The 46310-nt window shown below is 56.8% G+C and carries 39 protein-coding genes and 2 tRNA genes; 30 read left to right on the top strand and 11 right to left on the bottom strand.

The features are described 5' to 3' along the window. The first annotated feature begins 175 nt into the window (after positions 1 to 175). A complete protein-coding gene (yjiA, locus tag RX972_RS23375; protein ID WP_316878892.1) occupies positions 176 to 1153 on the top strand; it encodes a GTPase in 978 nt (325 codons plus the stop codon). A gap of 241 nt (positions 1154 to 1394) precedes the next feature. On the opposite strand, the gene glyA is transcribed toward yjiA, so the two are convergent. Then, positions 1395 to 2648 carry a serine hydroxymethyltransferase gene (glyA, locus tag RX972_RS23380; RefSeq protein ID WP_099271024.1) on the bottom strand — a complete coding sequence of 418 codons (1254 nt, stop codon included), beginning with the start codon at positions 2646 to 2648 and terminating at the stop codon, positions 1395 to 1397. A 217-nt stretch (positions 2649 to 2865) separates the two neighbouring features. Then, positions 2866 to 6717 carry an EAL domain-containing protein gene (locus RX972_RS23385; RefSeq protein ID WP_410478255.1) on the bottom strand — a complete coding sequence of 1284 codons (3852 nt, stop codon included), beginning with the start codon at positions 6715 to 6717 and terminating at the stop codon, positions 2866 to 2868. 397 nt (positions 6718 to 7114) lie between these two features. On the opposite strand from RX972_RS23385, the gene ettA reads away from it, so the two are divergent. After that, positions 7115 to 8779 carry an energy-dependent translational throttle protein EttA gene (gene ettA / locus RX972_RS23390; protein ID WP_027901840.1) on the top strand — a complete coding sequence of 555 codons (1665 nt, stop codon included), beginning with the start codon at positions 7115 to 7117 and terminating at the stop codon, positions 8777 to 8779. Positions 8780 to 8953: 174 nt separating this feature from the next. Here the strand turns inward: ettA and RX972_RS23395 are convergent, their stop codons facing one another. From RX972_RS23395 to RX972_RS23405, 3 genes are all read right to left on the bottom strand, one after another. Beyond that, positions 8954 to 9451 (bottom strand): GreA/GreB family elongation factor, encoded by a 498-nt coding sequence (locus RX972_RS23395; RefSeq protein WP_316878896.1) that lies wholly within the window; start codon positions 9449 to 9451, stop codon positions 8954 to 8956. Between the two features lie 474 nt (positions 9452 to 9925). After that, the gene (locus RX972_RS23400; RefSeq protein ID WP_316878898.1) at positions 9926 to 11779 is read right to left on the bottom strand and encodes a DUF4105 domain-containing protein; all 1854 of its coding nucleotides are present in this window, start codon (positions 11777 to 11779) and stop codon (positions 9926 to 9928) included. 107 nt (positions 11780 to 11886) lie between these two features. Further along, the gene (locus RX972_RS23405) at positions 11887 to 12375 is read right to left on the bottom strand and encodes a DUF3015 domain-containing protein (RefSeq protein WP_099271021.1); all 489 of its coding nucleotides are present in this window, start codon (positions 12373 to 12375) and stop codon (positions 11887 to 11889) included. 282 nt (positions 12376 to 12657) lie between these two features. Between RX972_RS23405 and RX972_RS23410 the strand changes: the two genes are divergently transcribed. From RX972_RS23410 to RX972_RS23430, 5 genes are all read left to right on the top strand, one after another. Beyond that, entirely contained in the window at positions 12658 to 15093 is a 2436-nt protein-coding gene (locus RX972_RS23410) for a Lon protease family protein (RefSeq protein ID WP_027901844.1), read from the top strand. Positions 15094 to 15600: 507 nt separating this feature from the next. After that, the gene (locus RX972_RS23415; protein ID WP_027901845.1) at positions 15601 to 15930 is read left to right on the top strand and encodes a hypothetical protein; all 330 of its coding nucleotides are present in this window, start codon (positions 15601 to 15603) and stop codon (positions 15928 to 15930) included. A gap of 176 nt (positions 15931 to 16106) precedes the next feature. Next, on the top strand, positions 16107 to 16595 hold the full coding sequence (locus RX972_RS23420) for a TIGR00645 family protein (protein ID WP_027901846.1): 489 nt from the start codon (positions 16107 to 16109) through the stop codon (positions 16593 to 16595). A 124-nt stretch (positions 16596 to 16719) separates the two neighbouring features. Further along, the gene (locus tag RX972_RS23425) at positions 16720 to 17025 is read left to right on the top strand and encodes a DUF6482 family protein (protein WP_316878903.1); all 306 of its coding nucleotides are present in this window, start codon (positions 16720 to 16722) and stop codon (positions 17023 to 17025) included. 174 nt (positions 17026 to 17199) lie between these two features. Beyond that, the gene (locus RX972_RS23430) at positions 17200 to 17817 is read left to right on the top strand and encodes an FKBP-type peptidyl-prolyl cis-trans isomerase (RefSeq protein ID WP_099271019.1); all 618 of its coding nucleotides are present in this window, start codon (positions 17200 to 17202) and stop codon (positions 17815 to 17817) included. Between the two features lie 80 nt (positions 17818 to 17897). Here RX972_RS23430 and RX972_RS23435 read toward each other — a convergent pair whose 3' ends face one another. Then, on the bottom strand, positions 17898 to 18140 hold the full coding sequence (locus RX972_RS23435; protein ID WP_099271018.1) for a hypothetical protein: 243 nt from the start codon (positions 18138 to 18140) through the stop codon (positions 17898 to 17900). 300 nt (positions 18141 to 18440) lie between these two features. Beyond that, the gene (locus RX972_RS23440; protein WP_027899707.1) at positions 18441 to 19409 is read right to left on the bottom strand and encodes a polyprenyl synthetase family protein; all 969 of its coding nucleotides are present in this window, start codon (positions 19407 to 19409) and stop codon (positions 18441 to 18443) included. Between the two features lie 240 nt (positions 19410 to 19649). On the opposite strand from RX972_RS23440, the gene rplU reads away from it, so the two are divergent. From rplU to RX972_RS23465, 5 genes are all read left to right on the top strand, one after another. After that, the gene (rplU, locus tag RX972_RS23445; RefSeq protein WP_003230856.1) at positions 19650 to 19964 is read left to right on the top strand and encodes a 50S ribosomal protein L21; all 315 of its coding nucleotides are present in this window, start codon (positions 19650 to 19652) and stop codon (positions 19962 to 19964) included. 34 nt (positions 19965 to 19998) lie between these two features. Then, positions 19999 to 20274 (top strand): 50S ribosomal protein L27, encoded by a 276-nt coding sequence (rpmA, locus tag RX972_RS23450; RefSeq protein WP_002551972.1) that lies wholly within the window; start codon positions 19999 to 20001, stop codon positions 20272 to 20274. A gap of 234 nt (positions 20275 to 20508) precedes the next feature. Then, entirely contained in the window at positions 20509 to 21732 is a 1224-nt protein-coding gene (cgtA, locus tag RX972_RS23455; protein WP_099271017.1) for an Obg family GTPase CgtA, read from the top strand. Between the two features lie 103 nt (positions 21733 to 21835). Next, positions 21836 to 22954: a glutamate 5-kinase gene (gene proB, locus RX972_RS23460; RefSeq protein WP_231677354.1), complete on the top strand. Its 1119-nt coding sequence runs from the start codon at positions 21836 to 21838 to the stop codon at positions 22952 to 22954. A gap of 154 nt (positions 22955 to 23108) precedes the next feature. After that, a complete protein-coding gene (locus RX972_RS23465; protein WP_231677342.1) occupies positions 23109 to 23579 on the top strand; it encodes a CreA family protein in 471 nt (156 codons plus the stop codon). 249 nt (positions 23580 to 23828) lie between these two features. On the opposite strand, the gene rpsT is transcribed toward RX972_RS23465, so the two are convergent. Next, the gene (gene rpsT / locus RX972_RS23470; protein WP_027899711.1) at positions 23829 to 24107 is read right to left on the bottom strand and encodes a 30S ribosomal protein S20; all 279 of its coding nucleotides are present in this window, start codon (positions 24105 to 24107) and stop codon (positions 23829 to 23831) included. 252 nt (positions 24108 to 24359) lie between these two features. Between rpsT and murJ the strand changes: the two genes are divergently transcribed. The 6 genes from murJ to ispH all read left to right on the top strand — a co-directional run bounded on the left by murJ (position 24360) and on the right by ispH (position 31764). Next, positions 24360 to 25898 carry a murein biosynthesis integral membrane protein MurJ gene (murJ, locus tag RX972_RS23475; protein WP_027899712.1) on the top strand — a complete coding sequence of 513 codons (1539 nt, stop codon included), beginning with the start codon at positions 24360 to 24362 and terminating at the stop codon, positions 25896 to 25898. Positions 25899 to 26030: 132 nt separating this feature from the next. After that, positions 26031 to 26957 carry a bifunctional riboflavin kinase/FAD synthetase gene (gene ribF, locus RX972_RS23480; RefSeq protein ID WP_027899713.1) on the top strand — a complete coding sequence of 309 codons (927 nt, stop codon included), beginning with the start codon at positions 26031 to 26033 and terminating at the stop codon, positions 26955 to 26957. A 20-nt stretch (positions 26958 to 26977) separates the two neighbouring features. After that, on the top strand, positions 26978 to 29809 hold the full coding sequence (gene ileS, locus RX972_RS23485) for an isoleucine--tRNA ligase (protein ID WP_231677343.1): 2832 nt from the start codon (positions 26978 to 26980) through the stop codon (positions 29807 to 29809). Continuing rightward, positions 29802 to 30305 carry a signal peptidase II gene (gene lspA / locus RX972_RS23490; protein WP_027899715.1) on the top strand — a complete coding sequence of 168 codons (504 nt, stop codon included), beginning with the start codon at positions 29802 to 29804 and terminating at the stop codon, positions 30303 to 30305. Before ileS ends, lspA begins: the two co-directional genes overlap by 8 nt. After that, a complete protein-coding gene (locus RX972_RS23495; RefSeq protein WP_027899716.1) occupies positions 30298 to 30750 on the top strand; it encodes a peptidylprolyl isomerase in 453 nt (150 codons plus the stop codon). The genes lspA and RX972_RS23495 overlap by 8 nt, the downstream gene beginning before the upstream one ends. A gap of 66 nt (positions 30751 to 30816) precedes the next feature. Further along, positions 30817 to 31764, top strand: coding sequence for a 4-hydroxy-3-methylbut-2-enyl diphosphate reductase (ispH, locus tag RX972_RS23500; RefSeq protein WP_027899717.1), 948 nt, complete (start codon positions 30817 to 30819; stop codon positions 31762 to 31764). A gap of 135 nt (positions 31765 to 31899) precedes the next feature. Here the strand turns inward: ispH and RX972_RS23505 are convergent, their stop codons facing one another. Further along, a complete protein-coding gene (locus RX972_RS23505; protein WP_316879069.1) occupies positions 31900 to 32397 on the bottom strand; it encodes a GspH/FimT family protein in 498 nt (165 codons plus the stop codon). Between the two features lie 131 nt (positions 32398 to 32528). On the opposite strand from RX972_RS23505, the gene RX972_RS23510 reads away from it, so the two are divergent. From RX972_RS23510 to thiO, 7 genes are read left to right on the top strand one after another with little or no spacing between them, the layout of a single operon-like run. After that, entirely contained in the window at positions 32529 to 33008 is a 480-nt protein-coding gene (locus RX972_RS23510) for a GspH/FimT family pseudopilin (RefSeq protein WP_027899719.1), read from the top strand. Beyond that, positions 33001 to 33525, top strand: a complete 525-nt coding sequence (gene pilV / locus RX972_RS23515; RefSeq protein WP_316879074.1) for a type IV pilus modification protein PilV — start codon at positions 33001 to 33003, stop codon at positions 33523 to 33525. The genes RX972_RS23510 and pilV overlap by 8 nt, the downstream gene beginning before the upstream one ends. Beyond that, positions 33522 to 34229 (top strand): PilW family protein, encoded by a 708-nt coding sequence (locus RX972_RS23520; protein WP_316879076.1) that lies wholly within the window; start codon positions 33522 to 33524, stop codon positions 34227 to 34229. The genes pilV and RX972_RS23520 overlap by 4 nt, the downstream gene beginning before the upstream one ends. 11 nt (positions 34230 to 34240) lie before the next feature. Next, the gene (locus RX972_RS23525) at positions 34241 to 34744 is read left to right on the top strand and encodes a PilX N-terminal domain-containing pilus assembly protein (protein ID WP_316879078.1); all 504 of its coding nucleotides are present in this window, start codon (positions 34241 to 34243) and stop codon (positions 34742 to 34744) included. After that, the gene (locus RX972_RS23530; protein ID WP_316879080.1) at positions 34731 to 37949 is read left to right on the top strand and encodes a pilus assembly protein; all 3219 of its coding nucleotides are present in this window, start codon (positions 34731 to 34733) and stop codon (positions 37947 to 37949) included. Before RX972_RS23525 ends, RX972_RS23530 begins: the two co-directional genes overlap by 14 nt. A 12-nt stretch (positions 37950 to 37961) precedes the next feature. Then, complete coding sequence (locus RX972_RS23535) at positions 37962 to 38363, top strand: type IV pilin protein (RefSeq protein WP_316879082.1); 402 nt, start codon at positions 37962 to 37964, stop codon at positions 38361 to 38363. 28 nt (positions 38364 to 38391) lie between these two features. Continuing rightward, entirely contained in the window at positions 38392 to 39504 is a 1113-nt protein-coding gene (gene thiO / locus RX972_RS23540; protein ID WP_316879084.1) for a glycine oxidase ThiO, read from the top strand. 71 nt (positions 39505 to 39575) lie between these two features. Here thiO and RX972_RS23545 read toward each other — a convergent pair whose 3' ends face one another. Together RX972_RS23545 and RX972_RS23550 are read right to left on the bottom strand one after the other, a co-directional pair. Then, on the bottom strand, positions 39576 to 39815 hold the full coding sequence (locus RX972_RS23545; protein ID WP_316879086.1) for a PP0621 family protein: 240 nt from the start codon (positions 39813 to 39815) through the stop codon (positions 39576 to 39578). Positions 39816 to 40165: 350 nt separating this feature from the next. Further along, positions 40166 to 41179 carry an outer membrane protein assembly factor BamD gene (locus RX972_RS23550; RefSeq protein WP_316879088.1) on the bottom strand — a complete coding sequence of 338 codons (1014 nt, stop codon included), beginning with the start codon at positions 41177 to 41179 and terminating at the stop codon, positions 40166 to 40168. 148 nt (positions 41180 to 41327) lie between these two features. Here RX972_RS23550 and rluD point away from each other — a divergent pair, with 148 nt between their 5' ends. The 5 genes from rluD to RX972_RS23575 all read left to right on the top strand — a co-directional run bounded on the left by rluD (position 41328) and on the right by RX972_RS23575 (position 46310). Continuing rightward, the gene (gene rluD, locus RX972_RS23555) at positions 41328 to 42290 is read left to right on the top strand and encodes a 23S rRNA pseudouridine(1911/1915/1917) synthase RluD (RefSeq protein ID WP_087272735.1); all 963 of its coding nucleotides are present in this window, start codon (positions 41328 to 41330) and stop codon (positions 42288 to 42290) included. Next, on the top strand, positions 42287 to 43018 hold the full coding sequence (pgeF, locus tag RX972_RS23560) for a peptidoglycan editing factor PgeF (protein ID WP_316879093.1): 732 nt from the start codon (positions 42287 to 42289) through the stop codon (positions 43016 to 43018). The genes rluD and pgeF overlap by 4 nt, the downstream gene beginning before the upstream one ends. A 269-nt stretch (positions 43019 to 43287) precedes the next feature. After that, on the top strand, positions 43288 to 45852 hold the full coding sequence (gene clpB, locus RX972_RS23565; protein ID WP_099271005.1) for an ATP-dependent chaperone ClpB: 2565 nt from the start codon (positions 43288 to 43290) through the stop codon (positions 45850 to 45852). Positions 45853 to 46136: 284 nt separating this feature from the next. Then, positions 46137 to 46212, top strand: a tRNA-Asn gene (locus tag RX972_RS23570). A gap of 21 nt (positions 46213 to 46233) precedes the next feature. Beyond that, positions 46234 to 46310 (top strand) — tRNA-Pro (locus tag RX972_RS23575).

Below are 46310 nucleotides of genomic sequence, written 5' to 3' on the forward strand. Positions count from 1 at the left end.
GTTAGCTCCTACAAGGTCCGCGTTTCAAATCCATTATTGGAGTGATGTTTGATAGGAGCGAGGCTTGCCCGCGATAAGGTTGAACGCGATCTAAAGTGAATCGCATCCAGCCTTATCGCGGGCAAGCACCGCTCCCACAGTTGTTTTGTGTTGTTTGGTAAATACAGGAGCACCCATGACCACCCTGCAACCTATTCCCGTCACTGTCCTCAGCGGCTTTCTCGGCGCGGGCAAGACGACGTTGCTGCGTCATTTGCTCAAGACCGAGCACGGCCTGAAGATCGCTGTGATCGAAAACGAATTCAGTGATGCCGGGATCGACACTCAGTTGCTGGGCGCCGAGCCCGTGCAAGTCATGACCCTGTCCAACGGCTGCGTCTGCTGCACCATCCACACCGACCTGACCAAGGCCTTGTTCTTGCTGCTGGAGCGTCTGGACAGCGGCGAAATCGCCTTCGACCGTCTGGTGATCGAATGCACCGGCCTGGCTGATCCTGCGCCTGTCGCACAGACCTTCTTCATCGACGAAGAGCTGCGCGAGCGCTACATCCTCGATGGCATTATCACGCTGGTGGACGCGGCCAACGCCGACACGCATCTGGCGCAGACCATCGCTCAGGCACAGATTGGTTTCGCCGACCGTCTGCTGGTGAGCAAACGTGATCTGGTCGACGACGCTGCTTTCGACGCCCTCAGCGATCGTTTAACCCGCATTAACCGCCGCGCACCGATCCGTGTCGTGGAGCACGGCCAGATTGATCTGGCAGAGTTGCTGGATGTCCGGGGGTTCAACCTCAATGCCGACCTGGGCGGTGGCATGAGCTTGCGGCCCGTTGCGCCTGCTGGCCATTCACTGGACCGGATCAGCAGCCTGGTGCTGCGCAGTGACGCGCCACTGGATATCGACAGGCTCAGCGAGTTCATGAACGAACTGCTCGAAGAGCACGGCTCGCAGTTGTTGCGCTACAAAGGCGTGCTGAACATCGCGGGCGAGCCCAGGCGTATGGTGTTTCAGGGCGTACTGAAGCTCTATGGCTTCGACTGGGATACCGAATGGGCAGAAGGCGAGAAGCGCGAAAGCGTGATTGTTTTTATTGCCGATGAACTGCCGGAAGAGAAGATCCGGGCGGGCTTTGCCAAGGTTTCCGAGTAGATATTTGTAGGAGATCGCCGTTTGTCCCTGACACCATGCTGTCGCCAGGCAAACTGTGACCTGTAGGAGCGCGCTTGCCCGCGATCGCGTCAGCACAGGCGATATATTCATCGAGTGACAGATCGAATCGCGGGCAAGCGCGCTCCTACAGGTTCTGCGTTTCAGATCATATACGGCGTCCACGAAAAAGCCCCGGCTCTCGCGAACCGGGGCTTTTTGTGACTGCTGCAAACGGGGCTGATTAAGCGCCGTATACCGGCAGTCGGGCGCAGATGGCTTTTACTTTTTCACGTACTGCGTCGATCACGGCTTCGTTGTTCAGGTCAGCCAGGATGTCGCAGATCCAGGTTGCCAGCTCTTTGCACTCTGCTTCCTTGAAGCCGCGAGTGGTGACTGCCGGTGTGCCGAAGCGCAGGCCGGAAGTGACGAACGGGGAACGTGGGTCGTTAGGTACGGAGTTTTTGTTGACGGTGATGAACGCGCGGCCCAGAGCGGCGTCGGCGTCTTTACCGGAGATGTCCTGCTTGATCAGCGAGAGCAGGAACAGGTGGTTTTCAGTACCGCCGGAAACCACGTCGAAACCGCGCTCGATGAATACACCGGCCATGGCCTTGGCGTTTTTCACGACTTGTTGCTGATAAGCCTTGAACTCAGGCTGCAGCGCTTCCTTGAAGCATACGGCCTTGGCGGCAATCACGTGCTCCAGTGGGCCGCCTTGGGCACCTGGGAAAACTGCAGAGTTCAGCTTCTTCTCGATGTCGGCGTTGGCGCGAGCCAGGATCAGGCCGCCACGTGGACCGCGCAGGGTCTTGTGCGTGGTGGTGGTCACGACGTCAGCAAAAGGTACAGGGTTAGGGTACACACCGGCAGCAACCAGACCGGCTACGTGAGCCATGTCGACGAACAGGTAAGCGCCAACCTTGTCAGCTATCGCGCGGAAGCGCGGGAAGTCGAGAATTTGCGAGTAGGCAGAGAAACCGGCCACGATCATTTTTGGCTTGTGCTCAACAGCCAGGCGCTCGACTTCGTCGTAGTCGATCATGCCATTGGCGTCGATGCCGTACTGAACGGCGTTGTACAGCTTGCCCGACGAGCTGACGCTGGCGCCGTGGGTCAGGTGACCGCCGTGGGCCAGGCTCATGCCCAGAATGGTGTCGCCGCCTTGCAGCAGAGCCAGATAAACGGCGCTGTTGGCTTGCGAACCAGCGTGTGGCTGAACGTTGGCGTAATCTGCGCCGAACAGTTCTTTGGCGCGGTCGATGGCCAGTTGCTCAACCACGTCGACGTATTCGCAGCCGCCGTAGTAACGCTTGCCCGGGTAGCCTTCAGCGTATTTGTTGGTCAGGACCGAACCCTGAGCTTCCATCACCGCTGGGCTGGTGTAGTTTTCCGAAGCGATCAGCTCGATGTGCTCTTCCTGGCGCAGGGCTTCTTGCTCCATCGCGGCGAAGAGATCGGAGTCGTACTTGGCGAGAGTCAAATCACGGCTGAACATGGCGGTCCTCAGGGATCGGGGGCAGAAAAGGGGGGCATTCTAACCCATTGGCTTTTATCTGGCATATGAAAGGCAGTCATGTTGTCTAGAAGCAGCTTCAAGTTACAAGTTGCAAGCTTCAAGCAAAAGCCGTTCTGCTTTTGCCCTTGCCCTTGCCCTTGCCCTTGCCCTTGCTTGTAGCTTGTAGCTTGTAGCTTGTAGCTTGTAGCTGTCCCTCTCAATCAAACATGAACAGCGCATCATTGCTGTACTGCGCCTCGAACATGCTGGCTGGCATCGGGCGGCCGAAGAGGTAGCCTTGCACTTCATCACAACCGTGCTCGCGCAGAAACTCGAGCTGCTCGTGGGTTTCGACGCCCTCGGCGATGACCGCCAGATTCAGGCTGTGGGCCATGGCGATGATGGCGCGGGCGATCTGTGCGTCCTGCTCGCCCGAAGGCAGACCGTCGACGAAGGTCCGGTCGATCTTGAGGATGTCGATGGGGAACTGTTTCAGGTAGTTCAGCGACGAATAGCCGGTGCCGAAGTCATCTACCGCAATGCTCAGGCCCAGGCGCTTGAGGCCGTCGAGAATCTGCATCGCCACGCCGACTTCGCGCATCAGAATACTTTCGGTCAACTCCAGTTCAAGGCAGGCAGGGGACAGCCCGGTTTCCTGGAGAATATTGGCGATCCGGTTACCCAACTGGCCATCAGCGAATTGCCGGGCGGAAATGTTGACCGAAACCTTGGGCACGCGCACCTTGGCCCGGTGCCAGGCTTTGAGCTGTTTGCAGGCCTCGGTGAGTACCCAGTCGCCCACTTCCACCACCAGCCCGAGCTCCTCCAGTACGGGAATGAACTCGTTTGGCGAGACCAGTCCGCGACGTGGATGACGCCAGCGCAACAAGGCTTCGGCACCCGTGAGGCGTTTGCCGTCGCCGCTGAACTGTGGCTGGTAGAACAGGGTGAATTCCTGCTGCTCCAGTGCATGGCGCAAGTCGCTTTCCAGCTCCAGGCGTTCCAGCGCCGAAGCGTTCATGTCGGTCTGATAGAACTGGAAGTTGTTTTTGCCGTTTTCCTTCGCGTGATACATCGCGGTGTCGGCGTTCTTCATCAACTGGCTCAGTTCGTTACCGTCCTGAGGGCTGAGGGCGATGCCGATACTGGCGGTCACGAAGAACTCCCGCCCTTCAAGGACGAACGGTGTGACCAGGCTGGTCAGGATCTGCTCGGCAACGTGAATGGCGCGGTTCAGGGCGAGCTCCCGAGTCGGACTCGGTTGCAGCAGCAAGGTGAACTCGTCGCCGCCCATGCGGGCAACTGTGTCTTCATCGGCAACGCACGCCAGCAGGCGCGTGGCCATTTCCTTGAGCATGCGGTCACCGGCCGCGTGTCCCAGGGAGTCGTTGATCGGCTTGAAGCGGTCAAGGTCGAGGAACATCAACACGACCCAGGCGTTCTGCCGCTCGGCATGCTGCAGCGCTGAGTGCAGGCGATCCTGGAACAGCGAGCGGTTTGGCAGGTGGGTCAGGGCGTCGTAGTAAGCCAGGCGATGAATGCGTTGCTCACTGGCCTTACGCTCACTGATATCGGTGAAGAAGCAGACGTAACTGGCCAGATCGCCTTCGTCATCCAGTACTGCCGTGATGCCGACCCATGCCGGGTAGTGTTCGTCATTGCGACGTTTGAGCCACACTTCGCCTTCCCAACTGCTGTGCTGACTCAGCTGTTTGACGATGTAGCGCAAGTGCGCTTCCTGCTGGTTATCGACGGTCAGCAGAGTCGGTAGCTGGTCGAGCACCTGTGCTGCGGTGTAACCGCTGACCCGGCTGAACGCCTCGTTGGTTTGCACGATGTAGCCAGCCGGATCGGTAATCAGGATGGCTGAAGTCGAGTGTTCGAATACGGTAGCGGCCATGCGCAGGTCTTTTTCAGCCCGACGCTGCTGGCTGATATCACGTCCCACGCCAAGGATGCCTTCGAACGTACCCTGATCGTCCCAGACCAGTACCAGGCGCAGCTCGATAGGGATTTTCCGCCCATCGGCGCGCAGGCAGTCGAACAGGAATAACTGAGTCGGGATCTCTTGGCGCAAGGTCGCCAGTGCTTCCGGCTTTTTCAGTACTTTGCGGATGCGATCCATCAGCGCATACACGCCTGTCAGTTGCTGCGGGTTGGCGACGGTAGATTTCCAGCCGTGCTTGAGAATCCATTCGGCACTGTAGCCGAGCACGCCCTGCACTGAAGGGCTGACGTAATTGGGCGTGAGTTTGCTGTTGGTGGAGAAAATCACGTCGCTGATGCTTTCGGCCAGCATGCGGTAGCGCTGTTCGCTGTCACGCAGGGACTCACTGGCTTCCAGCTGTTCGGTGATGTCCTTGGCGACGCCGATGATGCGCGTGACCTGATCATCGAGATCCCGGGAAAGCGCCTGCTCGCGGATATCGAAACGCCGCCATTTGTTGTCACGGCCACGGAAGCGCAACTGACATTGCAGAAGTTCGCTGTGACCGCGGTGACGCTGGCGCAGACGCATGTCCTGATATCGCTCGGCGTCATCGGGGTGCAGCAGCATCTCCCAGAAAAACTCGCCCATGCGCAGCAGTTCCGTCCTGCTGTAACCAAGTGTCTGGCCAAGATTGTGGTTGCTGTAGATCATCCGCTGGCTGAGCACATCCTGCACATACAGATGGTCCGGTACGGTGCGCACCACATTCGACCAGAACCCTTCGCGCTCCTGCTGCGACAGCTCGACCCGCTTGCGGCTGGTGATGTCGCCAATACTCAGGATGACGGAATTAAAGTCTTCGCGGTCTTCAGGCAGGCGCACCACCAGCCACAGATATTGATCTTCACCGCGATCCCGAGTCAGGCGGATTTCGATTTCCAGCTGGTTTTTTCGGGTCAGCACCGCGTGGATCAGTTGCTCGCCAATCCCTTGATGGCTTCGCTGCCCGCCTTCTATAACGTGCTGCCATGCCTGATCGTTGGATTTGACGTTGAGCAGGCTCAATGCGACCTGATTGACTTCGGTAATGCGCAATTTGCGCAGCAGCGCCTTGAGTTGCCCGGGCTGGGCCTTGAGCAGTTCATTCAGTCCCTGGCTGTTATCGATTTGCAGTGTTTCGAGATAGCCGGGCAGGTCTGACATATCCAGCACGCAGATGGCGACGCCAGCACCTTCGAAAATATCCTGATAGCGGCGTCTGCTCTCGTGGAGCTGACGTTGACGTCGACGCAGGCTCAACAGCGCGAATAACGGCAGGATTGAACAAAGCAGGCCAATCACGCATTTGCCGATCAACGGCCCGAGCAGTTGTTCACGCGCCTTGCTGACGTCGAACTGGCCACGTAGCTGCCAATTACTATTGGTCAGAGGTTGAAGCAGCACGCTCTCGATCTCGCCAATGCTGCTCACCAGCGGTTCATGCTCGATGGTTTTGTCGCGAAACAGCAGGCGATCAGTGGAGCGGTTCTCCAGGCGCCAGAGCGGCTGGAAACCCTGGCGCGTCTGACGCGTCAGGGACTTGAGGACGTCCGGGCTCAAACGCAGTGCCCAATAGCTTTGGTTGCTTTTACCGGGATGCTGGATCAGCAGGTAGATCTGCGCCCCGTCTTCACTGTTGTCGTAATAAAAAGGCCGGCCCATGGCTTGTTGGACCGTCTGCTTGAGAAACAAGGCGTCGGTGGACGCATCCAGGCTGTCTGTCGTCACCTTGCCGCTCGCGTCCAGCCACGCAATGCTGCGCAAAGAGGGCAGCGAATGACGCAAGTCGTCCAACAGCTTTATTTTCTGCTCCGGGCTCCGAGGCTCCTCTGGGCTGCTGCGGCTCAGCAAATTGAGCGCCACTTGAGCACTCAGCTCCATGTTCAGGCTCAAGCGGTCCGCTAGCTGCACGCTGTAGTCGAGACTGCGATGGCGTTGGCGATCCTGGTTCTGTTGGTACTGATCAATCAACTGCCAAAGAATCAGTGCAAGCATCATCAACACCAGCGCTGCCAGCATGCCTTTCAATGATCCGCGCAAAGGCACCGCTGCTGCGCTCCTGGTGGCGCTCGATTGAGACGGGGGAGTTGATGTTGGCAACATTGATCCTGACTACTGAACTGAACAGGCTGTTTGAAAACGATAGCATCGGGCTGCGCTGCCGCGAATGCGGGCGAACTATATGCCGACGCCCAAAGGGCGGCTAGCATGCCTTGAGTTGTGGCTAAGTGCCAGCCCTGCTGGCTCAGATGGTTTGCCCTCAGGCCCGCATTCGGGTAGCTTTGCCCAACGCGCAGCCTCTGCCGACTTCTGCATGAGTGACTCCACTGCTTGCAAACTTTGATCTGGTTCCACGGCCCTCACATCCTGCGATGTAGATAATTCAAGGCGTGGAACCGTCCAACGGCAAGTGCCGTCGACAAATAAAACGTTTTTTTGCGTCGTAGCGCCAAGCTCGCGTCCCTATTCAACAGTCATAAACCCAGGTTTTCATCCCATGGCCCAATACGTCTTTACCATGCATCGGCTGAGCAAAGTTGTGCCGCCGAAGCGGGAAATTCTCAAAAATATATCCCTGTCGTTTTTCCCGGGCGCCAAGATCGGCGTGCTCGGTCTGAACGGTTCGGGTAAGTCCACTCTTCTGAAAATCATGGCGGGTGTCGACACCGAGTTCGACGGTGAAGCACGTCCGATGCCTGAACTGAACATCGGTTATCTGCCTCAAGAGCCGCAGCTTGATCCGACCAAGACCGTGCGTGAAGTGGTTGAGGAAGCGGTCAGTGTGATCAAGAACGCTCAAGCGCGTCTTGATGAAGTGTATGCAGAATATGCAGACCCTGATGCTGACTTCGACAAGCTGGCTGCCGAGCAGGCGAAGCTGGAAGCCATCCTCCAGGCCTCCGATGGCCACAATCTGGACCGTCAACTGGAAGTCGCCGCTGATGCGCTGCGTTTGCCAGCGTGGGATGCGAAGGTTGAAGTGCTTTCCGGTGGTGAAAAACGTCGTGTAGCCCTTTGCCGTCTGCTGCTGTCCGCGCCGGATATGCTGCTCCTCGACGAGCCGACCAACCACCTGGATGCCGACTCGGTAGCCTGGCTTGAACACTTCCTGCACGACTTCCCGGGCACCGTGGTTGCGATTACGCACGACCGTTACTTCCTGGATAACGTCGCGGGCTGGATTCTGGAACTCGACCGCGGCGCTGGCATTCCTTACGAGGGTAACTATTCGGGCTGGCTGGAAGCCAAATCCGATCGTCTTGCCCAGGAATCCAAGCAGCAGTCGGCCCATGAAAAGGCTATGAAAGAAGAGCTGGAATGGGTTCGCAAAGGTGCCAAGGCACGTCAGTCCAAGTCCAAGGCTCGTCTGCAACGCTTTGAAGAAATGCAATCGCAGGAATTCCAGAAGCGCAGTGAAACCAACGAGATCTATATCCCGGCCGGTCCACGCCTGGGTGACAAGGTCATCGAATTCAAGAACGTCAGCAAGGGTTACGGCGATCGCGTGCTGATCGACAACCTGTCGTTTGCCATGCCTAAAGGCGCAATCGTGGGCGTCATCGGTGGTAACGGTGCCGGTAAATCGACCCTGTTCCGCATGTTGATGGGCAAGGAAACGCCGGACTCTGGCAGCATCGAGATCGGTGAAACCGTGCAACTGGCTTGCGTTGATCAGAGCCGTGACGACCTGGATGGCAGCAAGACTGTGTTCCAGCAGATCTCCGACGGTTCCGACCAGATCCGTATTGGCAACTACGAAATCCCGTCACGCACTTATGTCGGCCGCTTCAACTTCAAGGGCGGTGATCAGCAGAAGTTCGTCAAGGACCTCTCCGGTGGTGAGCGTGGTCGCTTGCACCTGGCGTTGACCTTGAAGGAAGGCGGCAACGTCTTGCTGCTCGACGAACCGTCCAACGACCTCGACGTGGAAACCCTGCGTTCGCTGGAAGAAGCACTGCTGGACTTCCCTGGCGCCGCCATTGTGATCTCTCACGATAGGTGGTTCCTGGACCGGGTTGCTACCCACATCCTGGCTTACGAAGATGATTCGCAAGCAGTGTTCTTCGAAGGCAACTACACCGAGTACGAAGCCGACCGCAAGAAGCGTCTGGGCGACGCTGCGGCCCAGCCGCATCGGGTACGCCACAAGAAACTGGCCTGATTTATTCAGGTGGTACAAAAACGGAGCCTTCGGGCTCCGTTTTTTTTGGGCAGCAATGTTCGCCTATCAAGATGTAGAGCGTCCGGCAGGAGCGAACTTGTTCGCGAGACAGACGACGGGGCGTGTCAGGTACATCGCCTCGCGAACAAGTTGGCTCCTACCGGGCGGCGTACCTTATGCATCCGGTTCAATCAGAATAATCTCGATATCCTGATCTCCGGCGGGGCGCTTCCAGAGCACTTCATCACCCAGCTGCCCGCCAATCAAGGCACGGCCCAGCGGCGAAGCCCAGTTGATGAGTCCGGCTGTTGCATCAGCCTGATCCTCGCCCACCAGTTGCACGCGCTGTTCAGTGCCGTGCTCGTCCGCGTATGTCACCCAACTGCCGATTTGAACCTTCTCGGTCGAAATCGCGGGAGTCACTACTTGCGCACTTAGCAGGCGCTGATTGAAATAACGCAGGTCACGTTCGAGGTCAGCCAGATGCTGTTTGTCGTTGTCTTGATCCAGTGCCGCGATCTCGCTGTGATGGGCCTGGAGTTCGGCGACGCGGCGCTGCAAATGCTCCAGACCGCTGGCGGTGACGTAATTGGGTTGCTCACTGATCAGGCGCTCGACCGGCTGGTCGGCATCCGCAGCGGCGTTGTCTTCGTTGACGAAGGCGCGGCTCATGGTTTTTCTCCTCTAATGGAAGTTGGGCCATGGCAGGGTGAGTTTAGTTTCGTCGAATTAGCTGTATGTCCACCAGCGTTGTGCCCTGCTGTTCAGACTGTGTGAAAACTACTGCAGGCTGGGCACCTTCGGTGTTGCGCGCACAATACTGCGTTAAAAACAGCCGAAAAATGCTCATTTAGACACTAGAGTCGGACGCGACCCCGGCCGTTTTTCGGCTGTTTTGATTCGCTTTGCTCACCCTCGGGGCCAGCCTGCGGCTGTTACTCGCTCCGCTCGTTGCGCCTTGTCTTGCCGTCGCTCGCTACGTTCTCACACAGTCTGTGTGGGAGCGAATTCATTCGCGAAGGCGGTGGGGCGGGTTCGGTGTCAATTCAGGTATTGATACGGTGCCGCATCCGCCATATTCGCGAATGAATTCGCTCCCACAATGATCGGTGTTCAGCTGTTCCAGCGTGGATATCCCAGTACCCGTTAATAGTGATACCACTTCACCTCAAGCATCACTTCGTTCTGCGGTGAGCTCAGTTGGCTGAACTCGCGCTGTGCGCTCAGGCGCAGGCCTATATTGCGTGACAGCTCCCACTGCTGGTTGAGGCTGATGCTGCGGCGGACTTCGCCGTTGGTGAAATAGTCGCCCTTGGTTTCAAGGCTCAGGTTACCCAACGGATTACGCCACAACACGCCGGTGTTGAAGCCTGCAGCGGGTGAGATGAACTCGGCGAAATCGTTGTTGTGCTCGACACGAACGGTGCCCAGCGCGAAACCCAGCACGTCTTCGCCCAACTGCCATGTCCCGCCTGCGCCGCCGTTCACATGGGAAACCAGCGTTTCATCGCCGTGTTTACCGAGTACTCGCTCCAGACCGCCAGTCACTTGCCACGACCAGGGTTGCAGCAGCGCATTGCGCGGCGTCAGCGAACGAATCGTCGCCAGATCCAGTTGCTGCAGTTGCCAGTGATTGCCTTCGTACTGACGCAGCTTGAGTTGCAGGATTTCGATCTGCGCCCCCAGCGGGAAACCGTAGGCGTTATCGTTGAGATCGTGATAGGCCATGCGCAAGCCGTACTCTGCAAAGGCCTTGTCATCACGGGTACCGACGCCGGCTTGCCAGGTACGGGACTCGTGACCGTCTTCAGGTAAACCGGGACGCTGGATGTCCAGCGCGGGCGGCGGGTTCTGATTGATTGCACGCAGTAGCTCGAAGCTGCGCTGAGCGCGCCCGGCATCACGTTCCTGACCGTTGGCGCGATAGCGTTCCAGGCGATACGCGGCATCCTGAATCAAAGCGCGACGCTCTTTGGGTTGAGCAAGGTATTCTGGATTTTGCAGTTGCTTCTGATCGGCACTGACATCCAGAACCCATTGCTGCTCGTAGCTGTTCAGCGGTTTTGCACGCTCAAGCAGTTCGCGTTCCCGAGAAGGACGGTAGTCGATCTTGTCCACAAGGCCAGCAGCTTTGACGGCCTTGACGGTATCGGTCGGGATGGCGGTCAGCGGGAATTGCTCGGTGAGCTTCAAGCCGGGGCGAGCAACCTGCAGCAGTTCCAGTAGCCGATAAGAGCAGTTTTCATCGAAGAAGTAGTAACCGAAGCGGATCTGCTTGAGCTCCCACACGTGTTCAACCATGCGCCCTGTTTCTTCCGGGGTCAGGTTGAGGTGGTATTCCCACAGGTCGCGGTTTTCCAGGCTGCGATATTCCGACAGTTTTTCCTGGTATGGCACCAGCGCGAACAGGCCGGGGTAGCCGCCAGCCAAGCCCTTCCAGGCGTACAGGATGCTGTTGTCCATGCCTTCGATGTAAGCACCGAAGTTGATTGCATAGCTGAGCAGCGCGGTGTTGTTGGTTTTGACATCAGCCTGATCGATGCGCAGCAGCGTGTGGCCGAACATGGATGACGGGCTGTTCAGGTAGGCAGCGGGGAAGATCATTACTGCGCTGTCGGGTGCAACGTCCTTGAACCATTGAGTGAACTCTTTGCACTCTACGGTTGGCAGGTCTTTTAGCTGTAACTGATCTTTCAGCCAGCGAGTACGTGCCGGATAAACACACTGTGCATGCTTCTCGCCAGCGCTTGCCGGGGCGTAGAGGGCATCAACGGTGGCGCTCAGCTCCGCCTTCGGGTCGTGTTCACCGTTGGCCGAGAGAAAGAATTTTGGGTCGTCAACATAGCTGCGCCAGCCACCCAGCTTGGCGGTCTCGTAATGCCCTAATGAAATCCAGAATGGCTCATTGGCCAGTTGCTGCAAACGTTCATCGCTCGCGTGTTGCGCGGCGGACAGCGGGGTGCAGACGCAGAGCGCCAGATACACAAGGCGTTTGAGCATGGAAAGCAACTATTCAAGAGATCGTCGGGAGATCGGGAAGTCAGCAGTCTAGCGCGTGAACGCAACAAAAAGCCCGCCCTCCGAGTGGGAGGGCGGGCGCAACGAGCTTATGCCTGGGTAGCGTACTTGGCCAGGGTCGGATCGTTTTTCAGTACGTCGATGGTGTTGGTGTGAACGTCTTCAGCGGTGGCGTCTGCCTTGCTGAAAATCTGGTTGAAGTGCTCGTGGGTGACAGCGGCGAAATGCGCACGGTCTTCCGGTGCAACGCCCAGCACTACCGCGTAAGTAGTCAGTGCTTCGCCTTGACCCATGGCCATGTCCTTGGAGAGCTCGTCCATCATGCCGTTCATGGCAATCCAGGATTTACCGCCGTAGGTCAGTGCGCTGTTGGTGGAGCAGCCGTTGGTGCCCGAGGTCATGCCGAAAGTGGCGTTGCCCGAAGTACCGTTAGTGGTTGATGCGAGGAAATGAGCGGGAGTACCGCGTTGACCTTCGAACAACATGTTGCCCCAGCCGCAGTCCGGGCCACCAGGAGCCTGGGCCATAGCGTTGATGGAAACAGCTGCGAAGAGACTACCAAGAAGAATCCGTTTCATAGCTTTATTCTCTTTATATTCAACCAAGGGTCAGGGTTCATGGCTTAAGTTGCGCCAAGGCGGCCAGCGTTAAATGTCTGGTGCGCCAAAGTTGGAGCTTAGGCGCTATCCAAGGGTTCCGCCTTTTATTACAAAATGTTCATCAAAAAAAGCTCATTGATATAACGCTCTGGCCAGCGTACCGCAGGGTTTGTGACGACTTGAGTTTTTTACTGTCTTGCAAGTCGAGTCCAGCGAGCGCCAGAATGCCGCCATCTGCCCCGCCTGATGTAAGGATGCCCGATGCCCGATACTGTTGCTGCCAGCCTGCGTCTTGCGCCTGAAGCGCTGACGCGTCCTTTTTCCGCTGAACAGTTCAGCTTTTCGACGACCAATGATCTGGAGCCTTTTCGCGGTGTGCTCGGCCAGGAACGAGCAGTAGAAGCCCTGCAATTCGGTGTGGCCATGCCGCGCCCCGGTTACAACGTGTTTGTCATGGGCGAGCCCGGCACCGGCCGCTTCTCGTTCGTGAAGCGTTACCTCAAGGCCGAAGGCAAGCGTCTTCAAACCCCCAGCGACTGGGTTTACGTCAACCACTTCGACGAACCCCGCGAGCCCCGTGCACTGGAGTTGCCACCGGGCAGCGCGCATCAGTTCATCACTGATATCGGTGGTTTGATCGATAACTTGCTGTCGACCTTTCCGGCCGTCTTCGAGCATCCGTCGTATCAGCAAAAGAAAAGTGCCATCGACCGCGCTTTCAACCAGCGGTATGACAAGGCACTGGACGTCATCGAGCGTCTGGCGCTGGAAAAAGACATCGCTCTGTACCGCGACAGCACCAATATCGCCTTTACCCCGATGCTGGACGGCAAGGCGCTGGATGAAGCCGAGTTTTCGCAACTGCCTGAAGCTGATCGCGAGCGCTTCCACGAAGACATCTCGGCACTTGAAGAGCGGTTGAACGAAGAGCTCGCCAGCTTGCCGCAGTGGAAGCGCGAGTCCAGTAATCAACTGCGTCAGTTGAACGAAGAGACCATCACCCTGGCGCTTCAGCCACTGTTGGCACCATTGTCCGAGCAGTACGCGGAGAACGCGGCGGTCTGTGCGTATTTGCAGGCGATGCAGGTTTACCTGTTGAAGACCGTGGTCGAGCAACTGGTCGACGACAGCAAGACCGATGCTCAGGCGCGCAAGCTGCTTGAAGAGCAATACAGCCCGAGTCTGGTGGTGGGTCACGCAGCCAGCGGCGGCGCTCCGGTGGTGTTCGAGCCGCATCCGACTTACGACAACCTGTTTGGCCGTATCGAATACAGCACCGATCAGGGCGCGCTTTACACCACCTACCGCCAGTTGCGGCCAGGTGCATTGCATCGCGCCAACGGTGGGTTCCTGATTCTCGAAGCGGAGAAAATGCTCAGCGAGCCTTTTGTCTGGGACGCCCTCAAGCGCGCCCTGCAATCGCGCAAACTGAAAATGGAATCGCCGCTGGGTGAGATGGGGCGTCTGGCTACGGTCAGCCTCACGCCGCAAGTGATCCCGTTGCAGGTCAAAGTGATCATTATCGGTGCGCGGTCGCTGTATTACACGCTGCAGGACCTGGATCCGGACTTCCAGGAGATGTTCCGGGTACTGGTGGATTTCGATGAAGACATCCCGATGTACGACGAAACCCTTGAGCAGTTCGCCCAGTTGCTGAAGACCCGTACTTCGGAAGAAGGCATGGCGCCATTGACGGCGGACGCGGTGGCGCGTCTGGCGACCTACAGCGCTCGCCTCGCCGAGCATCAGGGGCGTCTCTCGGCGCGAATCGGTGATTTGTTCCAGTTGGTCAGCGAGGCGGATTTCATTCGCCAGTTGGCTAACGATGAGCAGACCGACGCGGGCCATATCGAACGAGCACTCAAGGCCAAGGCCACGCGGACCGGTCGTGTGTCTGCGCGGATTCTCGACGACATGATGGCTGGCATCATCCTCATCGACACTGACGGTGCGGCGGTTGGCAAGTGCAACGGGCTGACGGTGCTGGAAGTGGGTGATTCGGCCTTCGGGGTGCCAGCGCGGATTTCCGCCACGGTCTATCCGGGCGGCAGCGGCATCGTCGATATCGAGCGTGAGGTTAACCTCGGCCAGCCGATTCACTCCAAAGGCGTGATGATCCTGACTGGCTATCTGGGTAGCCGGTATGCGCAGGAATTTCCGTTGGCGATTTCGGCGAGTATCGCGCTGGAGCAGTCTTACGGTTACGTGGATGGCGACAGTGCGTCGTTGGGCGAGGCGTGCACGCTGATTTCGGCTTTGTCGAAAACCCCGCTCAAGCAGTGCTTTGCAATCACCGGCTCGATCAACCAGTTCGGTGAAGTGCAGGCGGTGGGCGGGGTCAACGAGAAAATCGAAGGCTTCTTCCGTCTCTGCGAGGCGCGCGGTCTGACGGGCGAACAGGGCGCAATCATCCCGCAGGCCAATGTGGCGACACTGATGCTTGATGAGCGTGTGCTGCAAGCGGTGCGCGCCGGGCAATTCCATGTTTATGCAGTGCGTCAGGCTGATGAAGCGTTGAGCCTGTTGGTGGGCGAACCTGCCGGTGAGCCGGACGAGAATGGCGAGTTCCCGGAAGGCAGCATCAACGCCCGGGTCGTCGAGCGTCTGCGTGATATTGCCGAGATGCTCAGTGATGACGATCTCAGAGAGGAGCTGGAGAAGGAGCCTGCGCAACTGGCACCGGAACTCAAGGCTTAACCACGGAAGTGGCAACGCCTTCTGTGCAGACTCTGTGAAAACTACTGCGCTCGGCAATACTGCGTTAAAAACAGGCGAAAAATGCTCATTTAGAACACCTAGACTCCGCTTTTTCGCCTGTTTTTGCCTTGTCTTGCCGTCGCTCGCTACGTTTTCACACAGTCTGTGTGGGAGCGAATTCATTCGCGAATACGGTATGTCAGCCGACGATGATGTTGACCGTGCAGACCCCTTCGCGAATGAATTCGCTCCCACCGGTCCTCAATTCAGCACGATTCCTGTAGGAGCTGCCGAAGGCTGCGAACGACGGAGTGTCAGGAGCATCGCTTCGCAGCCTTCGGCAGCTCCTACAGACTTCGATGGCTACCGATGCGCCGTTCATCCCCCTCAACTTTCCCAATTCATCTTTTCCTCTATTCTGTTTCCGTACCACGGTTGTCAAAGGGACTGACGCGCCTTAAAGCATTTTTCAATGCGGCGAACACCGTAGCCAACGAGGAGCTCGCCATGTCGCGTAGCCTCTGCCTTACCCGCCAATGCCTGGGTCTGATGACCCGGATCGAATGTGTGATACGCCCCCTTTCTGGTGACAATGGCATGTGGACGTTGCTATTTGCTGCTGGCATGACTGGGGAACAACCCTCTGCGATCAAGACTCAAGGGCCTTTTCCCGGGGCTCCGGCTGCCGAGTCAGTGATGTTGGCGATTGCCGAGAGTCTGACTTCCAGCGGTTACGAAGAAACAGACGATATGCCTATCTGGAGCCTGCACCTGCAGGGCGAGTTACGCCGGATCAATAGCGATTCATCCGGGGCCCAGCGTTCTTCCCCTTTCTAGCCTCATTCAACCTGCGCTACGACGTTACCTTGCGATTCATATGATCCATATGGAAGGCTGCAGTAGTAACGTCGGATCTTCACTTTCAATCCGTCATGCGTGGCTTTAGGTCACATTCTGCGAATCGTCGGGTGGCTGGTATACTCGCCGCCATCTCCACGCATCTGTGAGTTCAAATGGAACGTTTTGTCGAAAATGCCATGTATGCCTCGCGCTGGCTGCTGGCCCCTCTGTATTTCGGTCTGTCCCTGGGTTTGCTGGCACTGGTACTGAAGTTCTTCCAGGAGATCTTTCACGTCCTGCCCAACGTGTTTGCGTTGGCCGAGGCTGACCTGATTCTGGTCTTGTTGTCCCTTATCGACATGGCGCTGGTGGGTGGCCTGTTGGTGATGGTGATGATCTCCGGCTACGAAAACTTCGTGTCGCAACTGGACATCGACGAGGGCAAAGAGAAGCTCAACTGGCTGGGCACCATGGACTCTTCGTCGCTGAAGATGAAAGTTGCCGCCTCCATTGTTGCGATTTCCTCCATTCACCTGTTGCGGGTGTTCATGGACGCCAAGAACATCGAGCCGCAGTACCTGATGTGGTACGTAATCATCCACATGACGTTCGTGGTATCGGCATTTGCCATGGGTTACCTCGATAAGGTCACCAAGCACTGAAATCGTTGCTCTCATTGCTTCACATCGCCGCCCGCCCATTGAAAAATGGACGGGCGGCGTCGTTTCAGGGTGTTGAAATCCGTTACCTTGTTTAGCGATCGTGTTCTTGAGCGAGGAGTTAAAAGTGACTGAAGATGAATTGGCATTACATCTCAATGCCGGCAGCATCGACGAGCTGAACCTTATTTCCATCGAGGGCGGGATTTATCTGCTGGAGGCGCGCATGCAGGGCATCGTAGAGCTTCTCAGGGGCGAGCGAGGCGAGACGGTCCGGTTACGTTCGGTCGAGCATGCTCGCGAGCTACTCAAAGACTTCACTCCGGTGCCGTTTCATCTGGTTCACGCGGTGGTCCACGACGAAATGTGCGGCATGCCGGTGGATAAGCGCGAAGCGCTGCGAGTGCCGATCAGCTTTCATTCGAAGTGGTAGTTTTTGTTTTTTGTAGGAGCTGCCCAAGGCTGCGAACAGTAGTGTGCCAGGAATATCGCTTTCGCAGCCTTCGGCAGCTCCTACAGTGGCGTATGCAGGTACTTCATGTGCTAGGCTGCTCGGCCTTTTGATACGGAGTGCCTGGTTCAGGCATTCCTTTAGCGGAGCAGTGATATGTCCGAAGTCAACTTGTCCACCGACGAAACTCGCGTCAGCTACGGCATTGGCCGTCAGTTGGGCGGCCAACTGCGCGACAACCCTCCGCCGGGCGTTAACCTGGATGCGATCCTGGCTGGCCTGACCGATGCGTTCGGTGGCAAGCCAAGCCGTGTTGGCGAAGAAGAAATGTCCGCCAGCTTCAAGGTGATCCGCGAAATCATGCAGGCTGAAGCCGCTGTCAAGGCTGAGCAGGCTGCTGGTGCTGGTCTGGCTTACCTGGCTGAAAACGGTAAGCGCGAAGGCGTTACCACTCTGCCATCCGGCCTGCAATTTGAAGTGCTGACTACCGGTACTGGCGCCAAGCCAACCCGTGAAGATCAGGTTCGCACTCACTATCACGGCATGCTGACTGACGGCACCGTGTTCGACAGCTCCTACGAGCGTGGCGAGCCAGCTGAATTTCCGGTAGGTGGCGTTATTGCTGGCTGGACTGAAGCGCTGCAACTGATGAACGCTGGCAGCAAATGGCGTCTGCACGTACCGAGCGAGCTGGCTTACGGCGCTCAGGGCGTTGGCAGCATCCCGCCGCACAGCGTGCTGGTATTCGACGTTGAGCTGCTCGACGTTCTCTGATCGATTGCATATCGGTTCAGTAACGGGCAGGGCGAGTCTTGCAGGCTCGCTCTGCTCCTGTTTCAGCGACTGGTGTCATGTCAGTGCAATTCCGCGATCGGGCGCAACGCTCGGGCATAGCAGAACAGAAACAGATTGCGCACCAACTCTTTCAGCACGATCGGCTCACTCGAGCTCAGCTCGTTGACGTCCAGATCCCCTTGATCGCGCAGTTCATCCAGCGCTTCCTTCTCCAGCACGGCACACACTTCCCCGGTTTCGCGATGCAGAATTCGCAGGTAAGGGTGAGGGCGGTCCAGCCATGCATCGATCAAATACGTCATGTTGCTTCTCCTTGAAAGGTTTCAATGAGAATAATTCTTATTGGTGGAATAGCAAGTCTCTATTGAGAATAATTCGCATTTTAATGCCGGGTGGTTGATTTGGGTCATATTGGGACATTGAATTTTGTTCTGTGGGAGCTGGGCTTGCCCGCGATAAGGCTGAATACGGTTCACCTTTAGATCGCGTGCAGCCTTATCGCGGGCAAGCCCAGCTCCCACAGGATCGCGATATTCAGCACGTTTTCATTTGCCAACAAAAAGCCCGTCACGTTGGACGGGCTTTTTGGTTGCAGCGGACCATCAGTGGGTACGGGCCACCGCAAACTCGCTCAGTTCAACCAGTGCGTCGCGGTATTCACTCGGCGGCAGGGCATCCAGGCATTTGATGGCGCGAGCGACGTAATCGCGGGCCAGCTGCGCGGTGTAGTCCAGCGCACCAGCGCTTTCTACGGCGCTGCGAATGCTTTCCAGATCTTCCAGGCCACCTTTCTGGATGGCCTGACGTACCAGGGCAGCCTGTTCGGCAGTACCTTCGCGCATGGTGTAGATCAACGGCAGGGTCGGCTTGCCTTCGGCCAGATCGTCACCGACGTTCTTGCCCAGGGTTTCAGCGTCGCCACGGTAATCGAGAAGGTCGTCTACCAGTTGGAAAGCGACGCCCAGGTGGTCACCAAAGGTGCGCAGCGCTTCACTTTGCTCTTCGGTGGCGTTGCACAGGGCTGCGGCGCTATGAGTCGAGGCCTCGAACAGCATGGCTGTCTTGCCGCGAATCACCTCCATATAGATCTCTTCGGTGGTGCTTGCGTCGCGCACTTTAGACAGCTGCAGCACTTCGCCTTCGGCAATGACCCGGGTCGCTTTCGAAAGGATCTTCATGACGGGCATCGAGCCCAGTTCGACCATCATTTCGAAAGAGCGGGAATAAAGGAAGTCACCGACCAGCACGCTTGGCGCATTTCCCCACAGCGCGTTGGCGGTGGAGCGGCCGCGGCGCATGCCCGACATGTCGACCACATCGTCATGGAGCAGTGTCGCGGTGTGCAGGAACTCGATGGTAGCAGCCAGCAGACGGACGTCGTCGCCCTCGCGGCCAAGCGCTTTGCCACAGAGAAGAACCAGCAGCGGACGCAGGCGTTTGCCTCCAGCCGAGGTAATGTAGTCGCCGATTTTCGAGACCAACGGTACCCGCGACGTCAGCTGCTTCTTGATAATGACGTCGACGGCACTAAAATCGTCCGCCACAGCGCGGTAGAAGGCTTGAGGTTGCATCAGCGAGGGGTGCTCCAGAAGGGTTGCGCCGCATGCTAGGTTGCGGGTCAGAGCGTGTCAAGGTATGACATCCCGCCTCTTGCAACCGTTTGATGCCTTGCGTACAATCGCGCACCCTAACTTTCCTGGGCAGCACCTGCCTTACGCAATTGCCAACGGGCCTTTCCAGCCCCAGGCAGCCATGCCAGCCGATACTCTACTTATAAAGAGCTGGGTGAGCAGGATTTTCGGAGAAATACCATGTCTTATGCAGTAATCGTTACCGGTGGCAAGCAGTACAAAGTTGCCCCAGGTGAATACCTGAAGATCGAAAAACTGGAAATCGCCACTGGCGAATCCGTTACCTTCGATCGCGTTCTGTTGGTTGCCAACGGCGACGACGTTAACATCGGTGCACCTGTTGTTGCCGGCGCTACCGTTGTAGCTGAAGTGATCTCGCAAGGTCGTCACGACAAGATCCGCATCATCAAGTTCCGTCGTCGTAAGCACCACATGAAGCGTATGGGCCACCGCCAGTGGTACACCGAGATCAAAATCACCGGTATTCAGGCTTAATTTCAGCCTAATCCCTCACTAGGAGAATTGACTCATGGCACACAAAAAAGCTGGTGGTAGTACCCGTAACGGTCGCGATTCAGAAGCCAAACGCCTTGGCGTGAAGATGTATGGCGGCCAGGCTATTATCCCGGGCAACATCATCGTGCGTCAGCGCGGTACCCAATTCCACGCTGGCTACGGCGTTGGTATGGGTAAAGATCACACCCTGTTCGCGAAAGTGGAAGGCGTGATCAAGTTCCAGGTTAAAGGCGCCTTCGGTCGTCGCTACGTGAGCATCGTTCCGAAGACTGAAGTCTCCGCAGCGTAATCATGCAGCAGCTGGAAAAGCCCTGTCTCGCGACGGGGCTTTTTCGTTTTTGAAGGTTGTTGGCTACAGGCTTTAAAAGGCTTTGGTGAGTCTCTTGCAAAACTGTTTGTGCGGGCTGTTGTGATGTTGACCTGTGAGGTCACTGGTTTTTGATCGGTATCGCAACGCTCATTTTTGCAAGAGTCTTATGTATTTATGTTGTTCTGCTCGTCCCTGTGGCGGGAGGCGTGCGTTATGAAATTTGTAGATGAAGTATCCATTCGAGTAAAGGCCGGTGACGGTGGCAACGGTTGCATGAGCTTCCGTCGCGAAAAATTCATCGAAAACGGCGGTCCTAACGGCGGTGATGGTGGTGATGGCGGCTCGATCTTCATGGTCGCCGACGAAAACCTCAATACCCTGGTTGACTACCGTTACACCCGTCACTTTGATGCTGAGCGCGGTTCCAACGGCGGCAGCGCTGACTGCACCGGCAAGAAGGGTGAAGAGTTGGTGTTGCGTGTGCCGGTAGGTACTACGGTCATCGACGCCAGTACCCAGGAGATCATCGGCGACCTGACTAAAGCTGGTCAGCGTTTGCTGGTGGCAATGGGTGGGTGGCACGGTCTGGGTAACACCCGATTCAAGTCCAGTACCAACCGTGCGCCACGTCAGACTACGCCGGGCAAGCCGGGCGACCAGCGTGACCTCAAGCTTGAGTTGAAAGTATTGGCTGATGTGGGTCTGTTGGGTTTGCCGAACGCTGGCAAAAGTACCTTCATTCGCTCTGTGTCTGCTGCCAAGCCGAAAGTCGCTGACTATCCGTTCACTACCCTGGTGCCAAACCTGGGTGTGGTCAGCGTCGATCGCTGGAAGAGCTTTGTGGTTGCGGACATTCCAGGTCTGATCGAGGGCGCTTCCGGTGGTGCAGGCCTCGGCATTCGCTTCCTCAAGCACCTGGCGCGTACTCGCTTGTTGCTGCACCTCGTTGATATGGCCCCGCTGGATGAGAGCAGCGCTCCGGATGCTGCGGAAGTCATCGTTAACGAGCTGGTCAAGTTCAGTCCTTCTCTGGCTGAGCGTGATCGCTGGCTGGTGCTTAACAAATGCGACCAGATTCTCGAAGAGGAGCATGAAGCTCGCGTCAAGGAGATCGTTGATCGTCTTGAGTGGACAGGTCCTGTCTACGTGATCTCGGCCATTGCCAAAGAAGGCACCGAGCAGCTTAGCCGCGACATCATGCGTTATCTCGAAGAGCGTGCTCAGCGCATTGCTGAAGAGCCCGGCTATGCTGAAGAGCTGGCGGAGCTGGATCAGCGCATCGAAGATGAGGCGCGTGCTCAGTTGCAGGCACTGGATGACAAGCGTGCATTGCGTCGTAGCGGCGTGAAGAGCGTGCATGACATCGGTGAAGATGATTGGGACGAAGAAGATGAGGATGATGAAGACGGTCCGGAAATCATTTACGTCCGTGACTGATCCTCTGCAGTAAACTAGACGCCGCTTAGAGATAAGCGGCGTTTTTGTATCTGATATCTTGAATTTGTATCTACCAAAATTCTCTGGCTAAGGTTGGAAGATGATGCGCAGCAAAGTGACAGGTGCCCGACGCTGGGTCGTAAAGATTGGCAGTGCCTTGCTGACTGCGGATGGCAAGGGGCTGGATCGTGCGGCGATGGGTGTTTGGGTCGAGCAGATGGTGGCGCTGCATGAGGCGGGCGTTGAGTTGGTCCTGGTTTCCTCCGGGGCTGTGGCTGCCGGTATGAGCCGTTTGGGCTGGACGTCGCGACCTAGTGCCATGCATGAGCTGCAAGCTGCCGCTGCAATTGGTCAGATGGGGCTGGTTCAAGCGTGGGAGTCCAGCTTTGCCGAGCATGGCCGCCATACGGCGCAGATTCTGCTGACTCATGACGACCTGTCCGATCGCAAGCGCTACCTGAATGCTCGCAGTACGCTGCGTACTCTGGTTGATCTGGGTGTCGTTCCAGTAATCAATGAAAACGACACTGTCGTGACCGACGAAATTCGCTTTGGCGACAACGATACCCTGGCGGCGTTGGTGGCGAACCTGGTTGAGGCCGACTTGCTGGTGATCCTCACGGATCGCGACGGCATGTTCGATGCCGATCCGCGTAACAATCCTGAAGCGCAGTTGATCTACGAAGCGCGTGCTGATGATCCGGCCCTTGATGCTGTTGCGGGCGGTACGGGTGGTGCGCTGGGCCGTGGTGGCATGCAGACCAAATTGCGTGCTGCACGATTGGCGGCTCGTTCGGGGGCTCACACGGTGATTGTCGGTGGGCGCATTGAGCGCGTGCTTGCGCGCCTTAAAGGCGGTGAGCGTCTGGGGACGCTGCTGTCTCCTGAGCGTGAAATGCTCGCAGCTCGCAAGCAGTGGCTGGCGGGGCACTTGCAGACTCGCGGCACTCTGGTTCTGGATGAGGGTGCCGTGGCTGCGCTGAGCAAGGATCACAAAAGTCTGCTGCCTGTTGGGGTCAAGCTGGTCCAGGGCAGCTTCCGTCGTGGCGAAATGGTTGTGTGCGTTGCGCCTGACGGTCGCGAAGTTGCGCGTGGGCTGAGTAACTACAGCGCTCTTGAGGCGCAGAAAATTATTGGTCAGTCGTCGGAAGCAATCGTGCGTGTGCTGGGCTATATGGCCGAGCCTGAGCTGGTGCATCGGGATAATCTGATTCTGGTTTGAAATGCTGTTCCTGCACCTGTAGGAGCGCGCTTGCCCGCGATTGCGTCAGGTCAGGCAGTACATTTTGGTTGACTCGGCGCAATCGCGGGCAAGCGCGCTCCTACGGGGTCTGCGTTCGCCGGTAGCTAGCTTTCCACAAGATAAGGAACACGTAATGCGCGTAACGAAGGGACTGCTCGGGGCTTTGCTGGTGTTGCCGATGCTGGCTTCTGCGGAAGAGATTGGTCAGGTGTCGACGGTGTTCAAACTCGTTGGCCCGAATGATCGAATTGTGGTCGAGGCTTTTGATGATCCCAAGGTCGATGGCGTGACTTGCTATCTTTCGCGCGCCAAGACGGGTGGGGTGAAGGGTGGTCTGGGTCTGGCCGAAGATCGCGCCGAGGCATCCATCGCTTGTCGTCAGGTCGGCCCCATTCATTTCAAGGGTGAGTTGAAGGACGGCGACGAGGTCTTCAAAGAGCGCACTTCCCTGGTGTTCAAAACCATGCAGGTTGTGCGCTTCTTCGATAAAAAGCGTAATGCGCTGGTTTATCTGGTGTACAGCGACCGGATCATCGAAGGAAGTCCGCAGAATGCGGTGACTGCGATTCCGATTCTGCCGTGGTCTCCTGCTCCCGCGCCGTGATGCTGTTCCTGGCACCGCGCTGTCCTTGGTCGGCATGCGGCTTGTAGGAGCGCGCTTGCCCGCGATTGCGTCAGAGCGGCCCATGCATTCATTGGTTGATAGAATCTAGCCGCGGGCAAGCGCGCTCCTACAGGTCCTGTGTCTATCTCGTGACTGTGTAGTGTTAGGAGCAAGTGCGATTATTCAACAAATTGCAGGCAACAAAAAACCGACCCTTGGGTCGGTTTTTTTACGGCTTAAGCTTATCGCTTAGGCTGCAGCAGCAACGCTCAGGTCTTTGATGTGACCGTTCAGGCGGCTTTTATGACGAGCAGCTTTGTTCTTGTGGATGATGCCTTTATCGGCCATACGGTCGATAACTGGCACGGCCAGAACATAAGCAGCTTGTGCTTTTTCAGCGTCTTTTGCGTCGATGGCTTTAACTACATTCTTGATGTAGGTACGAACCATGGAACGCAGGCTGGCGTTGTGGCTGCGACGCTTCTCAGCCTGTTTTGCACGTTTTTTGGCGGAAGGTGTGTTGGCCACCGTCGAGCTCCTCGAAAGACTTTTTAGGGAATAGCTTACAAAATAGGCCGCGAATCATGCCGATGACTGGATTGATTGTCAAGGGGTGGTGATCGGTTCCGCCGAGTGGTCGCTATGTTCGACCGGGATATTTATTTCCGGTGCGCGACCTGTAAACTCGCCGGCTTTGCCTCTGTGCTTTTGCGGCGCGGAGTATCGCATAAATGGACAGGTTTATCGCCCTGTCCTTTAGCCAAGGCGCTAAATTCTTCAATGAACCTACTCAAATCGTTGGCTGCCGTCAGCTCTATCACCATGCTTTCCCGGGTGTTGGGCTTCGTTCGAGACACTATTATTGCGCGCACATTTGGCGCGGGAATGGCGACGGATGCCTTCTTTATTGCTTTCAAATTGCCGAATCTGCTGCGCCGGATTTTCGCTGAAGGTGCGTTCTCTCAGGCCTTCGTGCCGATTCTGGCGGAATATAAAAGCCAGCAAGGCGAGGAGGCGACGCGCACGTTTGTCGCGTATGTCACCGGGCTCCTGACGCTGGTCCTGGCGTTGGTCACGCTGCTGGGGATTATCGCTGCGCCTTGGGTGATTTGGGCCACTGCGCCGGGTTTTGTCGATACGCCGGAAAAATTCGCGCTGACCACTGACCTGTTGCGCGTGACCTTTCCTTATATATTGCTGATTTCCCTGTCGTCGCTGGCGGGCGCGATTCTCAATACCTGGAACCGCTTTTCGGTCCCGGCCTTCGTGCCAACGCTGCTCAACGTCAGCATGATTTTTTTCGCCCTGTTCCTCACGCCTTATTTTGACCCTCCGGTAATGGCGCTGGGCTGGGCGGTTCTGGTCGGGGGGCTTTTGCAACTGCTCTATCAACTGCCGCACCTGAAAAAGATCGGCATGCTGGTACTGCCGCGTTTGAATCTGCATGACACCGGTGTATGGCGGGTAATGAAGCAGATGCTGCCTGCCATCCTTGGCGTATCGGTCAGTCAGATTTCTCTGATTATCAATACGATATTTGCCTCGTTCCTTGTCGCCGGTTCAGTCTCCTGGATGTACTACGCCGACCGTTTGATGGAGTTGCCGTCCGGTGTGCTGGGTGTGGCGCTGGGTACTATTCTTCTGCCGATCCTGTCGAAAACCTATGCCAGCAAGGACCGTCAGGAATATTCGCGGATTCTCGACTGGGGTCTGCGCCTGTGTTTTGTGCTGGTCCTGCCGTGCACGCTGGCGCTGGGGATTCTGGCTGAACCGTTGACCGTTTCCCTGTTTCAATACGGTAAATTCGACGCGGTGGATGCGGCCATGACCCAGCGGGCGCTGATCGCTTACTCGGTGGGTTTGCTGGGCATCATTGTGATTAAAGTGCTCGCACCGGGGTTTTACGCCCAACAAAATATTCGCACCCCGGTGAAAATCGCGATTTTCACCCTTATTGTCACTCAACTGCTTAACCTGGTTTTTATCGTACCGCTGCAGCATGCCGGTCTGGCCTTGGCGATCAGCGTTGGCGCCTGCATTAATGCGATGCTTTTGTTCTGGCAGTTGCGCAAGCAGGATCTGTTTCAGCCGCAGCCAGGATGGACGAAGTTTCTCTTTAAGCTGTGTCTGGCGGTCGGGGTGATGTCTGGCGTGCTGCTTGGTCTGATGCATGTGATGCCGGCCTGGAGCGACGGGCAGATGCTTGAGCGCTTCATTCGTCTCGGCGGGCTGGTGGCGGCTGGGGTTGTGGCTTATTTCGCGACCCTGTTGCTATTGGGTTTTCGCCTCAAGGATTTCGCCCGCAGCGCAGTACTGTAAGCAATAGTTGTAACGGGGAGTCGTCGGTTTTTCCCGTCGTGGAGCGATGACTATTGTTTTGCCTTGGCGTGTTCCTGTCGTCCGGGGCTGTGTGTGGTTATAATCGGCCACTTTATGAGCAAGAAGTGCGTTATGCAGCTGGTTCGAGGCCTCCATAATCTTCGCCCCCAGCATCGGGGCTGCGTCGCCACCATTGGCAACTTTGACGGTGTTCACCGGGGCCACCAGGCTATCCTGGCTCGCTTGCGTGAACGTGCGGTCGAGTTGGGAGTGCCCAGCTGTGTGGTGATTTTCGAGCCGCAGCCGCGTGAGTTCTTTGCTCCGGCCACTGCTCCGGCCCGTCTCGCACGCTTGCGTGACAAGCTGGAGCTGCTGGAGGCCGAGGGCGTTGATCGGGTGTTGTGTCTGGCGTTCAATCAGCGCTTTAGTAAGCTCAGCGCGGCAGAATTTGTCGATACGATATTGATCGACGGGCTCGGCATCCAACATCTTGAGGTAGGCGATGATTTCCGTTTCGGTTGCGACCGAATGGGAGACTTCGACTTCCTGCAACAAGCGGGCGATGCCCGTGGTTTTACGGTTGAGGCGGCGCAGACCGTCGAAATCGATGGCGTTCGCGTCAGCAGTACCAAGGTGCGTAATGCCCTGGCCGTGGCGGATTTCGCTTTGGCCGAGCGCATGCTCGGGCGACCGTTCCGGATTACCGGACGTATCCTGCACGGCCAGAAGCTGGCTCGGCAGTTGGGCACTCCCACCGCCAACGTGCAGCTCAAACGGCGTCGTGTGCCGCTGACCGGGGTTTATCTGGTCAGTGCAAGCATTGATGGCAAGACCTGGCCGGGCGTCGCCAATATTGGCGTGCGTCCGACCGTGGCAGGTGATGGCAGTGCCCACCTTGAAGTACATCTTCTGGACTTTGCCGGTGATCTTTACGACCGGCGTTTGACGGTGGCTTTCCACCATAAGCTGCGTGATGAGCAGCGTTTCGCCTCCCTGGAGGCGCTCAAGACGGCAATCAATGCGGACGTCGCCGCCGCCCGTGCCCATTGGCATGGCTAACCGCTAATCAAGAGCCTGAAATGACCGACTACAAAGCCACGCTAAACCTTCCGGACACCGCCTTCCCAATGAAGGCCGGCCTGCCCCAGCGCGAGCCGCAAACTCTGCAGCGCTGGGACAGCATTGGCCTGTACCAGAAGCTGCGCGAAATTGGCAAGGATCGTCCGAAGTTCGTTCTGCACGACGGTCCTCCTTACGCCAACGGCTCTATTCATATCGGTCACGCCGTTAACAAGATTCTCAAGGACATGATCCTGCGCTCGAAAACGCTTTCGGGTTTCGACGCGCCTTATGTTCCGGGTTGGGACTGCCACGGTCTGCCGATCGAGCACAAAGTTGAAGTGACTCACGGCAAGAACCTGTCTGCGGACAAGACTCGCGAGCTGTGCCGCGCTTATGCTTCCGAGCAGATTGAAGGGCAAAAGTCCGAGTTCATTCGCCTGGGTGTTCTGGGCGACTGGAGCAATCCCTACCTGACCATGAACTTCACCAACGAAGCCGGCGAAATCCGGGCGCTGGCGGAAATGGTCAAAGGTGGCTTCGTGTTCAAGGGCCTCAAGCCCGTGAACTGGTGCTTCGACTGCGGTTCGGCTCTGGCTGAAGCAGAAGTTGAATATCAGGATAAAAAATCCTCGACCATCGACGTGGCGTTCCCGATCGCTGACGAAGAGAAGCTGGCCAAGGCATTCGGTCTGGATGCATTGAGCAAACCTGCGGCCATCGTGATCTGGACCACCACCCCGTGGACCATCCCGGCCAACCAGGCGCTGAACGTTCATCCCGAGTTCGAATACGCGCTGGTTGATGTTGGCGACAGGCTGCTGGTGCTGGCCGCAGAGCTGGTTGAAAGCTGCCTGACCCGTTACAAGCTGGAAGGCTCGGTTATCGCCACTGCGAGCGGTGCTGCGCTGGAGTTGATCAACTTCCGTCACCCATTCTACGACCGCCTGTCGCCAGTCTACCTGGCTGATTACGTCGAGCTGGGCGCTGGCACGGGCGTCGTTCACTGCTCGCCTGCTTATGGCGTCGACGACTTCGTGATCAGCAAAAGTTATGGTTTGACCAACGATGAAATCATCAGCCCGGTGCAAAGCAACGGTGTGTATGTTGAGTCGCTGGAGTTCTTCGGTGGCCAGTTCATCTTCAAGGCCAACCAGGCAATCATCGACAAACTGGCCGAAGTCGGCAGCTTGATGGACACCGAAACCATCACGCACAGCTACATGCACTGCTGGCGTCACAAGTCGCCGCTGATCTATCGCGCTACCGCGCAATGGTTCGTGGGCATGGACAAACAGCCTGAGTCCGGCGACACCCTGCGTGAGCGCGCGGTCAAGGCTATCGAAGACACCCAGTTCGTTCCGGCATGGGGTCAGGCGCGCCTGCACTCAATGATCGCCAACCGTCCTGACTGGTGCATTTCGCGTCAGCGTAACTGGGGCGTGCCGATCCCGTTCTTCCTGCACAAGGAAAGCGGTGATCTTCACCCGCGTACCGTTGAGTTGATGGAAGAAGTCGCCCAACGCGTCGAGAAAGAAGGCATCGAAGCCTGGTTCAAGCTGGACGCCGCGGAGCTGTTGGGTGACGAAGCGTCGAAGTACGACAAGATTTCCGACACGCTGGACGTCTGGTTCGACTCCGGTACTACGCATTGGCACGTGCTGCGCGGTTCACACCCGATGGGTCATGAGACCGGTCCACGCGCCGACCTGTACCTTGAAGGTTCCGACCAACACCGTGGCTGGTTCCATTCGTCGTTGTTGACCGGCTGCATGCTGGACGACCACGCGCCTTACCGCGAATTGCTGACCCACGGCTTTGTCGTCGACGAAAACGGTCGCAAGATGTCCAAGTCGCTGAACAACGTTGTGGCGCCGCAGAAGGTCAATGATTCGCTGGGCGCAGATATCATGCGTCTGTGGGTGTCGGCGACCGACTACTCTGGTGAAATGGCTGTTTCCGATCAGATCCTGCAACGCAGCGCTGATGCCTACCGCCGTATCCGCAACACTGCCCGCTTCCTGCTCTCTAACCTGAGCGGTTTCAATCCGGCGACCGATATCCTGCCGCCGGAAGAAATGCTGGCGCTGGATCGCTGGGCGGTAGACCGGGCCTTGCTGCTGCAACGCGAGCTGGAAGAGCATTACGGCGAATACCGTTTCTGGAACGTGTATTCCAAGATCCACAACTTCTGCGTGCAGGAGTTGGGTGGTTTCTATCTGGACATCATCAAGGACCGCCAATACACCACGGCCGCGGACAGCACTGCACGTCGCTCCTGCCAGACCGCGTTGTTCCATATCTCCGAAGCGCTGGTGCGCTGGATCGCGCCGATCCTGGCATTCACTGCTGACGAGCTGTGGCAGTTCCTGCCGGGCGAGCGTAACGAATCGGTCATGCTCAACACCTGGTACCAGGGGCTGAGCGAGATGCCGGCTGACTTCGAGCTGGACCGCGCCTATTGGGAGCGGATCATGGCGGTGAAGGTCGCGGTCAACAAGGAAATGGAAAACCTGCGTGCAGCCAAGGCGATTGGCGGCAACCTGCAGGCCGAAGTGACTCTGTATGCTGAAGACGCACTGGTCGCGGACCTGTCGAAACTGAGCAACGAACTGCGCTTTGTGCTGATCACCTCCACGGCCAGCGTCGCGCCATTGCTCGATGCTCCAGCCGATGCGGTAGTGACCGAAGTGGCGGGTCTGAAGCTCAAGGTGGTCAAGTCCGGTCATGCCAAGTGCGCCCGTTGCTGGCATCACCGTGCTGACGTGGGTGTGAACCCTGAGCACCCGGAAATCTGCGGCCGTTGCGTAGACAATATCAGCGGTGCAGGCGAGGTTCGTCACTATGCCTAATACAGGTTATGGACGTCTGGCCTGGCTCTGGTTGAGCCTGTTGGTCCTGGTCGTTGACCAGGCCACCAAGTACTACTTCGAGCACCGCCTGGAGTTGTACGAGCAAATCGTGATCATCCCTGACTACTTCAGCTGGATGCTCGCTTACAACACTGGCGCGGCGTTCAGCTTCCTGGCCGACAGCTCGGGCTGGCAGCGCTGGCTGTTCGCCCTGATCGCCGTCGTGGTCAGTGTGGTGCTGGTGGTCTGGCTCAAACGTTTAGGGCGTGATGACACCTGGCTGGCCATTGCTCTGGCATTGATACTGGGCGGCGCGCTCGGCAACTTGTACGACCGTGTCGCTATCGGTCACGTCATCGATTTCATTTTTGTTCATTGGAAAGAGCACGGCTTCCCGGCATTCAATATCGCTGACAGCGCCATTACTGTTGGTGCGATCATGCTGGCGCTGGACATGTTCAAGAGCAAAAAAACCGGAGAAACCGTTAATGACTGAACAGTTATTGACCGAGCAACGCATCGGTCAGAACACGGAAGTCACTCTGCATTTTGCTTTGCGCCTGGAGAACGGCGAAACAGTCGACAGCACCTTTGACAAGGCTCCGGCCACGTTCAAGGTGGGTGACGGCAACCTGCTGCCTGGTTTTGAAGCGGCGCTGTTCGGTTTCAAGGCTGGAGACAAGCGCACTGTGCAGGTTCTGCCGGAAAATGCCTTTGGTCAGCCGAACCCGCAAAACGTACAGATCATCCCGCGTTCGCAGTTCCAGGACATGGAGCTGTCGGAAGGCTTGCTGGTGATCTTCAATGATGCGGCCAATACTGAGCTGCCGGGTGTGGTGAAAGCTTTCGATGACGCGCAAGTGACCATCGACTTCAATCACCCGCTGGCGGGCAAGACCCTGAGCTTCGAAGTGGAAATCTTCGAGGTCAAGGCGCTTTAAGCACGCTTGAACCTGAGCCCGGCCTGCTACGGCCGGGCTGTTTCGCACGTAGACACGAGGCCCCCCATGCAAATCAAACTCGCCAACCCCCGCGGCTTCTGCGCTGGAGTGGATCGTGCGATCGAAATCGTCAATCGCGCCCTGGAAGTGTTTGGCCCGCCGATCTATGTGCGCCATGAAGTGGTTCATAACAAATTCGTTGTCGAAGACCTGCGCGCTCGTGGCGCGATCTTCGTCGAAGAGCTGGATCAAGTACCTGACGACGTAATCGTGATCTTCAGTGCCCATGGTGTTTCACAAGCCGTACGTACTGAAGCGTCGGGTCGTGGCCTGAAAGTGTTCGATGCGACGTGTCCGCTGGTGACCAAGGTTCACATCGAAGTCGCACGTTATAGCCGCGACGGTCGCGAATGCATTCTGATAGGCCACCAGGGGCATCCGGAAGTTGAAGGCACCATGGGGCAGTACGATGCCAGCAACGGTGGTGCGATCTATCTGGTCGAGGATGAAGAGGACGTCGCCAACCTGCAGGTGCGTAATCCTGAAGCCCTGGCGTTCGTGACCCAGACTACGTTGTCCATGGACGACACCAGCCGCGTTATTGATGCCCTGCGCACGCGATTCCCGGCGATTGGCGGGCCGCGCAAGGATGACATTTGCTACGCCACTCAAAACCGGCAGGATGCGGTCAAGCAGTTGGCCGACGAGTGCGACGTGGTATTGGTCGTTGGCAGTCCGAACAGCTCGAACTCCAACCGGCTGCGTGAGCTGGCCGAGCGCATGGCAACCCCGGCCTATCTGATCGATGGCGCTGAAGACATGCAACGTGCCTGGTTCGATGGCGTCGGGCGCATCGGCATCACCGCAGGTGCTTCCGCGCCGGAAGTGCTGGTGCGTGGCGTGATCCAGCAACTGCACGCCTGGGGCGCGACCGGTGCTGACGAGCTGGCTGGCCGCGAAGAGAACGTGACCTTCTCGATGCCCAAGGAACTGCGGGTCAAGTCGTTGTTGTAATCCGGCAAACACACACTGTAGGAGCTGCCGAAGGCTGCGATCGCGGTATGCCAGGTTAAATGCCTCGCAGCCTTCGGCAGCTCCTACGGAAAATGCGTTTGCCGGTGGAAGTCGGTAGGACCCGATTCAGATGAATTAACCGCAAAGCTCTTCTGTCTTCGTTTCACTCTCAATTTGGACCCTGCCGGTTTTGGCCATCACCACCGCGTGGTGGCTTACGGCTTTTTTTGTGTCACAAACGAACAACTTTCCTGCAACAAAGCCATTACCTGCTGGAACACCCAGCGCGCTAAAGCGAATTTGCCTGACGAAATGAAAATTTCCAAAAATAGGCACTTTCCCGCTTCGAGTGCGCTCCGTCAGCACCAGATCATCTTCGCTGCCTTTCGGGTCCACAACGATCTGCCAGCCCTTGCTCCAATCCTTATCAATCGCCCGGATCACCACAGGCTGACTTCGTAAAATCGCTTCCGTGCGTGCTGTGCGTATCCCGCTGGCCAGTTGTTGCGCGGCATCAATGCGGCGCTGACTCATCAGGAATTCACTGAAAGCCGGAGCGGTGAGGGTGACAACTATTCCGACGACCAGCATCGTCACTGCCAGCTCAATGATCGTGAAACCTGCGTGTTTCATACATTTCCCTCCCTGGAAATTCTCATTTGGATGCCATGCGGGCATTCGTCCCTGTCAAACTACCGTACATCCTTGTTTACAGTTTCAGGCGGGGATGCTGTCCTATAGTCGTAACGTCTAGGAGACACTCAATGACCCAGCGATCCAAGGGGTTCACCCTCGTCGAATTGTTAATCACTGTGTCGTTGGTTGGGATACTCGCGGCTATCGCCATTCCCAGTTTCAATAGCTCGATACAGAGTTCAAAGGCTGATACCGAAGTCAGTGACCTTCAGCGCGCGCTCAACTATGCGCGGCTTGAGTCGATAAACCGTGGAGTGAATGTTCAGGTGCGGCCCAACGTCGACGGTGCCGGCTGGAATACCGCTCTCAAAGTGGTGCTTTCATCGAATCAATCAAGCGACGCTGCGTTACGTGTAACGGCTCCAATGAGTAGCGGCGCTGCACTTGCGGTCCCGAATGTCACCCTGATCGAGTTCAATAACCTCGGCGGCCTTTCGGCCCCGGCCACGGCGGTTGCAATGACTTACACACTAGGCACAGCGATCACCAAGACGGTGTATGTATGCTTGAACGGCCGAATTGTTTCGAGTGGAAATTGCAATGGGTAAGGGAAGAAAAGGCAGCCAGATCGGCATGACGCTGATCGAGGTGTTGGTGTCGGTGTTGATATTGGGCATCGGCCTCTTGGGGGCTGCGGCCATCCAGCTGAACGCCCTGAGGTATACCGACAGCTCGGCTATGACCAGTCAGGCGAGCTTCATTGCCTATGACATGATGGATCGTATTCGGGCCAATGTTGACGGGAATGCAACTAACAATGGGGCCAACGTTTTGGCCAGTTATACCTTGGCCTCACTGGCAGCGGCACCTGTAGGCAATATGAATAACGCGGTCTCTCAGGATCTGGCCGACTTTAGTGCCAATATCACTAATTTCGCGGGTACAGCAGGCGCTAATAGCAAGATTGAGATTAATAAACCCTTAGTGAAGATCACCGTCACATGGGATGACACCCGTGCCGCGGCAGCAAGTGACAACTCGCTGGGCAAAACGACAGGCGCGACCAATCCGCAACAGTTTGTGCTGAGTTCGCAAATCGGTTTCGGCGATGTGGTGACACCATGAAAAGGTGCGCCCGAGGATTTGGCCTGATCGAGATCATGGTTGCAATGGTCTTGGGCCTGATCGTGAGCATGGGGATCGTGCAGATATTTATTGCCTCCAAGGGCACGTATCAGTCACAGGACGCTGCGGCACGTATGCAGGAAGATGCGCGTTTTGCTCTCAGCAAGTTGGTGCAGGAAATTCGCATGACCGGGATGTATGGCTGCCTCAATTTTGAAGTACCTGCTGTTGCCCCCGCAATTGCAAAGCCTGATGATCTCATTAACCCGATTCTTTGGGATAACGCCACCAACACGCTCACACTGATCACCGCAGACGTAGGCACGTCGGGTAACGAACCTACCTGGACTATTATTTCGGATTGCAGAAGCTTCGCCCGGCTCTATAGCGGCGTCCGGGCAGCAGGTGTTGGAGAAACCAGTTTCCCTATCCGTAAGATCATTTACACCCTGAACGGCACTGATCTGAGAGTGAAAGTCGGTAATGGCAGCGACTCAGCGCAACCACTCATAAGCAATGTAAGTCGATTCACCGTAGATTTTGGTATCACCGGATCACCAATGTCCTATACCGGGGTTATCAACAGCTCCGCTTTGGCATCCAGTATTCGCAGTGTGCGCCTGACCCTGACGTTATCTGATCCAGCGGGCAAAGTGCGTAATCAAACCTATAACGTCGTTGCCGCCCTGCGTAACCGGTTCTGATGAGAATTGCCATGAATAGAAGATCGCGGGTTGCCTCGTCAGGATTCCCCTCGCAGCAGAAAGGCATGGTGCTGCTGGTCAGCCTGGTCTTTTTGCTCCTGCTGACTTTGATCGGCGTCTCGTCGATGCAGAACGCCACTTTGCAGGAAAAAATGGCGGGTAGTGTAGGCGTGCGCAACAAATCCTTTCAGGCGGCGGAAGCGATCTTGCGAGTGGGCGAATCACAGATTCAGAAGTCGGGCTATTCGCTAGCGGCTTGCACGAGTACCACGACTTGCGCGCCCCCCACCGATTCAACGACTGTTACTCAGGTGAGCAACAGTTCTGCTGGTGTCCCTTGGGTAGCGGAGGCCGGCGGTTTTTACGTCATTCAGAATATTGGTCCGACAAAAGCGCCAATCATTCTGCCACCCACCTGTTCTGCCGGGGCTTCAGTTACGCTTTATCGCGTTACAGCAAGCATCCTCCAGGGGGTGTCGAGAACGGTATTGGAGAGTATTTATGCCTATTGCTAATTTGCCGGGCCGTTTTCTGAAAGTTTTGTATGGCGCTTTACTGGCGTTGTATCTGGCAGCCCCTGCTTATGCATTCACGCCCGCGCAAGTGCCGTTGCTGAGTTCGCCCGCCGTGCCGCCGAATTTGATGTTGCTGGTGGATAACTCGGGGAGTATGTACAACATTATCTGGTCGTCGGCTTTTGACCCGACGGTAAAGCGCACAGATGTCAGTTATTTTTCAACTCAGTGCGTGAACGCCATCGGGGTTATCGTTATATGTCCCTTCGAGACCACCATTTCCGGAGATGAGACGTTAACTCTGGGAGATATTAACAGTCGCGGCGTCATCCTCGGGATTTCGCTGAATTGCATACTAGGTGGAGTGCCGATTCGCCGCAGTGGCATTACCTATTGTCTGGACTTGCCGGATCCAGCAGGTAACGGACTCACTCGCTACACAGCCAACTATTTGTCCTGGTTGATTGATTCCGTCCAGCCTATCAGGGTATCGGTCCTCGGCATTGGGCTGGTGATTGTGTATTACAAGGATTACACCAACGGCAGCATCCCCAATGACTACCGGATGAACGTGGCGAAAACCGTTGCAACCAATCTGGTGACCAACAATACATCGTTGCGGATCGGGCTGGCGCAGTTCAATGAGCCCAACAACAACGACCTGGGCCCCGGTGGGCGTATTTCCAGAATGATCACTGACCTCTCACCGGTGACAGCAACAGTTTATCAGCCGAATGGTGTTAGTCAGGCGCAAGCCAATACCAATATCACTAATCTGAAGAACGCTATCGCAGCGCTGACGCCTTCAGCCAATACGCCACTGGCTGAAACCTACTATGAGATAACCCGCTATTTTCGCGGAATGACTTCGTATTACCCCAGCGCACAGACGACCTACACCAGCCCGATTCAATACAGGTGCCAAAAGAACTACGGGGTCGTCATCACTGATGGTTTGCCCACCTATGACAGAACTTTTCCGACTGATGATCCGGATGACGTTGCCGATAGCTCGCGATCTTTGCCAAACTGGGATTTAAACGCCGCCAATGATGGCCCGGGCGGTGACGGCGAAGGTGATACTCTTTACCTGGATGACGTGGCGAAATTCGCATATGACATTGATATGCGTAAAGCATCTAACGGCACTGACCTGACCGGTAAAAGCTGGGACACCACTGGCTTTAATCAGCAGAACATGAGTACTTATACCGTCGGCTTTACCCTGAATGCCCAGATGCTGATTGACGCCGCTGATAATAATCATGGGCATGGTACTTACTATCAAACCAATGACAGTGCTGGACTCACCGCCGCGCTCAATCTGGCCTTGAGTGATATTTATGCCAAGGTCGGTTCTGGCGGAGGTGGTGCTGCGAATTCCACTACACTGACCTCCAGTACGAGCTTCTATCAGACGCTTTATGACCCGACGGATTGGCACGGCACCATCAAGGCTTACAATCTTGATGCAACGACAGGCGCTCAGCAAACTACACCCACGTGGAGCACTGACTCACAAATCACCAGCACCAATCCAGGGGCGCTTTTCGAGTCGTGGAATACCTCGACTCTGGCAAAGATCACCCTGGCTTACGCCAACTTCTCAACGCCGCAAAAAGCTATCCTTGATGCCAACTTGCCGACAGGTGTAACCGGAACACAGCTTATCGCCTGGACTCAAGGTACCGCTAATGCAAAGTTGCGCACACGAACACGGCTCTTGGGCGATATTGTCAACTCGCCTCTTGCTGCTGCACTGCCAACCGAAAAAACCTCAGCCGACCTGACCGGTAATTTTTCGTACGCGACGTATCTGGCTGCCAAAGCCGCCAACATGAATTACAACCTCTTGGTGAATACCAATGATGGCTTCTTCAACGTCATTAACCCCGACACCGGGGTCAGACGCTACGCGTATATGCCGTCAACTGCGCTGGCTTCGCTGTCGACTATAGCCTCCACAAACTACGGCTCAGGCGTGCACAAGTTTACCGTTGATGGCGAGATATCAGTTTTTGACACCCAGCTTGATACTTCATGGGGGACCGTGGCATACGGCGGAACTGGCGCGGGTGGCAAAGCTTATTTTGCGGTGAGTTTGTTCAAGGGTAGCAGTAACACAGTAGGGGCATTGTGGGAGGTTAAAGCGCCTGATACGTCGACGCCAAACAATCAGTTCAACAATCTGGGGTATGCCTACTCCAAGCCTGATATGGCGCGTATGGCCAACGGCACTGGTATTGTCGTCATAGGTAACGGCTACGGAAGCTTTACCGGCAATGCCTCTTTATTTGTGCTCAACGCGGCGACCGGCGCATTGATAAAGGAAATTCCTATCCCTGCCCAGACCGGTGAAACCGATAACGGCCTCTCGTCGGTCAAGTTGCGGGTCAACGCGCAGAACGTTGTGCAGGCTGCTTATGCGGGTGACTTGAAAGGACGTTTGTGGAAGTTCGATCTGAGCAGTGCTGCTGCAACCGGCTGGGGAGTGGCATTGGCTAACAAGCCGCTGTTCACTGCACCCGGTGGGGCGGCACAACCCATCACTGTGCAACCAATGTTGTTGTATCACCCCATCAACGGGATGATGGTTTATTTCGGCACCGGCAAATTCAGCGAAGTCGCTGATAAGGTGACGACAGGGCAGCAGGCGTTCTACGCCATCTGGGATTCGGACAACGGCGTCGGTGGAATCGTGCAGAGCGGCCTGCAAGCGCAGAGCATTACAGGCACTGTCAACGGTAGCAATGCTACTTACTACACCACCTCCAGCAATGATGTGGACTGGGCTGTCAAAAAAGGCTGGTATCTGCCCCTGGCCACCACTGCGCCTTTGGTGGGGGAGCGAGTTATCTATCCGGCATTTACCACCCGTGGGCGAGTCGTCTTTACCACAGCAGCCGTTAACTCAGACGATCCCTGCGAAGCTACCGGGACTTCACGCCTGTTTGAGCTGGACCCCGCCAAGGGCGGCATGCTCAATTATCAGGTTCTTGACACCAACGGTGATGGCAGGATCGACGCAAGTGATACCAAAGTAGCGGGAAGGTATACCGGTACCGGGGTTATCAGGTCGGGAGCCGTCGTGACTGGCCCTTTCAATGACACCAAATATCTGATCGACTCCAGCGGCGCTCCGCTCTATTTACCGGAAAAAGGTGGCAGCGCCTATCAGCGCATCATGTGGCGGCAAATACAGTAAGGAATACGGTGTATGCGAAGCAGATCAACAGGCTTTACCTTGATCGAACTCATGATTGTCGTAGCGATTGTGGGTATTCTGGCGGCCATCGCTTATCCCAGTTACACGGAATATGTGAGGCGGACCCACAGGGCGGAAATTGCGAGTTTGTTGACTGAGCAGGTCCAGGCGCTGGAGCGCTATTACTCACGAGCGACCCCTGTCGCTACTTATGTTGGAGCTACTGTTTCGGGTGGGAATAGCTACTACAACATCGTACCAACGCTGAATGCCGCCGATTTCAAGCTATCGGCTACAGGCAAAGATATGATGGCCAATGACAAGTGTGGTGTGTTTACGATTACCAATACCGGTAAATTCGATAACGAAGGTGCCGCCAGCGGTGTCACTCGCAAAGACTGCTGGGGCCGCTGATCCCCCAATTCTTTTGAACGAGAACAAGATGTCCAGGCAGCAGGTTGTGATTGTTGGCGGTGGTGTGATCGGTTTGTTGACCGCTTTCAACCTCGCATCCGAAGTTGATCAGGTCATTCTTGTGGACCGTTCCGGTGTCGGGCAAGAAGCGTCGTGGGCGGGCGGTGGCATTGTTTCCCCGCTCTACCCGTGGCGCTATAGCCCCGCAGTCACAGCATTGGCGCACTGGTCGCAGGATTTCTATCCACAACTGGCGGAGCGTCTGTTTGCACAGACCGGGGTCGATCCCGAGGTGCACACCACCGGTTTGTATTGGCTGGATCTGGATGACGAGCAGCAAGCGTTGGAGTGGGCAGTCCGAGAGGCGCGACCGCTCAGCGCTGTGGATATCTCGGCGGTTCACGACGCTGTGCCCGTGCTGGGCGAGGGTTATGAGCGTGCGATCTACATGGCCAACGTTGCCAATGTGCGCAATCCGCGATTGGTCAAATCCCTGAAAGCGGCATTACTGACGCTGCCTAATGTCACTGTCCATGAGCAAAGTGCGGTGACTGGCTTTGTCCGTCAAGGTTATCGGGTGGTGGGCGTGAGCACGTCATCCGGGGATATTTTCGGGGATCAGGTGGTTCTTGCGGCAGGTGCCTGGAGCGGAGAGTTGCTCAAGACCCTTGGCCTTGAACTGCCGGTTGAGCCGGTCAAAGGCCAGATGATTCTGTACAAGTGCGCGTCGGATTTTCTACCGAGTATGGTGCTGGCCAAGGGGCGATATGCGATCCCTAGGCGTGACGGGCATATCCTGGTGGGGAGTACCCTGGAGCACGAGGGCTTCGACAAAACCCCAACCGATGTGGCGCTGGAAAGCCTCAAGGCTTCTGCGGTGGAGCTGCTTCCCGCGTTGGCGGATGCTCAGGTGGTGGGGCACTGGGCTGGTCTGCGTCCGGGCTCGCCTGAAGGTATTCCCTATATTGGCCCAGTGCAGGGCTTTGAAGGCCTATGGCTCAACTGTGGCCATTACCGTAACGGCCTGGTGTTGGCGCCCGCATCCTGCCAGTTGCTGGCAGACCTGCTGATTGGGCGCGAGCCGGTGATTGATGCGGCACCCTATGCGCCGGAGGGCAGGGTAGCTGTGTTCCACAAGTGAGTTGTTCGCGAGGCGCTGTGTCAGGCACAACGCCTCGCGGGCACGATCATTCCGTCATAAATCAGTGTGACTCAGCGATCACGAGTCGCCGGGCCTTCCAGACGATGTGCCTCACTGCAATACCATTGCTGCCCCTGATTGAGGGCGCGATCCTGAGGCAAATGCACACCGCATTGAGCGCAGCGGACCATCGGTGCTGCCACGCCTTCAGAGGGCGGAGCTCTGCGACGTGGGGCAGGCGGGTTGAGCAGACGCTTGACGAACCACACAACCGCCGCGATCAGCGCGACCCACATAATTAAGCGAATCATGATTTCCAGCTTAGTGATTGGAGATTTGGCAGTGTAGCGAAGCAGAGGCTATTGGAATAGCTTCAGCCCGCAGGACTGGCTTTAGCCGGGAAGTCGTCTCTCCTGCAAGTTGGTCATTGTCCATCAGACTGTAATCCTTCAATGGGAATGCATTTTCTGTAGGAGCTGCCGAAGGCTGCGAAGCGTTTCTCCGGACACACCGCCATCGCAGCCTTCGGCAGCTCCTACAGGTCACATGTTTGCTGCGCTACAGCGTAGTGTCAGGGACACCGGGGTGAACTCCTACAGAACACTCAACATCGGGGCGCAAAAAAAGAGGCCCGCAGGCCTCTTTCTTGTTAACGCTGGTATCAGTCAAACATACCAAACGTCATGTAGCTGAACCACGAGCGGTCTTTTTCGCCTTTCGCATCGCGTTCCTGCTCGTCGAGCTCTTCCTGATTTTCCGGCAGCAGCTCACGCGGGATGGCTTGCTTGGCGTCTTCGTACTGCTTGATCACGTCCTGGTTGGCGCGGGTTTCACCCGGCGGCAGCGGCGGATTGCTTTCGATCAGGCCCAAAGTTGCCTTGGACAGCCACGAGCGGTTGTCCGCTTCGGCTTCACGCGGTACGAACTGACCGTCAACCAGTTGTGGATGGTTCGGGTAGTTAGCCTTGAGCACTTCCAGGCTGGTAGCCGCCAGATCGTCCAGATGCAGACGCTGATAGGACTCGACCATCACCGCCAGGCCATCACCCACGGATGGGGTTTCCTGGAAGTTTTCGATCACGTAACGGCCACGGTTGGCGGCAGCGACATAAGCCTGACGAGTCAGGTAGTAGTCGGCAACGTGGATTTCGTAGGAGGCCAGCAGGTTGCGCAGATAAATCATGCGCTGCTTGGCATCCGGCGAATAGCGGCTGTTCGGGTAGCGACTGGTCAGTTGCGCGAACTCGTTGAACGAGTCACGCGCGGCACCCGGGTCACGTTTGGTCTGGTCCAGCGGCAGGAAGCGCGCCAGCAGGCCAACGTCCTGGTCGAACGAAGTCAGGCCTTTCATGTAATAGGCGTAGTCGACGTTCGGGTGCTGCGGGTGCAGGCGGATAAAGCGTTCGGCAGCGGATTTCGCAGCTTCCGGCTCACCGTTCTTGTAGTTCGCGTAAATCAGTTCGAGCTGTGCCTGATCAGCATAGCGACCGAATGGATAACGCGACTCCAGCGCCTTGAGCTTTTCTGTGGCAGTCGAATAGCTGTTGTTACCCAGGTCGGCCTGCGCCTGCTGGTACAGCTCGACTTCGCTCAGGTTTTCGTCAATCACTTCCTTCGACGAGCAGGCAGCGGTGAGTGCGAGGATGGCTATCAGCAGCAGGTGTTTCACTTGCATGGCGGCTTGCGTCCCTATAACGGTCGCTGTCTTGGGCGTGACCGTCCTGTTATGATGAGCACCCCGCGGAACCCCCGGGGCAAAAGACGCCGTATTTAACCACAAGCGCGCTGCCGAAACCAAAGGCTAGCCGCCACCTAGTCTGGCCATGTCCGAAAATATAGAACTTCGCGCAGAGGTGCCGTCCGAATTGGGCGGTCAACGCCTCGATCAAGTCGCCGCACAATTATTCGCTGAGCACTCTCGCTCGCGCCTTTCTGCCTGGATCAAGGACGGCCGTCTGACGGTTGACGGAGGCGTCTTGCGCCCCCGTGACATCGTACACGGTGGTGCTGTCCTGCAATTGATTGCAGAGCAGGAGGCCCAGGGAGAATGGCTCGCTCAGGACATCGAACTCGATATCGTCTATGAAGACGATCAGATCCTGGTCATCAACAAGCCTGCCGGTCTGGTGGTGCATCCCGCTGCCGGTCACGCTGATGGCACGCTGCTCAATGCCTTGCTGCACCACGTGCCGGACATTATCAATGTGCCGCGCGCCGGTATCGTGCACCGTCTCGACAAGGACACCACCGGTCTGATGGTGGTCGCCAAGACGATTCAGGCACAGACCCAGCTCGTCACTCAGTTGCAAAGCCGTACCGTGAGCCGCATTTACGAGTGCATCGTGATCGGTGTTGTCACGGCCGGTGGCAAGATCGACGCGCCGATTGGCCGCCACGGTCAGCAACGTCAGCGCATGGCGGTCATGGAAGGCGGCAAGCAGGCGGTGAGTCATTACCGCGTGCTTGAGCGTTTCCGGTCCCACACCCATGTGCGGGTCAAGCTGGAAACCGGCCGTACCCACCAGATTCGTGTGCACATGGCCCACATCAACTACCCGTTGGTGGGTGATCAGGCTTACGGCGGTCGTTTCCGCATTCCGCCAGCCGCCAGTGTGACCATGGTCGACTCGTTGAAAACCTTCCCGCGTCAGGCGCTTCATGCGCGTTTCCTGGAGCTGGATCATCCGACCACCGGTAAGCGCATGAGCTGGGAATCGCCGCTGCCTGACGATTTCGTCTGGCTGCTGTCGCTGCTCAAGCAGGATCGCGAGGCGTTCATCGGGTGAGTGACTGGCTGATTCCCGACTGGCCCGCGCCTGCGGGGATCAAGTCCTGCGTCACAACCCGTAACGGCGGCGTCAGTCTGGCGCCGTTCGACAGTTTCAATCTGGGCGATCATGTTGATGATGATCCGCAAGCCGTCGCTGCCAATCGCCTGCGTCTGACCTCGGAGCTGAATATTCAGGCTGCCTGGCTCAAGCAAGTGCATGGCGTGGTGGTTGCTGAGGCCGACCCGACCCAAGTGGTCGAGGCTGACGCCAGCTGGACTGCAACGCCGGGCATTGCCTGTACCATCATGACCGCCGATTGCCTGCCTGCTCTTTTCTGTGATCGGGCCGGTACGCGTGTGGCGGCTGCTCACGCCGGTTGGCGTGGTCTGGCCGCCGGTGTGCTGGAGGCAGCAGCCGACAGTCTGCAAGTGGCCCCTGAGGACATCATGGTCTGGCTTGGCCCTGCCATTGGCCAGCCTTCCTTTGAAGTGGGTGGGGAAGTTCGTGAGGCTTTTATAAGCACGCATCCGCAAACTGACGCTGCTTTTATACCCAGCAAAAATCCTGGCCGGTTCATGGCCGACATCTACGCCCTTGCTCGCTTGCGACTGGCGGCCCACGGAATCACTGCTGTTTATGGCGGTGGCTTCGATACCTTCACTGATCCTCGCTTCTATTCCTACCGCCAGAACGCTCGCAACGGTCGCTTTGCTTCGCTGATCTGGATAGATCCAGTCAGGTAGGAGCGAACTTGTTCGCGAAAAAGGGTGCAGCCGATAGATAAACGTCGCCTGCCGCCCAATCTCGCGAACAAGTTCGCTCCTACCGGCACGGTCCCCGTGCGGGAATTCATTCATGAGGCTATCGTTCAGACGTCTCACTGGATTGCTGATCTGCGTCAATCAATTTCAGCTTGAATCTCACGCAATTGCCCGCATGTAGTGGGCATCCAGCAGGTTTTTTTCATAGGTGTGTTTATTTGCTCCGGCCTGCTTATATAGGAAGGTGACTAATGCGTATCGATAGATTGACCAGCAAATTACAGTTAGCGTTATCCGATTCCCAATCCCTGGCGGTAGGTCTTGACCATCCGGCCATCGAGTCTGCGCACTTGATGCAGGCGTTGCTTGATCAACAGGGCGGCACCATCAAGCCACTGCTGCTGCAGGTGGGCTTCGACATCAACAGCCTGCGTAAAGAATTGAGCAAAGAGCTCGACCAATTGCCGAAAATCCAGAACCCGACGGGCGACGTGAATATGTCCCAGGATCTGGCGCGTTTGCTTAATCAGGCAGATCGTCTGGCGCAGCAGAAGGGCGACCAGTTCATCTCCAGCGAGTTGGTCTTGCTGGCGGCCATGGACGAAAACAGCAAGCTGGGCAAATTGCTGCTCGGCCAGGGTGTCAGCAAGAAAGCGCTGGAAAATGCCATCAGCAACCTGCGCGGCGGCTCGGCAGTCAACGACCCCAATGTCGAAGAGTCGCGCCAGGCTCTGGATAAATACACCGTCGACCTCACCAAGCGCGCCGAAGAAGGCAAGCTCGATCCAGTGATCGGCCGTGACGACGAAATCCGTCGGACGATCCAAGTGCTGCAACGCCGCACCAAGAACAACCCGGTGCTGATCGGCGAACCTGGCGTGGGTAAAACTGCCATCGCTGAAGGTCTTGCTCAGCGCATCATTAATGGTGAAGTGCCGGATGGCCTCAAAGGCAAGCGCTTGCTGTCTCTGGACATGGGCGCACTGATCGCCGGTGCCAAGTTTCGGGGTGAGTTCGAGGAGCGCCTGAAATCGCTGCTCAATGAGCTGTCCAAACAGGACGGCCAGATCATCCTGTTCATCGACGAACTGCACACCATGGTCGGCGCCGGTAAAGGCGAAGGCTCCATGGATGCGGGCAACATGCTCAAGCCTGCGTTGGCGCGTGGCGAGTTGCATTGTGTCGGTGCGACCACGCTTAACGAGTACCGCCAATATATAGAGAAGGACGCGGCCCTTGAGCGGCGCTTCCAGAAAGTGCTGGTGGATGAGCCGAGTGAAGAAGACACCATCGCGATCCTGCGTGGCTTGAAGGAACGCTACGAGGTTCACCACAAAGTGGCGATCACTGACGGCGCGATCATTGCGGCCGCCAAGCTGAGCCACCGTTACATCACCGATCGGCAGTTGCCGGACAAGGCCATTGACCTGATCGACGAAGCGGCCAGCCGTATTCGTATGGAAATCGACTCCAAGCCGGAAGTGCTCGACCGTCTTGAACGCCGTCTGATCCAGCTGAAGGTTGAATCCCAGGCATTAAAGAAAGAAGACGACGAAGCTGCGATCAAACGTCTGGAAAAACTTCAGGAAGAAATCGTCCGCCTGGATCGTGAATACGCTGATCTGGAAGAAATCTGGACCTCGGAAAAAGCCGAGGTCACCGGCTCTGCGCAGATTCAGCAGAAGATCGAACAATCGCGTCAGGAGCTGGAAGCAGCTCGTCGGCGTGGCGACCTGAATCGCATGGCTGAATTGCAGTACGGGATCATTCCCGACCTGGAGCGCAGCCTGCAAATGGTCGACCAGCATGGCAAGCCTGAGAATCAGTTGCTGCGCAGTAAAGTGACTGAAGAGGAGATCGCCGAAGTCGTCTCCAAGTGGACCGGGATCCCTGTGTCGAAGATGCTCGAAGGTGAGCGCGACAAGCTCCTGCGTATGGAAAGCCTGCTGCACCAGCGCGTGATTGGTCAGAACGAAGCGGTGGTTGCTGTTTCCAACGCGGTACGTCGCTCTCGTGCCGGTTTGTCTGATCCGAATCGCCCAAGTGGTTCGTTCATGTTCCTCGGCCCAACCGGTGTTGGTAAGACCGAGCTGTGCAAGGCGCTGGCGGAGTTCCTGTTCGACACTGAAGAAGCCATGGTGCGTATCGATATGTCCGAGTTCATGGAGAAACATTCCGTGGCTCGACTGATTGGTGCACCACCAGGCTATGTAGGTTATGAAGAAGGCGGTTATCTCACCGAGGCGGTGCGTCGCAAGCCTTACTCCGTGATCTTGCTGGACGAAGTGGAGAAGGCGCATCCGGATGTGTTCAACATCTTGCTGCAGGTGCTGGAAGACGGTCGCCTGACTGACAGCCATGGTCGTACAGTGGACTTCCGCAATACCGTGATCGTCATGACCTCCAACCTGGGCTCGGCGCAGATCATCGAGCTTTCCGGGGATCGCGAAGCACAGCGCGCGGCGGTGATGGATGCGGTAAGCAATCACTTCCGGCCGGAGTTCCTGAACCGTATCGACGAAGTGGTGATCTTCGAACCTCTGGCCCGCGACCAGATTGCCGGCATTACGGATATTCAGCTGGCTCGCCTGCGCAGCCGTCTGACCGAACGCGAACTGAAACTGGAGCTGAGCCCCGAGGCGATGGATAAACTCATCGCGGTGGGTTACGACCCGGTTTACGGTGCTCGTCCGCTCAAGCGTGCTATCCAGCGCTGGATCGAGAACCCACTGGCGCAGTTGATTCTGTCGGGTGGTTTCATGCCCGGCTCCAGCGTCACCGGCACAGTGGTCGACGACGAAATCGTCTTCAACTGATGGGGTCTGCAGTTCAGGCTCGCCAGCGATGGGTTATTGCAGGTGAGCCTGGCGCTGCTGATTGATGGATTTGCGAGGGCCGAAAGGCCATCTGAAAAAAAATCGCAAATCATTGTCTTAAAAGCAATTTAAGGGGTTGACACCTCTTTTTAAAATTGTAGAATAGCGCGCCTCAGAGACGTGAACGCAGCGATGCAAACACATCGAAGAGGCTGAATTAACAAGTTAACAGCGCGTTAGTTCAGAGCAGTAAGTTGCAAAAGTTGCATCTGAAATCGATACGTTCCGCGATAGCTCAGTTGGTAGAGCAAGTGACTGTTAATCACTGGGTCCCTGGTTCGAGTCCAGGTCGTGGAGCCAGATTTCAATATGTAGCTGTATCGGGGTATAGCGCAGTCCGGTAGCGCGCCTGCTTTGGGAGCAGGATGTCAGGAGTTCGAATCCCCTTACCCCGACCA

The sequence above is a fragment of the Pseudomonas syringae group sp. J309-1 genome (assembly GCF_032582135.1).
Taxonomy (GTDB): domain Bacteria; phylum Pseudomonadota; class Gammaproteobacteria; order Pseudomonadales; family Pseudomonadaceae; genus Aquipseudomonas; species Aquipseudomonas quasicaspiana.

Excerpts from the sequence above, each read along its gene's own strand:
- ileS (WP_231677343.1), top strand. The coding sequence starts at position 26,978 with ATGACCGACTACAAAGCCACGCTAAACCTTCCGGACACCGCCTTCCCA.
- thiO (WP_316879084.1), top strand. The coding sequence starts at position 38,392 with ATGTCCAGGCAGCAGGTTGTGATTGTTGGCGGTGGTGTGATCGGTTTG.
- RX972_RS23510 (WP_027899719.1), top strand. The coding sequence starts at position 32,529 with ATGACCCAGCGATCCAAGGGGTTCACCCTCGTCGAATTGTTAATCACT.
- RX972_RS23435 (WP_099271018.1), bottom strand. The coding sequence starts at position 18,140 with ATGACGTATTTGATCGATGCATGGCTGGACCGCCCTCACCCTTACCTG.
- RX972_RS23525 (WP_316879078.1), top strand. The coding sequence starts at position 34,241 with ATGAATAGAAGATCGCGGGTTGCCTCGTCAGGATTCCCCTCGCAGCAG.
- RX972_RS23465 (WP_231677342.1), top strand. The coding sequence starts at position 23,109 with ATGCGCGTAACGAAGGGACTGCTCGGGGCTTTGCTGGTGTTGCCGATG.
- yjiA (WP_316878892.1), top strand. The coding sequence starts at position 176 with ATGACCACCCTGCAACCTATTCCCGTCACTGTCCTCAGCGGCTTTCTC.
- RX972_RS23520 (WP_316879076.1), top strand. The coding sequence starts at position 33,522 with ATGAAAAGGTGCGCCCGAGGATTTGGCCTGATCGAGATCATGGTTGCA.
- RX972_RS23530 (WP_316879080.1), top strand. The coding sequence starts at position 34,731 with ATGCCTATTGCTAATTTGCCGGGCCGTTTTCTGAAAGTTTTGTATGGC.
- cgtA (WP_099271017.1), top strand. The coding sequence starts at position 20,509 with ATGAAATTTGTAGATGAAGTATCCATTCGAGTAAAGGCCGGTGACGGT.
- RX972_RS23395 (WP_316878896.1), bottom strand. The coding sequence starts at position 9,451 with ATGAGCCGCGCCTTCGTCAACGAAGACAACGCCGCTGCGGATGCCGAC.
- lspA (WP_027899715.1), top strand. The coding sequence starts at position 29,802 with ATGCCTAATACAGGTTATGGACGTCTGGCCTGGCTCTGGTTGAGCCTG.
- rluD (WP_087272735.1), top strand. The coding sequence starts at position 41,328 with ATGTCCGAAAATATAGAACTTCGCGCAGAGGTGCCGTCCGAATTGGGC.
- glyA (WP_099271024.1), bottom strand. The coding sequence starts at position 2,648 with ATGTTCAGCCGTGATTTGACTCTCGCCAAGTACGACTCCGATCTCTTC.
- ribF (WP_027899713.1), top strand. The coding sequence starts at position 26,031 with ATGCAGCTGGTTCGAGGCCTCCATAATCTTCGCCCCCAGCATCGGGGC.
- RX972_RS23420 (WP_027901846.1), top strand. The coding sequence starts at position 16,107 with ATGGAACGTTTTGTCGAAAATGCCATGTATGCCTCGCGCTGGCTGCTG.
- clpB (WP_099271005.1), top strand. The coding sequence starts at position 43,288 with ATGCGTATCGATAGATTGACCAGCAAATTACAGTTAGCGTTATCCGAT.
- ettA (WP_027901840.1), top strand. The coding sequence starts at position 7,115 with ATGGCCCAATACGTCTTTACCATGCATCGGCTGAGCAAAGTTGTGCCG.
- RX972_RS23405 (WP_099271021.1), bottom strand. The coding sequence starts at position 12,375 with ATGAAACGGATTCTTCTTGGTAGTCTCTTCGCAGCTGTTTCCATCAAC.
- RX972_RS23535 (WP_316879082.1), top strand. The coding sequence starts at position 37,962 with ATGCGAAGCAGATCAACAGGCTTTACCTTGATCGAACTCATGATTGTC.
- murJ (WP_027899712.1), top strand. The coding sequence starts at position 24,360 with ATGAACCTACTCAAATCGTTGGCTGCCGTCAGCTCTATCACCATGCTT.
- RX972_RS23550 (WP_316879088.1), bottom strand. The coding sequence starts at position 41,179 with ATGCAAGTGAAACACCTGCTGCTGATAGCCATCCTCGCACTCACCGCT.
- RX972_RS23545 (WP_316879086.1), bottom strand. The coding sequence starts at position 39,815 with ATGATTCGCTTAATTATGTGGGTCGCGCTGATCGCGGCGGTTGTGTGG.
- RX972_RS23505 (WP_316879069.1), bottom strand. The coding sequence starts at position 32,397 with ATGAAACACGCAGGTTTCACGATCATTGAGCTGGCAGTGACGATGCTG.
- RX972_RS23430 (WP_099271019.1), top strand. The coding sequence starts at position 17,200 with ATGTCCGAAGTCAACTTGTCCACCGACGAAACTCGCGTCAGCTACGGC.
- proB (WP_231677354.1), top strand. The coding sequence starts at position 21,836 with ATGCGCAGCAAAGTGACAGGTGCCCGACGCTGGGTCGTAAAGATTGGC.
- pilV (WP_316879074.1), top strand. The coding sequence starts at position 33,001 with ATGGGTAAGGGAAGAAAAGGCAGCCAGATCGGCATGACGCTGATCGAG.
- RX972_RS23400 (WP_316878898.1), bottom strand. The coding sequence starts at position 11,779 with ATGCTCAAACGCCTTGTGTATCTGGCGCTCTGCGTCTGCACCCCGCTG.
- rplU (WP_003230856.1), top strand. The coding sequence starts at position 19,650 with ATGTCTTATGCAGTAATCGTTACCGGTGGCAAGCAGTACAAAGTTGCC.
- ispH (WP_027899717.1), top strand. The coding sequence starts at position 30,817 with ATGCAAATCAAACTCGCCAACCCCCGCGGCTTCTGCGCTGGAGTGGAT.
- RX972_RS23410 (WP_027901844.1), top strand. The coding sequence starts at position 12,658 with ATGCCCGATACTGTTGCTGCCAGCCTGCGTCTTGCGCCTGAAGCGCTG.
- RX972_RS23415 (WP_027901845.1), top strand. The coding sequence starts at position 15,601 with ATGTCGCGTAGCCTCTGCCTTACCCGCCAATGCCTGGGTCTGATGACC.
- RX972_RS23440 (WP_027899707.1), bottom strand. The coding sequence starts at position 19,409 with ATGCAACCTCAAGCCTTCTACCGCGCTGTGGCGGACGATTTTAGTGCC.
- RX972_RS23495 (WP_027899716.1), top strand. The coding sequence starts at position 30,298 with ATGACTGAACAGTTATTGACCGAGCAACGCATCGGTCAGAACACGGAA.
- rpmA (WP_002551972.1), top strand. The coding sequence starts at position 19,999 with ATGGCACACAAAAAAGCTGGTGGTAGTACCCGTAACGGTCGCGATTCA.